Source organism: Bradyrhizobium sp. HKCCYLR20261 (assembly GCF_051168435.1).
GTDB lineage: Bacteria > Pseudomonadota > Alphaproteobacteria > Rhizobiales > Xanthobacteraceae > Bradyrhizobium.
The window spans coordinates 1-56,906 of the sequence record NZ_JBNPUZ010000006.1; the positions used below are offsets into that span (position 1 = coordinate 1).

Annotated in this window: 50 protein-coding genes and 1 tRNA gene (1 of these 51 running past the window's edge); 22 read left to right on the forward strand and 29 right to left on the reverse strand. The window is 65.8% G+C overall.

Features of this window, described 5'->3' with window-relative positions:
* Window positions 1–774: 774 nt before the first annotated feature.
* The 8 genes from ACQR1L_RS15435 to ACQR1L_RS15470 all read right to left on the reverse strand — a co-directional run bounded on the left by ACQR1L_RS15435 (window position 775) and on the right by ACQR1L_RS15470 (window position 10,484).
* Window positions 775–3,294, reverse strand: a complete 2,520-nt coding sequence (locus ACQR1L_RS15435) for an autotransporter outer membrane beta-barrel domain-containing protein (protein ID WP_434858793.1) — start codon at window positions 3,292–3,294, stop codon at window positions 775–777.
* A gap of 194 nt (window positions 3,295–3,488) precedes the next feature.
* A complete protein-coding gene (locus ACQR1L_RS15440) occupies window positions 3,489–4,280 on the reverse strand; it encodes a transporter substrate-binding domain-containing protein (protein WP_434858794.1) in 792 nt (263 codons plus the stop codon).
* Between the two features lie 154 nt (window positions 4,281–4,434).
* Window positions 4,435–4,827, reverse strand: coding sequence for a hypothetical protein (locus ACQR1L_RS15445; protein WP_434858795.1), 393 nt, complete (start codon window positions 4,825–4,827; stop codon window positions 4,435–4,437).
* Between the two features lie 203 nt (window positions 4,828–5,030).
* Window positions 5,031–6,029, reverse strand: a complete 999-nt coding sequence (locus ACQR1L_RS15450; RefSeq protein ID WP_434858796.1) for a hydroxyacid dehydrogenase — start codon at window positions 6,027–6,029, stop codon at window positions 5,031–5,033.
* 28 nt (window positions 6,030–6,057) lie between these two features.
* Window positions 6,058–7,158: an ABC transporter ATP-binding protein gene (locus ACQR1L_RS15455; protein ID WP_434858797.1), complete on the reverse strand. Its 1,101-nt coding sequence runs from the start codon at window positions 7,156–7,158 to the stop codon at window positions 6,058–6,060.
* Between the two features lie 19 nt (window positions 7,159–7,177).
* A complete protein-coding gene (locus ACQR1L_RS15460) occupies window positions 7,178–8,089 on the reverse strand; it encodes a carbohydrate ABC transporter permease (RefSeq protein ID WP_434858798.1) in 912 nt (303 codons plus the stop codon).
* On the reverse strand, window positions 8,089–9,027 hold the full coding sequence (locus tag ACQR1L_RS15465) for a carbohydrate ABC transporter permease (RefSeq protein ID WP_434858799.1): 939 nt from the start codon (window positions 9,025–9,027) through the stop codon (window positions 8,089–8,091). The genes ACQR1L_RS15460 and ACQR1L_RS15465 overlap by 1 nt, the downstream gene beginning before the upstream one ends.
* A 116-nt stretch (window positions 9,028–9,143) precedes the next feature.
* Window positions 9,144–10,484: an ABC transporter substrate-binding protein gene (locus tag ACQR1L_RS15470; protein WP_434858800.1), complete on the reverse strand. Its 1,341-nt coding sequence runs from the start codon at window positions 10,482–10,484 to the stop codon at window positions 9,144–9,146.
* A 384-nt stretch (window positions 10,485–10,868) separates the two neighbouring features.
* Between ACQR1L_RS15470 and ACQR1L_RS15475 the strand changes: the two genes are divergently transcribed.
* Window positions 10,869–11,606, forward strand: a complete 738-nt coding sequence (locus ACQR1L_RS15475; RefSeq protein WP_434858801.1) for a Spy/CpxP family protein refolding chaperone — start codon at window positions 10,869–10,871, stop codon at window positions 11,604–11,606.
* Between the two features lie 18 nt (window positions 11,607–11,624).
* On the opposite strand, the gene ACQR1L_RS15480 is transcribed toward ACQR1L_RS15475, so the two are convergent.
* Entirely contained in the window at window positions 11,625–12,251 is a 627-nt protein-coding gene (locus ACQR1L_RS15480) for a TetR/AcrR family transcriptional regulator (RefSeq protein WP_434858802.1), read from the reverse strand.
* Window positions 12,252–12,333: 82 nt separating this feature from the next.
* Between ACQR1L_RS15480 and ACQR1L_RS15485 the strand changes: the two genes are divergently transcribed.
* Window positions 12,334–13,062, forward strand: a complete 729-nt coding sequence (locus ACQR1L_RS15485) for an NIPSNAP family protein (RefSeq protein ID WP_434858803.1) — start codon at window positions 12,334–12,336, stop codon at window positions 13,060–13,062.
* 149 nt (window positions 13,063–13,211) lie between these two features.
* Here ACQR1L_RS15485 and ACQR1L_RS15490 read toward each other — a convergent pair.
* Window positions 13,212–13,301 (reverse strand) — tRNA-Ser (locus ACQR1L_RS15490).
* Window positions 13,302–13,526: 225 nt separating this feature from the next.
* Window positions 13,527–13,655 (reverse strand): hypothetical protein, encoded by a 129-nt coding sequence (locus tag ACQR1L_RS15495; protein ID WP_434858804.1) that lies wholly within the window; start codon window positions 13,653–13,655, stop codon window positions 13,527–13,529.
* Between the two features lie 629 nt (window positions 13,656–14,284).
* Here ACQR1L_RS15495 and ACQR1L_RS15500 point away from each other — a divergent pair.
* Complete coding sequence (locus tag ACQR1L_RS15500) at window positions 14,285–15,205, forward strand: septal ring lytic transglycosylase RlpA family protein (RefSeq protein WP_434858805.1); 921 nt, start codon at window positions 14,285–14,287, stop codon at window positions 15,203–15,205.
* A gap of 71 nt (window positions 15,206–15,276) precedes the next feature.
* On the opposite strand, the gene ACQR1L_RS15505 is transcribed toward ACQR1L_RS15500, so the two are convergent.
* Window positions 15,277–19,737: a beta strand repeat-containing protein gene (locus ACQR1L_RS15505; protein ID WP_434858806.1), complete on the reverse strand. Its 4,461-nt coding sequence runs from the start codon at window positions 19,735–19,737 to the stop codon at window positions 15,277–15,279.
* 411 nt (window positions 19,738–20,148) lie between these two features.
* Here ACQR1L_RS15505 and ACQR1L_RS15510 point away from each other — a divergent pair, with 411 nt between their 5' ends.
* The 4 genes from ACQR1L_RS15510 (at window position 20,149) to ACQR1L_RS15525 (ending at window position 22,455) form a co-directional block, all read left to right on the forward strand.
* A complete protein-coding gene (locus ACQR1L_RS15510) occupies window positions 20,149–20,691 on the forward strand; it encodes a phage tail protein (RefSeq protein WP_434858807.1) in 543 nt (180 codons plus the stop codon).
* A gap of 101 nt (window positions 20,692–20,792) precedes the next feature.
* On the forward strand, window positions 20,793–21,323 hold the full coding sequence (locus tag ACQR1L_RS15515) for a phage tail protein (protein WP_434858808.1): 531 nt from the start codon (window positions 20,793–20,795) through the stop codon (window positions 21,321–21,323).
* Window positions 21,324–21,374: 51 nt separating this feature from the next.
* Entirely contained in the window at window positions 21,375–21,923 is a 549-nt protein-coding gene (locus tag ACQR1L_RS15520) for a phage tail protein (protein WP_434858809.1), read from the forward strand.
* Window positions 21,924–21,936: 13 nt separating this feature from the next.
* The gene (locus ACQR1L_RS15525) at window positions 21,937–22,455 is read left to right on the forward strand and encodes a GNAT family N-acetyltransferase (RefSeq protein WP_434858810.1); all 519 of its coding nucleotides are present in this window, start codon (window positions 21,937–21,939) and stop codon (window positions 22,453–22,455) included.
* Here ACQR1L_RS15525 and ACQR1L_RS15530 read toward each other — a convergent pair.
* On the reverse strand, window positions 22,452–23,405 hold the full coding sequence (locus ACQR1L_RS15530) for an alpha/beta fold hydrolase (protein WP_434858811.1): 954 nt from the start codon (window positions 23,403–23,405) through the stop codon (window positions 22,452–22,454). The two genes, ACQR1L_RS15525 and ACQR1L_RS15530, sit on opposite strands and share 4 nt — an antisense overlap.
* A 157-nt stretch (window positions 23,406–23,562) precedes the next feature.
* Here ACQR1L_RS15530 and ACQR1L_RS15535 point away from each other — a divergent pair, with 157 nt between their 5' ends.
* From ACQR1L_RS15535 to ACQR1L_RS15570, 8 genes are all read left to right on the forward strand, one after another.
* Window positions 23,563–24,822, forward strand: coding sequence for a D-alanyl-D-alanine carboxypeptidase family protein (locus ACQR1L_RS15535; RefSeq protein WP_434858812.1), 1,260 nt, complete (start codon window positions 23,563–23,565; stop codon window positions 24,820–24,822).
* Between the two features lie 4 nt (window positions 24,823–24,826).
* Window positions 24,827–25,507, forward strand: coding sequence for a dTMP kinase (gene tmk / locus ACQR1L_RS15540; protein WP_434858813.1), 681 nt, complete (start codon window positions 24,827–24,829; stop codon window positions 25,505–25,507).
* Window positions 25,504–26,544, forward strand: a complete 1,041-nt coding sequence (locus ACQR1L_RS15545; protein WP_434858814.1) for a DNA polymerase III subunit delta' — start codon at window positions 25,504–25,506, stop codon at window positions 26,542–26,544. Before tmk ends, ACQR1L_RS15545 begins: the two co-directional genes overlap by 4 nt.
* Before the next feature lie 69 nt (window positions 26,545–26,613).
* Complete coding sequence (gene metG, locus ACQR1L_RS15550) at window positions 26,614–28,776, forward strand: methionine--tRNA ligase (protein WP_434858815.1); 2,163 nt, start codon at window positions 26,614–26,616, stop codon at window positions 28,774–28,776.
* Window positions 28,776–29,567, forward strand: coding sequence for a TatD family hydrolase (locus tag ACQR1L_RS15555; RefSeq protein ID WP_434858816.1), 792 nt, complete (start codon window positions 28,776–28,778; stop codon window positions 29,565–29,567). The genes metG and ACQR1L_RS15555 overlap by 1 nt, the downstream gene beginning before the upstream one ends.
* A complete protein-coding gene (locus ACQR1L_RS15560) occupies window positions 29,564–30,364 on the forward strand; it encodes an MBL fold metallo-hydrolase (protein WP_434858817.1) in 801 nt (266 codons plus the stop codon). The genes ACQR1L_RS15555 and ACQR1L_RS15560 overlap by 4 nt, the downstream gene beginning before the upstream one ends.
* Window positions 30,365–30,522: 158 nt before the next feature.
* The gene (locus tag ACQR1L_RS15565) at window positions 30,523–31,152 is read left to right on the forward strand and encodes an antibiotic biosynthesis monooxygenase family protein (protein WP_434858818.1); all 630 of its coding nucleotides are present in this window, start codon (window positions 30,523–30,525) and stop codon (window positions 31,150–31,152) included.
* Between the two features lie 103 nt (window positions 31,153–31,255).
* On the forward strand, window positions 31,256–31,816 hold the full coding sequence (locus tag ACQR1L_RS15570; RefSeq protein WP_434858819.1) for a hypothetical protein: 561 nt from the start codon (window positions 31,256–31,258) through the stop codon (window positions 31,814–31,816).
* A gap of 343 nt (window positions 31,817–32,159) precedes the next feature.
* Here the strand turns inward: ACQR1L_RS15570 and ACQR1L_RS15575 are convergent, their stop codons facing one another.
* Genes ACQR1L_RS15575 through ACQR1L_RS15585 form a run of 3 tightly spaced genes read right to left on the reverse strand, consistent with a single transcriptional unit; the run spans window position 32,160 to window position 36,773 of the window.
* Window positions 32,160–33,803 carry an acyl-CoA synthetase gene (locus tag ACQR1L_RS15575; RefSeq protein ID WP_434858820.1) on the reverse strand — a complete coding sequence of 548 codons (1,644 nt, stop codon included), beginning with the start codon at window positions 33,801–33,803 and terminating at the stop codon, window positions 32,160–32,162.
* Window positions 33,804–33,831: 28 nt separating this feature from the next.
* Window positions 33,832–35,718 carry a TRAP transporter large permease gene (locus ACQR1L_RS15580; RefSeq protein WP_434858821.1) on the reverse strand — a complete coding sequence of 629 codons (1,887 nt, stop codon included), beginning with the start codon at window positions 35,716–35,718 and terminating at the stop codon, window positions 33,832–33,834.
* A gap of 35 nt (window positions 35,719–35,753) precedes the next feature.
* Window positions 35,754–36,773: a TRAP transporter substrate-binding protein gene (locus tag ACQR1L_RS15585; RefSeq protein WP_434858822.1), complete on the reverse strand. Its 1,020-nt coding sequence runs from the start codon at window positions 36,771–36,773 to the stop codon at window positions 35,754–35,756.
* Window positions 36,774–37,257: 484 nt separating this feature from the next.
* On the opposite strand from ACQR1L_RS15585, the gene ACQR1L_RS15590 reads away from it, so the two are divergent.
* The gene (locus ACQR1L_RS15590) at window positions 37,258–38,079 is read left to right on the forward strand and encodes a hypothetical protein (protein WP_434858823.1); all 822 of its coding nucleotides are present in this window, start codon (window positions 37,258–37,260) and stop codon (window positions 38,077–38,079) included.
* 42 nt (window positions 38,080–38,121) lie between these two features.
* Here the strand turns inward: ACQR1L_RS15590 and ACQR1L_RS15595 are convergent, their stop codons facing one another.
* The 4 genes from ACQR1L_RS15595 to ACQR1L_RS15610 all read right to left on the reverse strand — a co-directional run bounded on the left by ACQR1L_RS15595 (window position 38,122) and on the right by ACQR1L_RS15610 (window position 42,702).
* The gene (locus ACQR1L_RS15595) at window positions 38,122–39,591 is read right to left on the reverse strand and encodes an ATP-binding cassette domain-containing protein (RefSeq protein WP_434858824.1); all 1,470 of its coding nucleotides are present in this window, start codon (window positions 39,589–39,591) and stop codon (window positions 38,122–38,124) included.
* Complete coding sequence (locus tag ACQR1L_RS15600; RefSeq protein WP_434858825.1) at window positions 39,588–40,517, reverse strand: branched-chain amino acid ABC transporter permease; 930 nt, start codon at window positions 40,515–40,517, stop codon at window positions 39,588–39,590. The genes ACQR1L_RS15595 and ACQR1L_RS15600 overlap by 4 nt, the downstream gene beginning before the upstream one ends.
* A gap of 2 nt (window positions 40,518–40,519) precedes the next feature.
* Window positions 40,520–41,395: a branched-chain amino acid ABC transporter permease gene (locus tag ACQR1L_RS15605; RefSeq protein ID WP_434858826.1), complete on the reverse strand. Its 876-nt coding sequence runs from the start codon at window positions 41,393–41,395 to the stop codon at window positions 40,520–40,522.
* A 74-nt stretch (window positions 41,396–41,469) separates the two neighbouring features.
* Complete coding sequence (locus ACQR1L_RS15610) at window positions 41,470–42,702, reverse strand: ABC transporter substrate-binding protein (RefSeq protein ID WP_434858827.1); 1,233 nt, start codon at window positions 42,700–42,702, stop codon at window positions 41,470–41,472.
* Window positions 42,703–43,319: 617 nt separating this feature from the next.
* Between ACQR1L_RS15610 and ACQR1L_RS15615 the strand changes: the two genes are divergently transcribed.
* Complete coding sequence (locus ACQR1L_RS15615; protein WP_434859241.1) at window positions 43,320–44,141, forward strand: hypothetical protein; 822 nt, start codon at window positions 43,320–43,322, stop codon at window positions 44,139–44,141.
* 53 nt (window positions 44,142–44,194) lie between these two features.
* Here the strand turns inward: ACQR1L_RS15615 and ACQR1L_RS15620 are convergent, their stop codons facing one another.
* The 8 genes from ACQR1L_RS15620 to ACQR1L_RS15655 all read right to left on the reverse strand — a co-directional run bounded on the left by ACQR1L_RS15620 (window position 44,195) and on the right by ACQR1L_RS15655 (window position 52,956).
* The gene (locus ACQR1L_RS15620; RefSeq protein WP_434858828.1) at window positions 44,195–45,136 is read right to left on the reverse strand and encodes a hypothetical protein; all 942 of its coding nucleotides are present in this window, start codon (window positions 45,134–45,136) and stop codon (window positions 44,195–44,197) included.
* 197 nt (window positions 45,137–45,333) lie between these two features.
* Window positions 45,334–46,314: an ABC transporter substrate-binding protein gene (locus tag ACQR1L_RS15625; protein WP_434858829.1), complete on the reverse strand. Its 981-nt coding sequence runs from the start codon at window positions 46,312–46,314 to the stop codon at window positions 45,334–45,336.
* 61 nt (window positions 46,315–46,375) lie between these two features.
* Window positions 46,376–47,332 (reverse strand): ABC transporter substrate-binding protein, encoded by a 957-nt coding sequence (locus tag ACQR1L_RS15630; protein WP_434858830.1) that lies wholly within the window; start codon window positions 47,330–47,332, stop codon window positions 46,376–46,378.
* A gap of 17 nt (window positions 47,333–47,349) precedes the next feature.
* Window positions 47,350–48,606 carry an adenylate/guanylate cyclase domain-containing protein gene (locus tag ACQR1L_RS15635; RefSeq protein WP_434858831.1) on the reverse strand — a complete coding sequence of 419 codons (1,257 nt, stop codon included), beginning with the start codon at window positions 48,604–48,606 and terminating at the stop codon, window positions 47,350–47,352.
* Window positions 48,603–48,992: a response regulator gene (locus ACQR1L_RS15640; protein ID WP_434858832.1), complete on the reverse strand. Its 390-nt coding sequence runs from the start codon at window positions 48,990–48,992 to the stop codon at window positions 48,603–48,605. The genes ACQR1L_RS15635 and ACQR1L_RS15640 overlap by 4 nt, the downstream gene beginning before the upstream one ends.
* The gene (locus ACQR1L_RS15645; protein ID WP_434858833.1) at window positions 48,989–51,028 is read right to left on the reverse strand and encodes a sensor histidine kinase; all 2,040 of its coding nucleotides are present in this window, start codon (window positions 51,026–51,028) and stop codon (window positions 48,989–48,991) included. The genes ACQR1L_RS15640 and ACQR1L_RS15645 overlap by 4 nt, the downstream gene beginning before the upstream one ends.
* 245 nt (window positions 51,029–51,273) lie before the next feature.
* Window positions 51,274–52,734: a GH1 family beta-glucosidase gene (locus ACQR1L_RS15650; RefSeq protein WP_434858834.1), complete on the reverse strand. Its 1,461-nt coding sequence runs from the start codon at window positions 52,732–52,734 to the stop codon at window positions 51,274–51,276.
* Between the two features lie 9 nt (window positions 52,735–52,743).
* Entirely contained in the window at window positions 52,744–52,956 is a 213-nt protein-coding gene (locus tag ACQR1L_RS15655; protein WP_434859256.1) for a hypothetical protein, read from the reverse strand.
* Between ACQR1L_RS15655 and nthA the strand changes: the two genes are divergently transcribed.
* The 4 genes from nthA (at window position 52,927) to ACQR1L_RS15675 (ending at window position 55,576) form a co-directional block, all read left to right on the forward strand.
* Window positions 52,927–53,562 (forward strand): nitrile hydratase subunit alpha, encoded by a 636-nt coding sequence (gene nthA, locus ACQR1L_RS15660; RefSeq protein WP_434858835.1) that lies wholly within the window; start codon window positions 52,927–52,929, stop codon window positions 53,560–53,562. The genes ACQR1L_RS15655 and nthA overlap by 30 nt on opposite strands.
* A complete protein-coding gene (gene nthB, locus ACQR1L_RS15665; protein ID WP_434858836.1) occupies window positions 53,562–54,221 on the forward strand; it encodes a nitrile hydratase subunit beta in 660 nt (219 codons plus the stop codon). The genes nthA and nthB overlap by 1 nt, the downstream gene beginning before the upstream one ends.
* Window positions 54,218–54,607, forward strand: coding sequence for a nitrile hydratase accessory protein (locus ACQR1L_RS15670; RefSeq protein WP_434858837.1), 390 nt, complete (start codon window positions 54,218–54,220; stop codon window positions 54,605–54,607). Before nthB ends, ACQR1L_RS15670 begins: the two co-directional genes overlap by 4 nt.
* Window positions 54,608–54,787: 180 nt before the next feature.
* Entirely contained in the window at window positions 54,788–55,576 is a 789-nt protein-coding gene (locus ACQR1L_RS15675; RefSeq protein WP_434858838.1) for a hypothetical protein, read from the forward strand.
* A gap of 48 nt (window positions 55,577–55,624) precedes the next feature.
* Here ACQR1L_RS15675 and queC read toward each other — a convergent pair whose 3' ends face one another.
* Entirely contained in the window at window positions 55,625–56,356 is a 732-nt protein-coding gene (queC, locus tag ACQR1L_RS15680; RefSeq protein WP_434858839.1) for a 7-cyano-7-deazaguanine synthase QueC, read from the reverse strand.
* A 148-nt stretch (window positions 56,357–56,504) separates the two neighbouring features.
* On the opposite strand from queC, the gene mazG reads away from it, so the two are divergent.
* Window positions 56,505–56,906: the beginning of a nucleoside triphosphate pyrophosphohydrolase gene (gene mazG / locus ACQR1L_RS15685; protein ID WP_434858840.1), read on the forward strand. It continues 417 nt past the right edge of the window; only the first 402 of its 819 coding nucleotides appear in the window; it begins with the start codon at window positions 56,505–56,507; its stop codon lies off the right edge, out of view.

The following is a 56,906-nucleotide window of genomic DNA, read 5'->3' on the forward strand; positions in this document are numbered from 1 at the left end:
CGATTGCTACCGGCTGGAACGACCTTTGCCGGAAGGGACTTTCACCCTCTCAAGAACCGCGCCTTTCCACGGCGCACCTTATACGTGGTCTCCCCGGTGTACGGGCTTGTTAGCCACCGTCGTCCAGAGGATCATCGTCACCCCCGAACTTGACGCCAGCGTCGCGGCGCCAGGACCACACGACTTCACGTCCGCAATCCGCCGTTCGTCCGCGTGCACGCACGCTTCCGGCATCTTGCGGCCATCGCCTCCCCACCTCGCGTGTCGTGACGATCGCGCGCAACGCCCCTCTCGTTGAGGCGGGATACGTGCAGTGAACCATATATTTCGGAAAAACGCAAGTTGATATTTGAGTGAGAAGGACTGGACAGGGGTCTTCGCGTTGAAATCACAGGACAACATCGCGTTCTGGCGCATGTCGGCAAAACACGTGCAACGTCGAACGCCGGCTCTCATGAACAGCGGAGTTCCCCTCCCCGCAAGGGGGAGGGGAGTGCACCGTCTTTGTAGTGAGAGCGGGGGACATCATGAGCAGCGCCGAACTACACGTTGCCGCGACAGTCGCCCTCAATGTCCGCGGTGCGATCGGGCGTAGCACGCGGTCCATCATGGTCAGGCCGAGCTTTTCGCCCAGGCGGCGGTGAGCTCCCCTCCCCCTTGCGGGGAGGCGTCGGGGGTGGGGGTCAGGGCGCTGAAGCTTGTGAAGTTCTCGAGCATGTCTCGCGAGATCATCCGACCGCGCGAGGTGTGACGCCGCCAGGATACCGTCGCGCCTCAGAACGAAACGCGCAGCCCCGCGCGGCCGCTGACGACGTTCGAGCGGTCCGACAGCGCCAGATATTCGGCGGCCGAGAACAGGGTCACGTTGCGGCTCTGCCATTCCAGCCCGAGGCCGCCGAAGCCGCCCCAAACGTTGGACTGGCCGGGGATCGCGAAAGGGATGGCTTGGCCGAGCAGGGACGCGTTGACCGTGTTGCTGCCGACCTTCTGGGTGCCGAGCAGGCCTGCGGCGATGCTGGTCGAGAGCACGTCGGTCGGCGCGAATACGACGCTGCGCGTCAGCTTCATCTCGCCGCGCTCCTCGAGCAGGCTCACAGTCTGACCGTTCACGGTCAGCGGCGCGGTGGTGCCGGTCTCGGTGTAGCCGGCATAGGAGCCGTAGAGATAGCGAAGACGGAACGAGGGCGTCAGCGTGTAGGTGGCGCCGCCGAGGCTGCCGAGCCCCCAGCGGTGGCCGAAGGTCGCCTCTGGGCTGACATACCAGCCGTTGAAGTTGGCGGCCGCCGTCTCCAGCCCGCCGGCGACGAGGTTGTTGTTGATGGTCCGGCTCGTCGTGTTGCGCGAACCGCCCGCCTGCACAGCCGCATTCAGGAACGAGGCGCTGAGGTCGTAGCGCGCATAGGCGCCACCGAACACGAGATCGGCGTTGGTGGTGCCGAAGTTCAAATCGGCCGAGCTGCGGGTCTGGCCGCCGCCCAGGAAGGCGCCAAGCCGCAAGCCGGAACCAGCCTGCCAGTCGCCGCCGATCATGCCGCCATAGAACAGGTTGGTCGTGCGCGGCAGCACGCCGTCCTGCTGCTGGATGCGCTGGCCGCCGAAGCCGCGGCCCCAGACAGCGCTGCCGTCGCCGTAGACCACGGTGGGATTCTTGTAGGCCATGCCGGGGCTGGCATAGGCCGACAGGCCCGGCATCGCAGCGAAGGCGTCGTCGATGCGGGAGGAGGCGTCGGGGGCGGCGAACGCGAGCGGCGCGCCACCCGTTGCGCGGTTGCCAGTGAAGACCGGCACAGCGTCAGAGACGCCGCGGCTGAAGTCGTTCAAGGTGCGTCCCGTGGACGCAAACGAGGTTGGGTCGATCGCGACGGCCCGGTTGCCGGAGACGACGAAGGGCGTGGTGCCGGTCACGGTCGCCCCGGCCAGCGTGTCGAAAGTGAGGTTGTGATTGCCGCCGCGGAAATTGACGGTGTCGCCGCCGCCCCCGAGCTCGATCGCCCCGATGATGCGCGAGCCGCGCAGAACGGTGAGGGTGTCGGCGCCGCCGGCAAACTGCAGCGCGGCGGTGCTGCCCGAGATCGTGCCCGAATTGGTCAGATTGGCGATGCCAAAGACCTGGACGCCGAAGCCCTCGCCGCCGGCGCCGGCCGTTCCGCTGAGGGTCCCCGAATTGACGATGCGGGCATTGTTCGTGACGGCGATGCCGACCCCTCGGCCGCCAGCACCTGACGTCGCGACGACGCTGCCGGCGTTCGACACGTTGGCGTCCTGGACGACGGCGATGCCATAGCCGAAGCCGGTGCCGCTCGCGGTACTGACGATGGCGCCCGAATTGGTCACGGTGGCGTTCCGGCCGGCGGTGATGCCGAGGCTCTGCTGGTCACCGCTGGCCGAGATGGTGCCGGAATTGGTCACATTCGCATCCTGGCCCGCGGCAATGCCGAGGCTGAACTGGCCGCCGATGCCCGAGATGGCGCCGGAGTTCGTCACGTTGGCCGTGCCGCCGACCACCAGCAGAGCGTTCGACTGGCCGCCCGCGCCGGCGATCGCCGAGATCGTGCCGGAGTTCCTGATCCGGGCATCGCCAATGGCGCTGAGCACGCCGTAGGATCGACCGGATGCGTCCGTGACCGCCGAAATGCTGCCGGAGTTGGTGACGTCGGCATCGCTCTGGGCCTGGATGCCAAACGCGAAGCCGTTGACGCCGGCACTCGCCGAAATCGTCCCGGAGTTCGTAACGCTGGCGAACTGGCCGGCGACGAGGCCATAGCTGCTGGCGTTGTCACCGGTGGCTCCGGAAATGCTGCCGGAGTTCGTCACCTTGGCGTTGCTGAAAGCCACGATGCCGACGCCTTGCGAGCTTCCGCTGCCAATGATCGTTCCGGAGTTGGTCACGTCGGCATGGTTGCCGGCAAAGATGCCATAACCGAGGACCCCGGAGGGGATCGCGATGGCAGAGATCGTGCCGGAGTTGGCGACAGAGGCGTTGTTGTTCGCGGCGATGCCGAGAGCCTGCAGTCCGGAGCCTGAAATGATGCCGAGATTGGTGACCCTTGCGTCCTGCTGGGCGCCGAGGCCTGTGCCCGTCCCAGCGGCGTCCGCGCCCGAAATGCTCGCGGTGCCGGCATTGGTGACCGTCGCGGAGCCACTGTCCTGAAGGCCGGTCGCGCCTCCCGTCAGGGCGATGGAATTGGTGCAGGTCTGGTTGGCACCGCTCGGCAGGCATTGCTGCGCAAGCGCCACGCCGCTCGGCATCAGCAAGCAGCCCGCGAGCACGCTGCCCCACGTCCCAGACTTCAATCCCATTTCAAATCGACCGAGCTCGAATATACCGCCGGTTGCGATGGAACACGCAGGTTATAAGCCCGTCAATGGGACTTGACACCGCAAATGTACGGACATTTCCAGATGTGTCTTTTCGACCGCACCCGGACCGGCGATGTCGCGCTCCGCGGGGATGCTGGCCCCGTCGCCGATCCGGACGAGATCAACCGTCAATCGAACCAGCTCTTGTAGATCGCCTGGTAGCTGCCGTTCTCGGTCGAGATGTGCAGCCACTGGTCGACGAACGCCTTCAGTGCGACGTCGCGCTGCAGCCAGTAGGCCTTCTCGGAAAAGTCGAACGGCTTGTCGGGGTGGACGGCGCAGAGCACGCCGGGGTGCAGCTTCTGCTGGTAGCGGGTCTCCGAGGCGTCGGTCATCATCAAATCGGCGTCGCCCTTGGCGATCTCCTCAAAGATGGTGGTGTTGTCGTTGTGGACGCGGATGTCGGCGGCCTTGATGTTGGCGCGGGCAAAGCGCTCGTTCGTGCCGCCGGGATTGACGACCACGCGGGTGCCGGGCTTGTCGATGTCGGCGAGCGTCTGGAATTTCGAGGTGTCGCTGCAACGGGCGATCGGGGTCTTGCCCTCGCGCATGATCGGGGTGGTGAAGTAGCCCTTCTTCTGGCGGTCGAGCGTGATCGAGACGCCGCCCATCGCGACGTCGAACTTGTCGGCCTCGAAATCCTTCATCAGTTGCGGCCAGCTGGTGGGCACGAATTCCACCTTGACCCCGAGCGCCTTGCCGAGCGCCTCAGCCATGTCGACGTCGAAGCCGGAGAACTTGCCGGTGGCCTTGTCGAGATAGGTGAAGGGCTTGTAGTCGCCGGTCATGCCGACCCGCAGCGCGCCGCGCTGGAGGATCTCGTCGAGGCGGGAGGGCTGGTCGGCAGCCGCCGCGCCACAGAGCCCGACGACCATTGCAACAGCGGTGAGCGCGGCAAGCGCGCGATTCAAAAGTCCCATCTCGAACGACCTCGCTTAAACAGACTGGATCAGTCTTAGCCGAGGTCGGCGCGCGGGACGAGAGGCTGTCGCGGGGCGTCGATGGGAGAAGCCGGCCCCTTTCATCAGACCAGGAGAAAGGAGCGAGCCAAGCCGTCGCGCCCGCCGCCGCGGACTATCTCCGGGCCGGACCCTTGCCGATCATCTCGCTCTTCAGCAGCTCGAAGCGATCGACGGCTTCGTGGGCGCGGGTATCGACCATCTTGATGGCGGCTTCGGCCGACATCGGTCCGCTGCTCACGGCGATCGACGTCGGGCCGACGGTCTCGTCGACATAGTAGCCATCCTCGCCGCGGCGCGCGGTCCAGCGGAAGCGGATCGCGGAGATGGGGCCCGGGCCGACCTTGGTGTAGCCGTCGGCCTGATCGAACGGTACGACGGTCGCCACGTTCTTCTTCGCGCTACCGCCCGCGGCAGGTGCAGCCGCTCGCTCGTCGCCTTTCACGGACTCCGGCTTGTCGAGGATGCTCGCTATCGTTGCGAGGGCGTGCTCGGTGGCCACACTCATGATCGCCTCTATTCCTACCGGCGCGCGAAAAGACCCGCGTCGACAGTCACAGTTGTAGCCAAATCTCGGCGAGATGCAACAATACGTTAAAAGTTTGACAACAACGCGGTGGAGAAACAACTCCACAGGCCAGTGACGGGAACCCGACACCTGCGCGCGAGGACGCGCAGGTGTGGTCTCGTGCGCGACGCGCGCAGCCGTGCCTACAGCACGTCCTGATTGATCACGTTCTGCCGGATCGGATCGCCGTCGAGGACGCTCAGGATATTGCGCGCGGTCTGCTCGCTCATGCGATCGACGGCCTCGCGGGTGACGCCGGCGACGTGGGGCGCCATGATCACGTTGGGCAGCGCATGCAGCGCGTGGCCGACCGGCGGCGGCTCCTGCTCGAACACGTCGAGTCCGGCGCCGGCCAGCCGGCCCGAGGACAGCGCGTCGTATAGAGCGGCTTCGTCGATCAGGCCGCCGCGCGCGGTGTTGATCAGATAGGCGGTGGGCTTCATCAGCCTGAGGCGCGCGGCGTTGAACAGGCCGATGGTCTCCGGCGTCTTCGGGCAGTGGATGCTGACGAAATCGGCACGCGGCAGCGCGGCGTCGAGATCGGCGACCGGCTCACAGCCGGCGGCGGTGATCTCGGCGGCCAGCTTGTAGGGGTCGTACACCAGCACCTGCATCTCCATCGCCAGGCAGCGCTTGGCGGTGCGGGTGCCGATGCGGCCGAAGCCGATGATCAGCACAGTCTTACCGTAGAGGTCGAACGGCAGCACGCCGAGGCGGGAGCCCCAGGTGCCGTCCTTCACCATCGCATGCATCTCGCTGGCGCGCTTGGCGAGCGTCAGCATCATGAACAGCGCCTGCTCGGCGACCGAGGGCGAGTTCGCGGTGCCCGCCACCATCAGCGGCACCTTGTGTCGCGAGAGGGCCGGGACGTCGACCGCATCGAAGCCGACGCCGATGCGCGTCACCACCTTCATGTCGCCGGCGGCAACGAGTTCCGGCTCGCCGAAGCGCGTCGCGCCGAGCGCGACGCCGTGCACCGGTGCGTGGGACTTCAACAGGTCGGAAAAATCCGCCGCCGAGATCATGTTGGGGAATTCGATCATCTCGACGTCGTCGCGCGCCGCGAGCAGCGCGCGCCCCCTAGCCGAGAAGGATTCCGTGACGAGGATCTTGTTCTTGTTGGTTGCCGTCCTGGTGGTCATGTCCTGCCCTTGAAGCTTCTTATGCTCGTCAGATGACGAGTCCTGAAGCCTCGTTTAGCAGGTGCATGTTGTTGAGGTCCATTGCCATACGCAGGGGGCTGCCATCCCGCGCGCCGGCATTGGGGCTGACCCGTCCGCACACCGGCGTCTCGTTGAGGGCGAAGTAGACCAGCGTCTCCATGCCCATCGGCTCGGTGACGTCGAGCATCGCCTCGAACGGCTCGAGACCGGGCTCGGCGTGCGGCCGGGTTTCGGTGATGTGCTCCGGCCGGATGCCGAGCAGCAGCCGGTCATTCCGCGACACGGATTGATAGCGCGCCGCGCGCGCCGGCGGCAGCGGGAAGCTGATGCGGTCGGTGAGGCGGATGTGCAACTGGCCGTTGGCCTCTTCCAGACGGCACGGCACGAAGTTCATCGCCGGCGAGCCGATGAAGCCGGCGACGAAGCGCGTCGCCGGGTTGTGATAGAGCTCGGTCGGCGTGCCGATTTGCTCGATGCGGCCCTTGTTCATGACGACCACGCGATCCGCCAGGGTCATCGCCTCGACCTGGTCGTGGGTGACGTAGACCGTCGTGGTGCGCACCTTCTGGTGGACCTTCTTGATCTCGATGCGCATCTGCACGCGCAGCTTGGCGTCGAGGTTGGACAGCGGCTCGTCGAACAGGAACACTTTTGGATTGCGCACGATGGCGCGGCCCATCGCGACGCGCTGGCGCTGGCCGCCGGAGAGCTGCTTCGGCTTGCGGTCGACGAGGTCGGCGATATCAAGCATGCGCGCGGCCTCCGCGACGCGGCTCTTGATCTCCGCCTTGGGATAATGCTTCAGCCGCAACCCGAACGACATGTTCTCGGCGACCGTCATGTGCGGGTAGAGCGCGTAGTTCTGGAACACCATCGCGATGTCGCGGTCCTTCGGCGGGACGTCGTTGACGACGTCGCCGCCGATCGAGATGTCGCCATCGGAGATGTCCTCCAGTCCCGCGATCATCCGCAACGTCGTCGACTTGCCGCAGCCGCTTGGTCCGACCAGCACGACGAACTCGTGGTCGGCGATATCCAGATCAATGCCGCGGACCGCCTCGACCTCGTCGTAACGCTTCACGACCTTGCGCAAGCTCACTTCAGCCATATCAGATCAACCCCCGTCATCAGCCTTTGGTCGCGCCGGCGGTGAGGCCGGCGATGTAATAGTCCATCAGGAACGCGTAGATGATCAGCGGCGGCGCTGCCCCGAGCAGCGCGCCGGTCATGATCTGCCCCCAGTTGAAGACGTCACCCTTGATCAGGGTGGTGACGATGCCGACCGGCAGCACCAGCTGGTCGGCCGAGGTCGTGAACACCAGCGGATACAGGAACTGCGCCCAGGAGACGGTGAAGGCGAAGATCGTCGCGGCGATCAGGCCGGGCAGGGCGACCGGGATGAAGATCCGCGTCAAGGTCTGCAGCCAGGAGGCGCCATCGATGATCGCAGCTTCATCCAGCTCCTTCGGGATCGAGGCGAAATAGCCGATCATGATCCAGGTGCAGAACGGCACCGTCAGGGTCGGATAGATGAACAGCAGCACGTACCAGCGATTGATGAGCTGGATGCCGGTGACGTCGCCGATCAGCGCGAACATCTTGAACAGCGGGATGAAGAGCAGGCTGTCCGGGATCAGGTAGGTCAGGAACACGCCGGTGGCGAGCGTCGCCGAGCCCCAGAACTTCATCCGCGACAGCGCAAACGCCGCGGGAATGCTGATCAGCATGGTGATGATCACGACGATGATCGAGACCATCGCCGAGTTGAAGAAGAACCGCAGGAACTGGTTCGAGGTCAAGAGCCCGATGTAATTCTCCAGCGTCGGATGGAACACCCACCACGGATTGGTCGCGGCCGAGATCTCGGCGCTGCCCTTCAGCGAGGTGATCAGCATGTAGAGCGGCGGCACCAGCGAGAAGATCGCAAACAGCGTCAGGAAAAAATACGACCAGCGCAGCGCCCAGGCGCGGTCGCGGCTAATCGAGCCGTACTTCACATTGCGGGTCGGGCCGGCCTTGTCGACGGTCATCGTGCTCATCAGGATTCGTTCCCCCGCTTGTTGACGTCGCGCAGGATGAAGATTGCCGCGACCGCCAGGATCGGCACCATGAACAGCGAGACGCTGGCGCCGAGCGGGATGTCGCTGCCCTCGATGCCGACGCGGAACGCCCAGGTCGCGAAGATGTGCGTCTTGTCGAGCGGGCCGCCGGCGGTGAGGATGCGGACGATGTCGAAATTGGCGAAGGTGACGATCAGCGAGAACAGCGTGGTGATGGCGATGATGTTGCGCATCATCGGCAGGGTCACATACCAGATCCGCTGCCACCAATTGGCGCCGTCGATCGCGGCGGCCTCGTAGAGCTGGTCGGGGACGGATTTCAGCGCCGCCAGGTACATGATCATGAAGAACGGCGCGCCGTACCAGACATTGACCAGGATCACCGAGAAGCGCGCCCAGGCGGCATCTCCGGTCCACGGGATCGGGCCGATCCCGAAGAACGCCAGCGTGTAGTTGAAGGCGCTATAGGACGGGTCGAACAGCCACAGCCAGGCGAGCGTGCTCATGGCCGGCGGGATCACCCAGGGCACCAGCAGCATGCCGCGCCATTTCCGCTGGCCCTTGGCCGGGATGTTGTGGACGAAATGCGCGACGATGAAGCCGATCAGCGCCTTGAACACCACCGCCGTGATCGCGAAGATGCAGGACTGCTTGACGACCAGCCAGAACGTGTCGCGCTTGAACAGGAACTCGAAATTCCCGAAGCCGACGAAGCGCTGCATCGACTTGTTCAAGGTCGCCAGATGCACCGAATAGATCGCGGGATACACCACCAAGAGCGCAATCAGTAGGATCAGCGGCAGCGTCAGCAGGAAGGCTGTGGTCGATTTTCGCTTCAGCGCATTGCGCAGGCCTCTGCGGCTGGCGGCCCTGCGGGGGCGGGCAATGGACTCTTCGCCGATGGCGGCATCAACCATGAGAGCAGGCTCCTCGTGGCGCGTCCGGCTGCGGGCCGGGCTTCACAGGCGGGCTGAAAGACGGTGCTGGGAGTGGCGGCCCGCGCGCGGCGGGCCGCCGTGATGCAGGAGCGCACTCAGCTGCGCATGAAGCCTTCGCACTCGCCCTCGGCCCAGGCGAGGGTGGTTTCCATCTTCTCGCCCTGGGCGTAGCGCAGGCACATCTTGGTCATGGTCGCCTGGGCGTAGATCTGCTGCGCGATCTTGGGCGGAGCAGGGGAGGCTGCGATCGACAGCGTCTGGTGATTGTAGGGGTTGGGGTAGTGATAGAGCGTCCCCTTCGGCGGACCCTGCTCCTGCCAGATCTTCAGCGTCGTCAGCTTCTCGTAGGCCGGCAGATCGTAGCCGCCGCTCGCCTCCACCATCTTCTCGATCGATGACGGCTTCGACAGGTGCACGATCAGGCTCTTGGCCGCCTCCTTGTTCTTGGAGAACGACCAGATGCTCCAGAAGTACGGCAGGAACGGCGCAAAGCGGCCCTTCGGTCCGGCCGGGAAGCCGTGCGTCCAGCACTGCTCGGCGATCTGCGGCGCGTCGCGCTTGGCCACCGCCCAGGCGCTCGGAGGGTTCATGATCATCGCGCCCTTGCCGGAGACCAGCCATTTGTTGTTGGAGGCGTCGTCCCACGAGGCCACATCCGGCGGCAGCGCCGCGATCAGCCGCTTGTAGAATTCGAGCGCCTGGCGCACGGCGTCGGTCTTCACCGTGACATCGCCCTTGGCGTTTACCAGCTCGGCTCCGAAGGCCTGGAAGAACGCGCCGGCGGAATCGACGCTGTCGGTGGTTTCGCCGAGGCCGATGCCGAAGGGAACGCCGGCCTTCTGGCAGGCTTCCGCCGCTTTCAGGAAGGTCTCCGTGTTCCAGCTATCGGCCTTCGGCGCGCTGCCGGCCGGATACAGCTCCTGCACGTCGATGCCGGCATGCTTCTTCATCAGGTCGATGCGGGTGCAGGGGCCCTTGATCTGGCTGCCGACGCAGGCCGGCACCGCCAGCCATTTGCCGCCGGACTGGCCGAGATATTTGACGGTGCCGTTGACCTCGCCGTTCTCCTTGATGATCGGCCCCATGATGTCGTTGACCGGCTCAAGCAGCTCGGCATGGGCATGCGGCCACCAGGTCGGCATCGCCATCAGGTCGTGGCCCGACTTCGCCGCGGCTTCGGCGGCGATGGTCAGCTCGATCTTCTTGCCCTGGCTGGTGATGTAGTCGATCGAGACCTCGACCTTTTCCTTTGCGGCCCACTCATTGACCAGGTCGGTCGAGGCCTGGTTGGCGCCGGGCACCCAGTGATCCCAGAACCCCATCGAGAGCTTGCCGGCGGCATAGGCGCCGCGCACATAGGGTGCGGCAATCATGACCGCCGAGGTGGCAGCGGTCGCAGCAACGAATTGTCGGCGGTTCAGCTTCCTCCGTGACATGGCGTTCCCTCCCTGGTGAGCCAAGCGTTGTTAGGTGCGAATCCGTTTTGTTAGTTATTGCGTCGCGTCATGCGCGCGTGGATTTCGCTTGAATGCAATCAGAGCAGAATTGCGCGCGGCTGTCGAGAAATCAGGTGAGGCGGAACTTAGAACTCATGGCGTGCATAGGAGGGCAATGTTGTTTGCTCTGCAGCGATGAGGCGCTGCAATGCGAGGCCGCCGTGCCGATGCGTGAACGCGGCGGTCGCCGCGTCATGCTGATCGGTAGATCTGCCGCGGCAGATGGACTTGCGCGTTGCGGCAACGCTAGAATTCAGCCGACTCGGAGACATGCTGATGATTTCGACAGCCACCTCTTGGTGTGTCGGCAGGGAGCGGAAGACGATGACGACCAGCCGATGGGGACTAACGGTGCGCCGCAATCTTTGCGCCGCAGCAGCGTTGCTGCTGATGCTGAGCGTCATGTCGGTGCCGCGTCAGGTTGACGCGCAGGGACTGTTCAAGGGAGTCGAGCAGGGCGCCCGCGAAGGCAACAAGGCGGCAGGCCCGGTGGGTGGCGTGCTCGGCGGTGCGATTGGCGGCGTGGTCGGCGTCGTCACGGGCGTCACCGGCGCGTTCACCGGAAACACCGGCCAGCCGAGCGCACAGCCGGCGCCGCCGCCGCCGGACGCCCCGAAGGCGAAGGACGCCAAGGGGGCGAGCAAGGCCAAGGCCACCAAGGTCGCGAAGGCCACGCCGATGCTGACCCAGCCGGGCGTGCCTCAGCTCACCGCCGAGCAGATCGTCGCCAACAGCGACGCCAATGTCGAGCGCCTGAAGACCGGCCTCAATCTGACCGAAGAACAGGCGAAGAATTGGGGGCCGTTCGCCAACGCGATGCACGCGCTCGGCCGCAACGGCGCCGATCGCCTGAACCTGCGCATCGCCCGCGCCAAGCGTGATCCGCCCGACGACATCATCGAGCAGATGCGCAACGAGGCGCAGTTCCTGGTCGACCGCGCTGCCGACCAGCGCGCCGTCTCCGACGCGGCGGAGCCGCTGTTCACCAGTCTCGACGACAAGCAGAAGCAGATCTTCATCGACGAGATGGTGCGGCTCAGTCGCGAGCGCGGGCTCGATTAGTTCGGGCGATGGCGCGCGTCAGCCTGCCGACGTTGCGCCGCGATACTTGGCGGCGAGAAGCGCCGCCAGCTCGGCCCGGGCATCAGCGAGCGGGATCGCGTCCTGCCGCGCCTTGGCCATCGCCATCGCGCCGGAATAGGCGGCGATGACCAGCGTCGCGAGGCTGTCCGGATGCAGGTCGCGGGCGCGGCCGGCGAGCACGTCGGCATAGAACTTCGCCCGCAGCGCCTGATGCCATTGCGCGAAGATCGCGCCGAGCGCGACGCGCATGTCGGCATCATGCGCCGAGATCTCCATCGCCATGTTGTTCAATGGGCAGCCAGACACGGCGCCCTTGGCCGTCAACTCCCCGATGATCGCGGCAAAGATCGCGTCGATCGCGGATGGCGCGTCGGCATGGGCGTCCAGCGGGGCGATCCATGTCTGCATCACCGCCTGCGTCACGCGGTCCTGGATCACCGCGAGCCCGAGCGCGCGCTTGGCGGGGAAATGATGCGCCATGGCGCCGCCCGACACCGCGGCCTTCTCCCGGATCTCGAGCATCCCCGTGGCGAGATAGCCGTGGCGGGTGAAGGCCTCATAGGCGCTGTCGACGATGCGCCTGCGCACGCCTTCGGGATCGTTGGTTCGCTTCGCTGCCGTCATCGGGGTCAGGATAGCGGGTTGACAAAACAGGTCAATCATCCTGTAGTGAAAAACAGGACAGTCGACCTGTCGGAGGACGTGGATGAACCCGCACGCGATCTTCGAACTGCGCCGTTACCGCTTGCGTCCCGGGGGCAGGGCCGCGCTCACGGAGCTGTTCGACGCCGCCTTCGTCGAGCCGCAGGAGGCGCTGGGGATGCGTATCGAGGGCGAGTTCTGGGATCGTGACGATCCCGATGCTTTCGTCTGGGTGCGCTCCTTCGCAGATTGGGATTCGAGAGCGCGTGCGCTGCAGGCGTTCTACGGCGGGCCGGTCTGGGCTGCGCATGGCGCTGCGGCCAATGCGACGATGCTCAACTCCGACAACGTGCTGCTGCTGAAGCCGGCCGGCGCCTTGGCGCCGTTCGCGCACAGCCTGCCGCGCGCCGAGGAAAAGGCCCGGTCGCAGGCGACAGGACTCGTGGTCGCGAGCGTCTGTTCGCTCGCCCCCGGCAAGGAGGCCGGCTTCGCCGAACTGTTCTCCGAGCGCGCCTGTCCGATCCTGCGCCAGGCTGGCGCCCGGATCGATGCCATGTTCGTCAGCGAACGCGGCGCGAACAATTTCCCGCGGCTGCCGGTGCGCGAAGGCGAGACCGTGTTCGTCTGGTTCGAATGCCACGCGGACGAAGCGAGCCTGACCCGCCATCGCGAGCAGCTCGCGCGCATCACCGAATGGACCGACGATGTGCAGCCACGTCTCGACCGGCAGTGCTGGCGGCCGATCGAGGTGTCCTACCTGACGCCGACCTCACGATCGCTCTGCGCCTGGTGATCCGACCGGGATGCGCGCTTGGCCACTGTCTCAACGGCTCCCGCCGAGGCAGCCGCACTTGCGCGGCCGATCGTGCGCCGCCGTCCAGCGGCGTCGCTTCGGGAGTGACGCTGGGTCGGAGATTTCGAGATCGCGCAGGCTGGAGATGATGGCGGAAGGGGTGGGATTCGAACCCACGGTACCCTTGCGGGCACGCCGGTTTTCAAGACCGGTGCCTTAAACCACTCGGCCACCCTTCCGAAGCAGGAATCTCAATCGCTTATCGAATGGGTGGGCTGAACGCAAGGCGAACGATGGGAGGTGCGCCGAATCTCGGGCAGATGGTGTCCCCGCGACTTGAGCAGATCGGCCACCGGCGTCGTCAGCGCGGCGACGATGCGCCTCGACGAATCGTGCGCTCGATGATTCGGACAGTGTTGAAGGCCTGCGGGTCGACACTGTCGCGACGAAAGGCCAGGTGGCGGTCACCGCAGCGCGAAGGCGATCAGGCTGGAATAGAGCAGTGCGGTGCTCGACAGCGCCAGGGCGAGGAATGCGCCCGACAGCAAGTCGCGATGAACAAAATGTCGGTGGATGAAAGCTCGATGTCGCATGGGCCACCTCTCGTGGCTGGACGTCGCGAACGGCCTCGCGCCGTTCTTCAAACCGATCTTCCCTCGGGGAGATCTCGTCGTCTGACCCGCTGGTCAGAACGAGGCTTCATATCCGTTCCGAAGCGTCATGGCCGGAGGCGGACGAAAGTCGACCGGGTGGTCGACTGTCCGACGTCGTCCGGAAGTCAGGCCCGCGAACGGACGCCTTCGAATGCGTGAGCAAGGAAGATCCCGGCGCCAACCAAGCCCATCACTGCCGTCATTGCTTCGATCATAGCGAACACACCCTGTTGTCGCCCCCGTGTGAACCAAACGACGTGCAGCCCTGCACAGTCAAAATGATTCAGGTGCCGGTAAATGAGAACGCCCCTAACTGAGCTTTTCGAGCAACATATGTGACCCAAAAGGTGCACTCACAACACGCCGAGGCGGAGAGCTGCACGCTTGGGCGGTGACCGTACGTGCGCAACAACGGCTGGAAAGCTCCGGTTAACCACGGCGGGGGCGACCCCATTTCCGCCGTGTTCGGGTTGCGTTAGTCTCGTGCATTGAGTTGCAGGGGATGCGACTCGGGGACAAGCAGGCTGGCGCGGGCAGGGCGACAGCCGCCGTGATGGTATTTGGGGTCGATGGGGATTGGTCAAACAGATCCGGTCGGGAGAGCGGCGCGCGCTGCTGTCGCTGTCCTTGCCTGCCTGACGGTCGCGAATTGCGCTTCGTCGAACAAGTTCGCCAGCAAGGTCGATCCGAAATACGGGGTGTCGTCGAGCCCGCGTGTCGTGGGATTCGGCGAGCCGGTGCCGAAGGGCGGCGGCGTGTACCGAATCGGCAAGCCCTACACCGTCGCCGGCAAGACCTACGTCCCGGAAGAGGACGCCAATTATCGCGCCGAGGGCATGGCCTCCTGGTACGGCGACGACTTCCACGGCCGGCTGACCGCCAATGGCGAGGTGTTCGACATGACGTCGCTGACGGCGGCGCATCCGACCCTGCCGATGCCGAGCTATGCGCGCGTCACCAATCTCGCCAACGGCAAGTCGCTGATCGTGCGAATCAACGATCGCGGCCCGTACCATGCCAACCGCCTGATCGACGTCTCCAACAAGGCCGCCGACCTGCTGGAGTTCAAGGGCAACGGCGTTGCCCGCGTCCGCGTCGAATATGTCGGCCGCGCGCCGCTCGAAGGCTCCGACGACACCCAGCTGATGGCGACCCTGCGCACCGGCATCCCGGCGCCCGCGCCGTCACTGGTGCGCGTCGCCTCGGCGAAGCCCTTCGTGCCCGAAATGGGCGCGAGCCGTCCGATTCGCGGCGAGATCCCGCTGCCGGAGGGCAGGCCCTATACGCTCGGCAACACCTCGGCCGACATGGCCTCGATCGGCGCAACCTCGGAATTGTCGGCCTCGAGCCGGACGCGCGGCCGCAGCCTCGATAATCCGCGCGCAGTGTCCTACGACCAGAGCGGCCGCTACGTTTCGCAGGGCCAGGCCGGCGGCAATGACGGCGCCGACGAGGCGCGCGACATCATGAGCGGGCGCGGCCTGTACTGAGATCGCGCACGGCGCCATCCGAATGAAAAAAGCCGCCCCACCGGGCGGCTTTTGATTCTGCGCTCTCAGACCTATTGCGCCGAGAATGGCACGCGCCCGCGGGCTGAGAAGGTCCAGACTTGCGTGTTGCTGCCGATGCCGCCGAGCTGGGCGCCGACGCCGACGCTGGCACCGCCCGGCGTCACGATGCCGAGCCCGCCGGTCGCGCGCGCCGACCAGCCCTGTAGCAGCGGCGTGGAGGCCAGCCCGGTTGCGGCGGCGCTGGCATCGTCCTTCGAGAAGTAATAGTCGCCATAGAGGCCCGCGAACGGCGTCAGCACAATGCCGCTATCGAACCACGACACGGGGTAGGCAACCCGCAGACCGCCGGAGGCGCGGCCGCTGGCGAAGTCGTTGGTACCCTGCCGCGTTCCGAGCGAGTCGGTATAGGCGTTCTGGTGCTCCCACAACGCGTAGACCTTGGCGGAAGGCTCGAGCAGCAGGCCGGTCCAGTTATAGGTGCCGGTCAGGCCGGTGGAGAGCAGCCAGCGCTGGCCGTCGAAATTGCCCTGCGCGGTTCCGGCCGTGCCGTTATAGCCGATGCCCGAATAGGCGACCGCGGCGTCGAACCGCAGGGTGGGCACGATCTTCCAGCCGAGATAGGCGCCGGTCGTCCATCCGTCACCTTTCAGCCGGCCGTTGATGTCCTGCTGGGTGTAGCTGAACGTCTCGTAGCCGCCGACGATGCCAACCAGGAAGCTCGGCGTCGCCCGGTAGGTGAGGCCCAGCATGGCATTGAGCTGCTGGCCGTACAGCGTCGACTGGCTGGACTGAACCACGCCGCCCGTCGTCGTCGTGCCCCAACGGTCGACGCCGGTGCCGCGCACATCGGCCCACAGCAGCCATTCCTTCTGCTCGTGCCATTTCGGCGCAGCCTGCTGCTTCTGGCCGCGATCGATTGCGGCGAAGGCATCGTCGACACGGCCCCGGCTGCGTCCGCGTCCTGAGGCATAGCTGTTGCCGTTGCCACCATCGCTGGCCGCCGGTGCATCCTCGTCGCGCGGATCAGCCGAGAAGTTGAAGCGCATGTGGGCGTTGCCCGGCGTGACGAACGCGCCGCCATCGTTGAAGCCGGAGGCGATGGCGTCATCGATTGCTCCCGAGATCGCCTGGCCCGAGTTCTGCGCCACCAGCTTGCTGACGGTCTGCTGCAGCGAGCGCAGCCGGGCGCTGTCGGCGGGCACGTTCACGGTCTGCGCCAGTCCCGGCGAGGTGCTCGCCGTGAACGGCGGATTGCCGGCATAGACCGCCGTGATCGTGTGGGTGCCGGCGACCAGGGTCGTCGTCGTGAACGTCGCCACGCCGCTGCTCAGCGTGCCCGTGCCGATCGGCGAGCCGTTGTCGTTGAACGTCACCGTCCCCGTCGGCGTGCCGCCCGAGGCGGTCACGGTGGCGGTGAAGGTCACGGCTTGCCCGAACTGGCTCGGGTTCTGCGACGAGGCCAGCGTGGTCTGGGTCGCCGGAGACTGATAGGTGAAGCGATCGGCCGCCGATGTCGCGGAGGTCTGGCTGTTGTTGGTGACGGTGACGTCCACCGTTCCGGTCCCGGCAGGTGAGACCGCGGTGATCGAGGTCGCCGAATTCACGGTGTAGCTGGCTGCATTCGCCGCGCCGAACTTCACGCCGCTTGCGCCGCTCGTTCCGCTGAAGCCCGTGCCCGTGATCGTCACCGAGGTGCCGCCGCCCGCGGGTCCCGTGGTGGGCGCAATCGAGGTGACGGTCGGCCCGGCCGCGTAGGTGAACTGATCGGCCGCCGAGATGGCTGACGTGCCGCCCGGCGTCGTCACCGTCACATCCACCGTGCCCGCGCCGGCAGGCGAGGTGGCGGTGATCGAGGTCGCCGAGTTGACCGTGAAGCTCGCCGCCGGGCTGCCGCCGAAGGCCACCGCTGTAACGCCGGTGAAGTTGGTGCCGGTGATGGTCACCGACGTGCCGCCGCCCAGCGCGCCGGCGTTCGGCGAGACGGCTGTCACCGTCGGCGTCGCCGCGTAAGTGAACTGGTCGGCCACCGACGTTGCCGACGTGCCGTTTGGCGTGGTGACCCGGACGTCGACCGTGCCGGTCCCGGCCGGCGAGGTGGCCGTGATCGAGGTCGCCGAGTTCACCGTGAAGCCGGTCGCCGCATTGGCGCCGAACGCCACGGCGGTCGCGCCGGTGAAGCCACTGCCGGTGATGGTGACGGTCGTGCCGCCGGCCAGCGGGCCGCCCGTCGGCGCGATCGAGCTCACGATCGGCGGGCCGATATAGGTGAACTGGTCGGACGCCGATGTTGCCGAGATGCCGCCCGGCGTCGTCACGCGAACGTCGATCGTGCCGGTCGTACCGGCCGGTGATGTGGCCGTGATCTGGGTGGCGGAGTTCACCGTGAAACTGGCTGCGGGATTGGCGCCGAAGGCCACGGCTGTCGCGCCGGTGAAGTTGGTGCCGGTGATCGTCACCGAGGTGCCACCGGCGGTCGGTCCCGAGGTCGGCGAGATCGAGGTCACGGTCGGCGTGGGGACGTAGGTGAACTGATCAGACACCGATGTCGCCGAGGTGCCGCCGGCGGTCGTGACCCGGACATCGACCGTGCCCGAGCCGGCCGGCGATGTCGCCGTGATCGAGGTTGCCGAATTGACCGTGAAGCCGGTCGCCGGGGTCGCACCGAACGTGACAGCCGTCGCGCCAGACAAATTGGTGCCGGTTATGGTCACCGTGGTGCTGCCGGCGGCCGGGCCCGAGGTCGGCGAGATCGAGGTCACCGTCGGAGCCGCGACATAGGTGAACTGGTCGGCCGCGGACGTCGGGGAGGTGCCGCCCGGCGTCGTCACGGTCACGTCGATCGTGCCGGCGGCGCCCGCGGGCGACGTCGCTGTAATCGACGTCGCGGAGTTGACGGTGAAGCCGGCCGCGGCGTTGCCGCCAAAGTTCACGGCTGTCGCGCCCGTCAGATTGGTTCCGGTGATCGCGACGGTTGTGCCGCCGCTGGTGGGACCTGCCGTCGGCGAAATCGATGTCACGGCGGGCGGTCCCGTGTACGAGAACTGATCGGACGCCGACGTGGCGGACGTGCCGCCGGGAGTCGTGACGCGGACGTCGACAGTGCCGGTGCCGGCCGGCGAGGTGGCGGTGATCGACGTCGCGGAATTGAACGTGAAGCTCGCGGCCGGCGTGGCGCCGAAGGACACCGCGGTAACGCCGGTGAAGTTGGTGCCGGTGACGGTCACCGTGGTGCCGCCGGTCAGCGGGCCCGTAGCTGGCGAGATCGAGGTCACCGTCGGTGCGGCGATGTAGGTGAACTGGTCGGCCGCAGATGTCGCCGACGTGCCGCCCGGTGTGGTGACGCGGACGTCGACAGTGCCGGTGCCGGCCGGCGAGGTCGCGGTGATCGATGTCGCGGAGTTGAACGTGAAGCTGGCGGCCGGCGTGGCGCCGAAGGACACCGCGGTGACGCCGGTGAAGTTGGTGCCCGTGACGGTCACCGTGGTGCTGCCGGAGGCCGGTCCCGACGTGGGCGAAATCGAACTGACGGTGGGCGCGGGGACGTAGGTGAATTGATCGGCAGCCGTGATCGCCGAGGTGCCGCCGGCCGTGGTGACCGTCACGTCGACAGTGCCGGTGCCGGCCGGTGAGGTCGCGGTGATCTGGGTGGCCGAATTGACCGTGAAGCCGGCCGCCGCATTGCCGCCGAACGATACGCCGGTTGCGCCGGAGAAATTGGTGCCGGTGATGACCACCGTGGTGCCCCCGGTCCCCGGTCCCGACGTCGGCGCGATCGACGTCACCGTAGGGGCTGCGACATAGGTGAACTGATCGGCCGCAGAGGTCGCCGAGGTCTGGCCGCCATTGGTGACGGTGACGTCAACCGTTCCCACCGTCCCTGCGGGGGCGGTGGCCGTGATCGACGTGCCGGAATTGACGGTGTAGCCGGTGGCGTTGGTGGCGCCGAACTTGACGCCGCCGGCGCCGCTGGTGCCGGTGAAGCCGGAGCCGGTGATCGTCACGGTGGTGCCGCCCGTGGTCGGTCCCGACGTCGGCGAGATCGACGTCACCGTCGGCTGAGGCAGGTTTACCGCGATCGTGAACGGGGTGTTGGTGGTGCTGCCGCCGGGACAAGAACCTTGGCTCTGCGAGCAGCCGCTCGAATACCAGAGCGTAATGGTGTCGGTTCCCGATCCGCTCTGTGTGTCGATCCGGATCGAGTATTCCGGGACCTGTGTGAAATCGTTAGTGATGGGAACCGGAATCAGCGTGTAGCTCGCCTTGGCGCCATTGTAGGTCAGATTGGTGTAGGTCAGGCCGCCCGCGGTCATTGGCACGTTGTTGAAGGCATCGATATTCGGGTTGGTGCCGTTGGATTGACCATAGAGGCCCCACAGCACCACGTCGTTCTGGACGCAGAGGCCCACGGCGTTGCCCGCGCCGGTGCCGTTGATCGTGATGGTGGCGCCGGATGTTGAGGCGGTTGTGAAGTTACAGGCCGCCTGGGCGACCATGGTTGCACCAATCAGCATGGCAACCGCCACGCCGAGGAGGCCAAGCACACGCCGCAATTGCGCGCAGCTATCGCGACAGTTCCGGCGCCAAGTTCCGGTTGACAATGATCCTGCCCCTCATGGCCCCTCATTGATTGAGGGTGCCGCCTGAAAAAAATCGCTTCGAACAAATTTGGTAAGACAATTGTAACCTTGGAGGCTCCGCCGCTGGCGAGCAAGTCGATTCAACTCGGCCGCGCACGACGCTTCGCGCGCGTTGCAAGGGTGCAACAGCAGAAGTTGTGGAACTTTATTGACTTGACGGATACGAGCAGCCCCACCTAGACTTCGCTCTGGAGTTGTTTCTACGTCGTAAGATTTCAGCGCGCACAGGCATTCAACGATCTGGCGCTTTCTCGTTTCAAAGAATCACATTGGGAGAAGACGCGCATGCCGATGACGCCTGTGTTGGGGCAGATCATGCCTTTTGCGGGATCCCAGCCGCCGAAAGGGTGGGCGTTGTGCAACGGTGCGTTGCTCGCTGTCCAGACCAATCAGGCCCTGTTCTCGCTGCTCGGCACCTATTACGGCGGCAACGGCATCACGACTTTCGCGCTTCCCGATCTTCGGGGCCGGGCCATCCTCGGCTCGACCGGGAGTAGCGGCCAGTATCCTGCGGGGATGGTGAGCGGCGAGACCACGGTGACCCTGAACGTGTCGCAGATCGCCTCCCACAACCATGTCTTCTATGCCTCGACCACCCAAGGCGCCGGGCGCGGGTCCACGCCCACCAACAATCTGTTCGGAACCAACACGCTGCCGCCGACGAATCCGGACGCGATCTTCGCCACGGCCGGCGCTCAAGAGGAGCCGCTGGCTCTCGGCACCAACATCGCGGACACCGGAGGCGGGCAGGCGCATAACAACATGCAGCCTTACCTGGTGCTCAACTACTTGATCGCCTTGCAGGGCGTCTATCCGTCCCGCGATTGACGGGCCCGCAAGCGCTGCCCCTCCGTCACCACTCGATCCAAATCTCTGTCGTGTCGCGCCCGCAGAGGCCGCGCGGCAAAACCCAATGAAAGGATCCCGGGATGTCAGATCCGTTTCTCGGCGAAGTCAGACTGTTCGCCTTTCCGCGTATCCCCGATGGCTGGCTCGCATGCGACGGACAGTCGCTGTCGATCTCCACCTATGACGCGCTCTACGCGGTGATCGGCACGACCTATGGCGGCGACGGCGTGCAAACTTTCAATTTGCCGGATCTGCGCGGCCGCGTTCCGATCGGACAGGGGCAGGCGCCGGGTGGGCCGTTCTACGTGTTGGGTGAAATGGCCGGCGAGGACGAGCATATGCTGATCGCAACCGAGATGCCGGCGCACAATCACGCGCTGCTGTCATCGACCGTCGTTGCGTCGACCGCCGAGCCCGGTCCTACCGTCCATCTGGCCACCGCGTCTGGTGGAACTCTCTACGCTCCCGTGGCTGACGCCGCGCCCTACGCGGTGATGTCGTCCACGTCGCTCGGCCTTGCCGGGCAGAACCAGCCGCACAACAACATCATGCCGACCGTCGTGGGCAATTATTGCATCTGCATCAACGGCATCTTCCCGTCGCCAGGCTGAAGCTCCTCGCGGTTCGATCGGCTTCATCGTGCACACTCGAGGAGAGACGACGTGTCCAACCCCTTCATCGGCGAAATTCAGGCTTTTCCCTTCACCTTCGCGACCGGCGGCTTCAACAATGCCTGGCTGCCGTGCTTCGGCCAGGTGGTGCCGATCCAGCGTTTCTCGCCGCTGTTCGCGCTGATCGGGACGTACTATGGCGGCAACGGCACCACCAACTTCCAGCTGCCCAACCTGAGCGGCAGCATCACCAACAGCCAGGGCGACGGACCGGGCCTGCAACCGCGCATCATCGGTGAGACCATGGGCAGCAGCACCGTGTCCCTGGTATCCACCGAGCTGCCCAGCCACACGCACAACCTGCAGCTCGGGAGCAAGACCGCGGCGAATGCGACGCCGGGACCAGGGGCGCCCGCGACCACGGTCGCCATCGATCCCGTCTTCAACGGCTTCGTGCCGCCGCCAGCCAACACCACGTTGGCTCCCAATGCGGTCACGTTCACCGGGCAGAACATTCCGCACGACAACATGCAGCCGACCCAGGCGCTGATCTGGTGCATCGCCTATGCCGGCGTCTTCCCCTCGTTCAACAATTCCTGAGCCGACGCCGACGGTGACGACCATCGTAAGCGAGATCGTCTCGCCGGACGCGCGCTTGCGGCTGCGGCTCGCCGAAGCCGCCGACGAACAATTCCTGCGCGATCTCTTCCGCTCCGTCAAAGGCGCGCAACTCGCCATGGCCGGGCTGCCACCGGCGATGCTCGACGTCGTGCTCGCGCAGCAATATCGCGCGCAGGTCGCCGGCTATGCCGCGCAATGCCCGGCGGCGCATTCCATGATCATCCTGCGCGACGGGTCGCCCGTCGGGCGGCTGCTGCTCGATCGCGCGGCGTCGCGATGGCATGTCGTCGATCTCGCGCTGTTGCCCGGCACGCGCAATGCGGGTGTCGGGCGTGAGATCATGCAGTCGGTCGCCACGGCGGCCCGGGAGCAGGGCGCCGATGTGCTCTCGCTCGCGGTCGCCACCACCAACGAGGATGCGATGCGGTTCTATGCCCGGCTTGGCTTCCGCGAGATCGCGGACGACACTAGCGCCTCGCATTGCCGGATGGAGCTTGTGCTGGCGCCCTAGCCGGAAGGTGCGACCTCGCGCAGGAACGCGATCAGCGCCGCATTCACCTCGTCGGCACGTTCCTGCTGGATCCAGTGGCCGGCGCCGTCGATGATCAGCTTGCGCCGCAGATTCGGCAGCACGCGCTCCATGTCCTGGACGCGCTTGGCGCCGATGATCCCTTTGATCACGGCATCGTCGCCGCCGGCGATGAACAGCGAGGGCTGGCGGATCTGTGCATCCTGCCAGGGCGCGGTCAGCTCCCAATTGCGATCGATGTTGCGGTACCAGTTGAGGCCGCCGCGGAAACCCGAGGCACGGTAGGCCGTCACGAACTCGGCGAGGTCGGCCTCGCTCAGCCATGCCGGCAGTGGCATGTTGGCATTCGTCTCCCCGAGAAAGCCCTTGCCGGGCGCGACGAACAGCGACTGCGGATCGGAAAAACCGCGCGCCAGCATCGTCCGCATGGTCAGCGCGACGTCGCGCTCGAACTCCGCCTCGGCGACACCGGGCGTCTGAAAATACTGCCAGTAGAAGTTTTCGATGCCGCCGGCCTCGAGCGTGTCGAGCGGCCGGCCGCGGCCGCGGAAGGGCGGCGGGACACTCAGTCCGGCCACGGCGGTGAACAGGTCCGGGCGAAACATCGCCGCGTGCCACGCCACCGGCGCGCCCCAGTCGTGGCCGATGATGACGGCGCTGTCTGCGCCGAGCGCCGAGACCAGCGCGACCATGTCGCCGACGTTGTCGAAGATGGAGTAGGCGGCGATATCGCGAGGTGCCTGCGAGCGGCCGAAGCCGCGCATGTCGGGCGCTGCGACCCGATAGCCAGCCTCGGCGAGCGCCGGGATCTGATGCCGCCACGAATAGGACAGCTCCGGCCAGCCATGGCAGAGCAGAACGAGCGGACCGTCGCCTTGTTCGCGCACGAACAGCTCGATCCCGTTGGCTTTGACGATCCGCCCCTGTGACACCGCGTCCTCCCGGTCGATTGTTCGTTCTTGGTCCAACGGTATCGCATCGCGCGCAGGGCGGTGCAAATCGCGGGACAGCCGCCTTTGGCGGCGGACTGCCGAGTTGTTTGCGCACCGCCCAGATGCTAGATTCCGAGCGCGCTCCAGAGCTTAGCCGATGAATCTCATGCTTTTACCGTTCCGCCGCGCCAGCGCCACGTCCGGCCGGACGACGCGTGCCCTCATCGTCCTGGCGGCCGCGCTGGCCGTCGGCTGGAGCGGGATGCTCTATGCCGCGAACCAGAGCGTCCAGGGCGCCAAGAAGGACGACGGCGGCTTCGATGGCGATGCGCCGACCGCAATCCTGGTCGAGGCCAACAGCGGCAGCGTGCTGTTCGAGAAGAACGCCGACGAGCTGCGTGCCCCCTCCAGCATGATGAAGCTGATGACCGCCGAGGTGGTCTTCAACGCCGTCAAGGACGGCACGATCAAGCTCAACGACGAATACCGGATCAGCGAGAATGCCTGGCGCAAGGGCGGCGCGCCGTCGGGCACCTCGACGATGTTCGCGGCCCTTAACAGCAAGGTCTCGGTCAGCGACCTCCTGCACGGCGCGATCATCCAGAGCGGCAACGATGCCTGCATCGCGCTCGCCGAGGGCATGGCCGGCAACGAGAAGATCTTTGCCGCCGACTACATGACCAAGCGGGCGCGCGAGCTCGGCCTGTCCAAATCGACTTTCGCAAATTCCAACGGGCTGCCCGACCCCGGCAACAAGATGACCGTGCGCGAGCTGTCGATGCTGGCGCGGCACATCATCCTGGACTTCCCGGAATTCTATAAGCTGTTCGGCGAGAAGGAATTCACCTGGAACAAGATCCGCCAGCAGAACCGCAATCCGCTGCTGAACGCGATGGAAGGCGCCGACGGGCTGAAGACCGGCTACACCAAGGAGGGCGGCTACGGCATGGTCGGCTCCGCCGTGCAGAACGGCACGCGGCTGATCGTCGTGGTCAACGGCCTGGAGGATCCCGAGGATCGCGCCACCGAGGCCAAGAAGATGCTGGAATGGGGGTTTCGCAATTTCGAGACCCGCACCTTGTTCGCCGCCGACCAGACGCTCGGCTATGCAAAAGTGTTCGGCGGCGAGAGTCGCTCGGTGAAGCTGTCGAGCCCGGTGCCGGTCAAGGTGATGGTGCAGAAGAACGGCGGCGAGAAGCTGCTCGCGCGCATCATCTACAGCGGCCCGGTGAAGGCGCCGGTCGAGCCGGGTCAGAAGGTCGGGGTTGTCAGGGTCTGGCGCGGCCCCAATATCGCCATGGAGGCCCCCGTCTATGCGGCGGAAGCCGTGGGCAGGGGGTCCACGATGCGGCGCGCGATCGATGGGGCGAGCGAGCTCGTGATCGGAATGTTCCGCGCCGGGGCCGAGAAGCTCTAGAGACATGGCGGATGCAGCTTTGAAACGTGGTCCTGGCCGCGGCCGATTCGTCACCTTCGAGGGCGGTGAGGGCGCCGGAAAATCCACGCAGATCAAGATGTTGGCGGATCGTCTGGAGAAAGAGGGTGTGCGCGTGGTGCTGACCCGCGAGCCCGGCGGTTCCCCCGGCGCCGAGATCATGCGCCACCTCGTGCTCTCGGGCATGGGCAAGCTGCTCGGCGCGGAGGCCGAGACGCTGCTGTTCGCCGCCGCCCGCGACGACCATGTGCGCAGCGTGATTCTCCCGGCGCTCAACCAGGGCAGCTGGGTGCTGTGCGACCGTTTCTTCGATTCGACCCGCGCCTACCAGGGCAGCCAGGGCAAGGTCGCGCCCGACGTGCTCAACGCGATGCAGCGGGTCACGATCGGCGACCTCAAGCCGGATTTGACACTCATCCTCGATGTGCCCGTCGAGGTCGGCCTGCAGCGCGCCTCGGCGCGGCGCGGCAGCGGCACGCCGGACAGGTTCGAGAGCGAGGACATCAAGTTCCACAAGGGCCTGCGCGACGCCTTTCACAACATCGCCGCCGCTGAGCCGCGGCGCTGCGTGCTGATCGATGCCACCGCGAATGCCGAGACGGTATCGCATATCGTCTGGGACGCCGTGCGGGAGCGCCTGTTCACGGCCGTGGCGGCGGCATCATGAGCGCGCGCAAGGTCGAGCCGGAGATCGCGGTCCGCCATCCGCGCGAGACCACGGCGCTGTTCGGGCACCGCGAGGCGGAGGCCGCGCTGCTGGCCGCCTATCGGAGCGGACGAATGGCGCATGCCTGGCTGATCGGAGGGCCGCAGGGCATCGGCAAGGCGACCTTGGCCTATCGCATGGCGCGCTTCGTGCTGACCCATCGCGATCCCATGGCGCCTGAAGTGCACGCAGCCGAATCGCTGCACGTCGATGCCGACGACCATGTCGCCCGCCTGATCGCCTCGGAAGCGCATGGCGGGCTGCTGACGCTGGAGCGCTCGGCGAACGACAAGGGCGTGCTGCGCACGGTCATCACCGTCGACGAGACCCGCGAGACGATCTCGTTCTTCGGCTCGACGGCGGCCGTCGAAGGCTGGCGCGTCTGCATCGTCGACACCGTCGACGAGCTCAATCCGAACGCGGCGAATGCGCTGCTCAAGATCCTCGAGGAGCCGCCGCAGCAATCGCTGTTCCTGCTGGTGAGCCACGCGCCGGCCCGGGTGCTCGCGACCATCAAATCGCGCTGCCGCCGGCTTTCGCTGCGGGCGCTGTCGACCGAGGACGTCATCAGCGCCGCGGCCGAGGCGACCGGCATGGACGGCGGCGATCCGGCGCTGCGCGAGGCCGCCAAGGCCTCCGAAGGCAGCGTCTCCAGGACCCTGATGCTGATGGGCGGCGACGGGCTGCAGCTGCAGACCCGCACCGCCGCGCTGCTCGCAAGCCTGCCGCGAATCGACGCTGGCGAGCTGCATGCCCTCGGCGACGCGCTCGGCACCAGCGACCGCGTCGCGCTGGCGAGCTTCCTCGACAGCATCGAGCGCTGGGTGGCGGAACGGCTGCGGGCGCAAGATCCCAACGCGGAACTGCCGCGCCTTGCACGGCTGGCGGAGGTATGGGAAAAGATCGTCCGCGCCGCGCGCGACACCGAATCCTATAATCTGGAGCGAAAACCGCTGGTTTTCTCGGTGTTCGGGATGCTCGCCGAAGCCACGCGGTAACGCGCCGACCATCATCCCGGGATCATCAGGATCAATCCGTCCATCGACGGCGTCAAAGAGGAATCTGCCGTGGCCAAGGCCAGCAAGACAACCGTGAAGAAGGGCAAGCCGGCGACCAAGGGCGCCGCGACGAAGGCTGCCGCCAAAAAGACAGCGAAGTCTCCCGCCAAGGCCAAGGCCGGCGCGAAAGCGAAGGCAGTTAAGGGCAAGGACACCAAGGACAAGGCGAACAAGGCAAAGGCCGCCAAGGTAGCGGCTGCCAAAGCCAAGGCACCGAAATCCAAAGCACCGACGTCTAAGGCACCAGCTTCCAAGGCCGCGACGTCAAAGGCGTCCAAGAGCGCCGCCAAGAAGGGCGTGAAAACTCCTGCAAAGAAGGCCGCGGCCAAGCCTGCGGCACCGGCCAAGACGACCGCGACCAAAGCCGCCGCCACGAAGCCCACGCCCTCGAAGAAGCCGGCTGTGACGAAGGCCGCGCCTGCTCCGAAGCCGGTCGCGCCAGCGGCCGCCGAGAGCCCGAAGCCGCCGCGCGCCGCGAAGCCGAAGGCTCCGCGCAAGCGAGAGGTCGAGGCCGTCGCGGCTCCCGAGATCGAAATCGCCGCGGTCGATGTGGCAGAGGTTGAGGTTGTCGAGATCGAGTTCACCGATACCGAGGAAACGGCCGAGCCCGTTACGGCCGCGCCCGCCGATGGCAACACGTTCTATGTCACGACCGCGATCGCCTATCCCAATGGCAGCCCGCATATCGGCCACGCCTATGAGGCGATCGCGACCGATGCCATCGCGCGGTTCGCGCGGCTCGACGGCAAGGACGTGTTCTTCCTGACCGGCACCGACGAGCACGGCCTGAAGATGGTGCAGACCGCGCAGAACGAGGGCCTGACGCCGTCCGAGCTCGCCACCCGCAATGCCGGCCGCTTCCGCGAGATGGACGAGCGGCTGAACGTCTCGTTCGACCGCTTCATCCGCACCACCGAGCCCGCCCACCACAAGTCGGTGCAGGCGATCTGGACGCGCATGCTCGAGAATGGCGACATCTACGCCGACACCTATTCCGGCTGGTACTCGGTCCGCGACGAGGCCTACTACGCCGAGGAGGAGACCGTCGTCGGCGAGGACAATGTCCGCCGCGGGCCGCAGGGCACGCCGGTCGAATGGGTCGAGGAGAAGAGCTACTTCTTCCGCCTCTCGGCCTATCAGGACAGACTGCTGGCGCTGTATGAGAGCCAGCCCGAGTTCATCGGGCCGGATGCGCGGCGCAACGAGATCACGAGCTTCGTCCGAGGCGGGCTGAAAGACCTCTCGATCTCGCGCACGACCTTCGACTGGGGCGTCCGCGTGCCCCACGACGACGAGCACGTGATGTATGTCTGGGTCGACGCGCTGACCAACTACATCACCGGGGTCGGCTTCCCCGACGAGAGCGACAGGAACTGGAAGTATTGGCCGGCCGACGTGCACGTCATCGGCAAGGACATCATCCGCTTCCATGCGGTGTACTGGCCGGCGTTCCTGATGTCCGCCGGCGTGCCCGTGCCGAAGCGGGTCTATGCGCATGGCTTCCTGTTCAACAGGGGCGAGAAGATGTCGAAGTCGGTCGGCAACGTCGTCGATCCGTTCAACCTTGCCGACCAGTATGGCGTCGACCAGCTGCGCTATTTCTTCCTGCGCGAGGTGCCGTTCGGCCAGGACGGCAACTACAATCACGAGGCGATCGTCGCACGCATCAACGCCGATCTCGCCAACGACCTCGGCAATCTGGCGCAGCGCTCGCTGTCGATGATCACGAAGCAATTGGGCGGCGTACTGCCCGAGCCTGGCGAGTTCTCGGCCAACGACCAGGCGATCCTGGCCGAGGCCGATGCGATGATCGGCGCGGCGCGGAAGGCGATGGCGACGCAGCAGATCCATCAGTGGCTCAATGCCGTGTGGTCGGTCGTGGCCGAGGCCAACCGGTATTTCGCGGGCGAGGCGCCGTGGGCGCTGGCGAAGACCGATCCGAAGCGCCAGCACACCGTGCTCTATGTCACCGCCGAGGTGATCCGGCAGGTCGCGATCCTGACCCAGCCGGTGATGCCCGCGGCGTCGGCGAAGCTGCTCGACAGCCTCGGCATCCCCGAGGGTGAGCGCAGCTTCGCGCGGCTTGGTGGCGAGGTGCGCATCGCGCCCGGCACGCAATTGCCGGCGCCGCAGGCGGTGTTCCCGCGCTACATCGAGCCGACGGCGGCGTGATGCTGGTCGATAGTCACTGCCATCTTGATTTTCCGGATTTCGCCGAGGATCTGGATGGCATCGTCACGCGTGCCGCCGCCGCCGGCGTCGGCCGCCTGGTCACGATCTCGACACGGGTGCGCAGGCTCCCCGAGCTGCTCGCGATCGCCGAGCGGTTCGACAACGTGTTCTGCTCTGTCGGCACGCATCCTCACAATGCGGATGAGGAGGACGGCATCTCGGCCGAGGAGCTCATCGCGCTGACCAGGCATCCGAAGGTCGTCGCGCTCGGCGAGGCAGGGCTGGATAATTTCTACGACCACGGCTCCAAGGACGCCCAGGAGCGCGGGTTCCGGGCGCACATCGCGGCCGCCCGCGAGACGGGCCTGCCGCTGGTGATCCATACCCGCGAGGCCGACGAGCAGTGCAGCCGCATCCTCGACGAGGAGATGGCGCGCGGACCTTTCAAGGCCGTGCTGCATTGCTACACCGGCGGACGCGAGCTGGCGATGAAGGCGATCGATCTCGGACTGCACATCTCGTTCACGGGCATCGTGACGTTCAAGAAGTCGGACACGCTGCGCGCGCTCGCCGCCGAGGTGCCGGCCGACCGCATCATGGTCGAGACCGACGCGCCGTATCTCGCGCCCGGAAAGTTCCGCGGCAAGCGCAACGAGCCGGCCTATGTGGTCGAGACCGCCAAGGTGCTTGCGGAAACCCGCGGCGTGTCGTTCGAGGAGTTCTCGCGCCAGACCTCGGACACGTTCTTCAAGCTGTTCTCCAAGGTTCCGCGACCGCAGGAGCACTCATGACCCTGACGCTCACCATCCTCGGCTGCGGCTCATCGGCCGGCGTGCCGCGTCCGGCGCTGGGGTGGGGCGCATGCGATCCGAACAATCCCAGGAATCGCCGCCGTCGCTGCTCGCTGCTGGCCGAGCGCCGCGGCGCGCATGGGGTAACGCGCGTGGTGATCGACACCTCGCCCGATCTGCGCGAGCAGCTGATCGACAGCCATGTCGATCACATCGACGCGGTGTTCCTGACGCATGAGCATGCCGACCAGACCCACGGCATCGATGATCTGCGCTCGGTGGTGCTGCATCAGCGCCGCCGCATCCCGGTCTACCTGAACCAGTCGACCGCCAAGGACATCATGCACCGGTTCTCGTATTGCTTCATCTCGCCACCCGGCAGCGACTATCCGCCGATCCTCACCCAGCACTCGATCGAGGCCGGCGAGACCCAGGCAGTGGAAGGGAAGGGCGGTGAGCTCAGGCTGACGGCGTTCCTGGTCCAGCACGGCAACATCGAAGCGCTCGGCTACCGCATCGGCGACGCCGCCTACACGCCGGATCTCAACGACATTCCCGAGGAGAGCTGGGGCGCGCTCGAGGATCTCGACCTCTGGATCGTCGACGGTCTGCGGCCGGCGTCGCATCCCAGCCATTTCTCGGTCAATGACGCGCTCGCCTGGATCGAGCGCTTCAAGCCGAGGCGCGCCGTCATCACCAACATGACCGCCGACCTCGACTACGAGGTGCTGCGCCAGAGCCTGCCGGCCGGCGTGGTGCCCGCCTATGACGGCATGCGGCTGGAGCTGACGGCGTAGGCCTCTCGGCCACCGGCCGTCATTGCGAGGAGCCGAAGGCGACGAAGCAATCCAGAGCCGTTGCGGGACTCTGAATTGCTTCGCTTCGCTCGCAATGACGGTTTTGGCCAGCCACGAGGTTTCAAGCTCGGCCAATACCAGGGACATGGAGGCGCTACATGCTGTCGCTGTTCTTCGAGGTCGAGGTCAAGCCCGGCCATCTCGACCAGTATCTGCAACTGGCCGCCGCGCTGCGGCCGGAGCTCGACGCGCTCGGCGGCTGCCTCTTCCTCGACCGCTTCAAGAGCCTGTCGCGCGCCAACCTGATCCTGTCCTACCAGATCTGGCAGGACGAGGGCGCGATGACCGCCTGGCGCGTGCACGCGCATCACCACGACATCCAGACGCTCGGCCGCGACAAGGTGTTTTCAGATTATCGCCTGCGCATCGCCGAGCTGGTCCACGAGGTGAGACTGGGGCAGGCGGCGTGGATGCCAGAGCGGAGAGGGACGTACAACGATCCGAAGCGGCGTGCACCGACCTATGTGCTGGTGTTGGAGACGTCAGAGCCGGAGCTGAGCGCCGCAACGGAGCTATCGGTCGAGAGCTTTTCCAGCGTGTATCGCGAAGGCCGCTTCGCGCATTTGATCGAGCTGCCGGATGAGCCCACCGGCATCGCGCTCGTCACGCAGCTGCTTACCGAACCAGGCGCCGACAACATTCGCGTGGGGGAAGTTACCCGCGACTACGGCATGTACGACCGCCGGGAAGCGCCGCAATACTATCCGGAGAAGAGCAGAGACGGCTGAGTCATGATTCGCGCTTCTTGGGCAGCTCAACCGACTGCTGCCGCCCATCTACCAAATCTCGATGTATCAGGACCGGCGAACCCATAAGCATGAATGGTCGACGATGACTACGCGCGAGAGAGAACTGGTTCTGGATACACCTAGCGGAAAAATCAGGGTGTTGGACGAGCCGTCCTACACGTTCGGATCGACCGACAATCTGCGTCGATACGAAAGTGAATACCGGCTGGATGACTCCACACCCTATTCCATTTACGGGGTCAGCATCGACGGGAAGTGGTCGGTGGTTTTCGGCGCCGGTCGAGGGCCGACGACCGTGCATCAACATTCTGCCGTCGAGCTCAACGGGCGGTTGTTCCTTGCCATCGGCAACCAGGTTGTGTGCCTCGACCTGCAGACCGCGAAGATTGAATGGTCATTGGAGGTTGATTGGGCATCGTGTTTCGGCGTGTATTGGGACGACGGGCACCACGCGCTCATCTCTCACGGCGAACTCCAGATCTCGCGGCTATCCCTCAAGGGGGAGAAGATCTGGGCCACAGACGGTCGTGATATCTTCACCGAGGGATTTCGGTGCCTCCCAATGGCGATTGAAGTGATCGACTTCAATCAAGAGGTTTATCAGCTCGACTACCTGACTGGCAGGGTGCTGAACCGGCGATAGGCCGCGCTGGTCGGAGACCGATCCCTTCGCGCCATCCTGACGAGGAGCAAACGGCAGTTGGGACGCAAAAAAAAAAGCCGGCGGCGGCCGCAGCCGCGATGGCCATGACTGTGCCCTCGCCCCCAAGGCGAAGCGAAGCTTCGCCCGGGTGGGAGAGGACTCAATGGTGCTCGCTGCGGACTCACTCGGGTGAGGGGTTCGTGCCTCACATTCCGCTTTAAGCTCGTGGCGATCCCTCACCCGGTTTCGATGCTTCGCATCGAAACCACCCTCTCCCACAAGGGGAGAGGGTGCACCATCCGTGTCGATAAGGCTCATCAGATCGGCTGACAGTTCGGCAGCCCTAAGCCGAAATCGCCTTCGCCGAATTCACCTCGTTGCGCAGCAGGAACTTCTGGATCTTGCCCGTCGACGTCTTCGGGATCGGCCCGAACACCACGACCTTGGGCGTCTTGAAGCCCGACATGTGGCTGCGGCAATAGGCGATGATTTCGGCTTCCGTGGCCTGCGCGCCATCCTTGAGCTCGACGAAGGCGCAGGGCACCTCGCCCCACTTCGGATCGGGCTTGGCGACGACGGCGGCGAACAGCACGGCGGGGTGCTTGTAGAGGATGTCCTCGACCTCGACGGAGGAGATGTTCTCGCCGCCGGAGATGATGATGTCTTTGGAGCGGTCCTTGATGATGACATAGCCGTGCTCGTCGAGCACACCGAGATCGCCGGTATGAAACCAGCCGCCGGCAAACGCGTCGGTCGTCGCCTTCTCGTTCTTCAGATAGCCTTTCATGACGATGTTGCCGCGGAACATGACCTCGCCGATGGTCTCGCCGTCGCGCGGCACCTCCTGCATCGTCTCCGGATTGAGCACGGTGACGGCTTCCTGGAGGGGATAGGGCACGCCCTGACGCCGCTTCAGCCGCGCGCGTTCAGGCGCCGGCAAATCGTCCCAGCCGGGCTGCTCGGCGCAGACGGAGGCGGGGCCGTAGACCTCGGTGAGGCCGTAGACATGGGTCAGCTTGATGCCGATGCTCTCGGCGCCCTCGAGCACCGCGACCGGCGGCGCGGCGCCGGCGATCAGGCCGACCACCGGCTTCTCGCGCTTGCCTTTGGGCGCATCCGGCGCATTGATCAGCACGTTGTAGACGATCGGCGCGCCGCACATATGGGTGACGCCGTGGGTCTTGATCAGCTCGAAGATCTTGGTCGGCTCGACCTTGCGCAGGCAGACATTGACGCCGGCCGCGGCCGCCATGGTCCAGGGGAAACACCAGCCGTTGCAGTGGAACATCGGCAGGGTCCAGAGATAGACCGGATGCTGGCCGAGCCCGCCGGCGAGGATGTTGCTGACGGCGTTGAGATAGGCGCCGCGGTGATGGGTCACGACACCCTTCGGATTGCCTGTGGTGCCCGAGGTGTAGCTCATCGCGATCGCGTCCCATTCATCGGCGGGACGGCGCGGTTCGAAGGCGGGATCGCCTGAGGCGACGGCGGCCTCGTATTCGATCTCGCCGATGCGGCTGCCGCCCGCGTAGGACGCGTCATCGACGTCGATCACAAACGGCTTTGCGCCGCTCATCAGCTTCAGCGCCTCGCTGATCACGCCGGAGAATTCCGGATCGACCAGGATGATCCTGGCCTGCCCGTGGTCGAGCTGGAATGCGATTGACGGCGCATCGAGGCGGATGTTGAGCGTGTTGAGCACCGCGCCGGTCATCGGCACGGCGAAATGCGCCTCGTTCATTGCCGGGATGTTCGGCAGCATCGCCGCCACGGTGTCACCGATGCCGATGCCGCGGCCGGCGAGATAGGACGCGAAGCGGCGGCAGCGCTCATAGGTCTGGCGCCAGGTGAAGCTGCGGCCCTCATAGACCGTGCTGACATGGTCCGGGTAGACGGCCGCGCTGCGCGCCAGGAAGCTGAGCGGGGTCAGGGGGACGTAATTGGCCGCGTTCTTGTCGAGACCGAGCTGATACTGGTTCGTGCTCATCACCACCCTCCCTTGTCGTCTGAAGAGTTTACAGGAACCCGATCGAAATCCACGGAAAAATCGCAACGATGATCAGGCCGATGAGAAGCGCCAGCATGTAGCCCCAGATCGGCCGGATACCTTCGGCGGGATCGACCCGGCCGATCGCGCAGGCGGCGTAATATCCGACCCCGAACGGCGGCGCGAACAGGCCAATGCCCATCGCCAGGATGACCACCATAGCATAGTGCACCTCGTGCACGCCGACCGCGCGCGCGATCGGAAACAGCAGCGGCCCGAACAACACGATCGCCGGGATGCCCTCCAGCACGCTGCCAAGGATGGTGAAGGCCACGATCGAGACCGCGATGAAGGTCGCAGGCCCACCCGGCAAGCCGGTCATGGCGGCGGCCAGCGAGCGCGAGAAGCCGGATTGTGTCAGGCCCCAGGCCATACCGGTGGCCGTGCCGATGATCAGCAGGATCGCACCGGACAGCGCTGCAGTCTCGATCAGCATCGGCATCAGCCGGCGCCAGTCGAAGCGGCGGTAGACCAGCAGGCCCGCGAGCACGCCATAGACGATGCCGATGGTCGAGACTTCCGTGGCCGTCGCGATGCCCTCGACCACGGCGGCGCGGATCACGAAGGGCAGGGCCAGGGCAGGGACCGACACGATGAAGGCCTTGCCGATCTCGGCGCCGGTCGCCCGCCTCACCCCACTCATGTCCTCGTTGCGATAGCGCCACCACACCAGCGCGCACAGCGTGAACGCCAGCACCACGCCGGGCAGCAGGCCGCCGGTGAACAGCGCCGCGATCGAGACGCCGGTGACGGAGCCGATGGTGATCAGCACCAGGCTCGGCGGGATGGTCTCGGTCTGCGCGCCCGTGGCGGCGAGCAGGGCGACGAGATCGCCCGGCTTGGCGCCGCGCGCCTTCATCTCCGGAAACAGCACCGGCGCGACCGCGGCCATGTCGGCCGCCTTGGCGCCGGAGATGCCGGACACGAGATACATCGCGCCGACCAGCACGTAATGCAGACCGCCGCGGACATGGCCGAGCAGGCTCGCCAGGAACGCGACCATCGCGCGGGCCATGCCGGTCATCTCGATCAGGAGGCCGAGGAACACGAACAGCGGCACCGAGAGCAGGATGAGATGGCTCATGCCCTCGTCCATGCGCCCAACCAGCACCATCAACGGCGTGCGCGTCGTCAGCGCGAGATAGCCGAAGATCGCGAGCCCGAACGCGAACGCGATCGGCACGCCGGCAAAAACGCAAAAGCCGACCACGCCGACAAAGAAGATCACGAGATTGATGTTGCCGAGCGGCTTCAGCACCGGCTGCGCCAGCCAAAACAGCGTCAGGATCGCCGCGATCGATATGACGGCCAGCAGCATCGTCCGGACGTTGGCGGTGCGCGCGAGCCGGATCAGCGCAAACAGCGCCATCAGGGCGATGCCGACCGGCAACGCGGCCGCGCGACAGATGTTGGAGATCTGCAGCGCCGGCGTGGTGATGTAGCTTTCCTCGTAGGCGTATTCCCAGGCCGGCCAGGCAATCATCACCAGGAACGCCAGCGCGGCGGACGTGGCGATGAGATCGAGATAGGCACGCAAGCCCGGGCTTGCACGCGCCACCATCGCGGTCATCCGCATATGCTCGCTGCGGCGGAACGCAACGGCCGCGCCGAGCATCGCGAGCCACAGGAACAGGATCGACGCCAATTCATCCGACCAGATCAGCGGCTGGTGCACGACGTAGCGTGCCACCACGCCCGCGAACAGGATGACGATCTCGGCCACGACGAGCAGCGCAGCCGGGATCTCGACCAGCAGGCCGAGCAGGGCCTCCAGGCGGTCGAGCCAGGACCAGCGGCGAGGGGTCTCGATGACCACCTCGCTGACGGCTATTTCCGTAAACTCGGCATGCGCCATGACGTCACCTGAACGCGCCTACGACGCCCCTGCACTTACGACAGCTTGCCGACGGCCCTTTCCAGCAGGCCCCAGGCCTCGTCGCCATACTTGCCCTTCCACTCGGCGTAGAAGCCGGCGGTGCGCAGCTTGTCGCGGAACGGCGCCACGTTGGGCTGATTGAACGTCAGGCCCTTGGTCGCGAGATCCTGCTGCAGGCCCGCATTGAGCTTGGCGACGTCCTCGCGCTCCTTCACGGCGGCGGCGTTGATGTGCTTGGCGACGATGGCGCGCATGTCGGCCGGCACGGCCTCCCAGGCGCGGCGGTTGGCCAGGAACCAGAAGCCGTCCCACATGTGGTTGGTCAGCGAGCAGTATTTCTGCACCTCGTAGAGCTTGGCGGTCGAGATGATCGCCAGCGGGTTTTCCTGGCCCTCGACGACCTTGGTCTGCAGCGCCGAATAGACCTCGCTGAAATTGATCGAGGCGGGCGCCGCATCGAACGCCTTGAACATCGAGGTCCACAGCGGCGACACCGGCACGCGGATCTTGAAGCCCTTGAGATCATCAGGGCCGTTGATCGGCTTGGTCGACGACGTCGTCTGGCGGAAGCCGTTGTCCCAGATCTTGTCCATGACCATCAGGCCGGCCTTGTTGATCTGGCCGCGCACATAGGCGCCGAGATCGCCGTCCATGGCTTTCCAGACCGTGTCGTAGTCCGGGAATGCGAAGCCGATGCCGTTGATCGACGCCGCCGGCACCAAGGTCGCCAGGATCAGGCCCGACAGCGTGAAGAACTCGACGCCGCCGGAGCGGATCTGGCTCAGCATGTCCGTATCCGAGCCGAGCTGGTTGTTCGGGAAGATCTGCAGGTCGAACTTGCCGTTGGTCTCCGCCTTGATCGCCGCCGCCATTTCCTTGGCACGGACGTTCAGCGGATGCGTGTCGGGCAGGTTGTTGGCGTATTTGTAGGTGAATTCGGCGCTCTGCGCGCGCGCGACATGCGGGGCCGCCATTCCACCCAGGACGGCCGAAGCCGCAGTGGCCTTCAACAGCGCGCGTCGTGACAGGCTCATTCTCGTTTCTCCCTGAAGAATTCTTCTTGTTGCATCGTTGCGCCGGATGACATCGCGGACGAATCCGGCGACGTCGACGACGTCCATCTGCGCTTATTGCAGCGATGAGCCGCAGCAGCAATATCGGCGTTCGCAGACATCGCCTGGAACGGCGTCTGAGGGCGCTGGCGGCACCATTGGGGAGAGATGGACGAGCGCCCAAAAAGCACCAACTGTTGCGGCCAGTTCGAAGTTTTGGTGGCAAGCCTATGATATCGTTCGACATATAAATATTCCATAATATACCTTATGCGAATTGGCTATGGAGCGTAGCCGGACGATGCGACGCCGGTCATTCGCCATTGTGTCGGCCAACTCCTCGCTCGTCCGCTGTGCGAAATCGCCCCTCACTCGCCACTGCCCCGTCTTGGTTTAGTCAAAGCCCAGGGCTCAATGCCGTGCCGAGGATTGGGCACGGGGCGTATCGCGAATGGGACCCGAGGACATGCCAGTTCAAACGACGCCGAAGGAAGTTGATCCGGGTGATGTCGCGCCGTTGCCCGAGACTGAAATCTGCGAGGAGATCTACCAGCGCGTCTTGGCCGAGGTGCGCGCCCGCATCGATGAGCGGATCGCCTCCATCGAAGCCCAGGCGGCGTCGGAGGCCCCTGAGGAAGCGGCCGAGGACGTCGATCCGGGCGAAGGTCCTCCAACGGCCAAGCGCCGTCCCTTGCTGCGCGCCGTGGTCACGCTGGCCGCATCGGCCGGGCTGGTCGGCGCCGTCGTGACCCTGGCGCGCGATCATACCGAGACGATCACCTCGGTCACCGATCGGATCGAGGCCGCGATCCAGTCCATCCGCCGGGACGGCATCCCCAAGCAGGGTTCGGGAGAGCCGGCGGAGACCGCCATGAGCGGCAGGGCCGCGGAAGAAGCACAGATGGCCCCTGCCTCACCTGCGCCCACACCGCTTCCGGAGACCTCGTCCTCACCGGAGCCGGCGCGTCCGGGCGACCCATCCTCGGCGATGGCGGAAGCATCGCCCGAGCGCGACATGCCGCCGGCCGAGAGTCGCGAACTTGCACCGCTCGTCGAAAAGATCGCACACGATGTCGCCGAGCTCCAGGCCGGCCTGCAGGATCTCAAGGCCAGCCAGCAGCAGGCCAGCCGCGACCAAACCAAGGCGATCGAGCAGTTGCAGGCCAGCCAGGAGCAGCTCGCGCGCGCCGTGCGCGCGGCGAAGACCGAGCTGCCAGCGGGCGTCACAGCCGTACGCATTACCCCGCGGCCGCCGCAAGGTCCGGCGCGACCGCCGCGTTTCCCCTGACGAGATGCGGGTAGGGCGCACCCCTGCTCCCTGCCCCTGCTCTCACAGATAGTTCGCCGCGGCCTCCGTCTCGAAGCGATCGGGCGGGCCTTCCCAGACGATCTTGGCGTGATCCAGCACATAAACGCGGTCGGCATGCGGGAGCGCGAAGGTGACGTTCTGCTCGCCGAGCAGCACCGTGATCTTGGTGGTCTCGCGCAGGCGGTCGAGCGCCTTCGACAGCGTCTCGAGGATGACCGGCGCGAGCCCGAGCGTCGGCTCGTCGAGGATCAGGAGCTTCGGCTTCATCATCAGCGCGCGTGCGATCGCCAGCATCTGCTGCTCGCCGCCCGACAGTGTGCGTGCCAGTTGCGGCTGCCGCGATTTCAGGATCGGAAACAGCCCGAACAGCCATTCGAGCCGCTCGCTGCGCTCGGCATCCGACAGCGCATTGCCGCCGAGCTCGAGGTTCTCGCGCACCGTCATGTCGCCGAACAATTCGCGCGTCTCCGGGCACTGCACGATGCCGTCGCGCGCGATCTGCGCCGCCGTGCCGCCGGCGAGATTGCGGCCTGCCCATGTCACCGCGCCGGAATACGGCACGAGGCCTGAGATCGCGTTGAACAACGTCGTCTTGCCGGCGCCGTTGAGCCCGACGACGGAAACGAACTCGCCCTCGTGGACATGCAGCGACACGTCCTGCAGCGCCTGCGCCTTGCCATAGAGCACGCCGACCTTGTCGACCTGGAGCGCCGGCGTCGCGTCCTTGAAGCTCGCTTCGGGCCGCGCAGTCGAGACCAGCGCGCCGCCGAGATAGACCCGACGCACGGTCTCATCCTGCATGACGTCAGTCGCCCTGCCCTCGGCGATCTTCTCGCCGAGATACATCGCGAGCACGCGATCGACCAGCGCCGACACGCTCTTGACGTTGTGATCGACCAGCAGCACGGCGCGGCCGTCGTCGCGGAATTCCCTGATCAGGTTGGAGAAGTCGGCGACCTCCGACGCTGTTAGTCCGGCGAAGGGTTCGTCGACCAGCACCAGCTTTGGGCTGCGCGCCACGGCTTTCGCCAGCTCGAGCCGGCGCAGATCGGCGAACGCCAAGGTGGGCGGCCGGCGGTCGATCACGCCGCCGAGACCGACGCGCTCGGCGATGGCCCGCGCGCGGGCGTCGACATCCTTGTCGGCGAACAGCCGCGTCAGCTTGTCCGGCAGCAGTGCGACCTTGATGTTCTCCAGCACGGTCTGGCGCGCCAGGGGCCGTGAATGCTGGAATACCAGGCCGACGCCCATCCGCGCGATGCGGTGCGACGGCAGGCCGGCGAGTTCGGCGCCGTCGAGCTTGACCGAGCCCGCGGTCGGACGCTCGACGCCCATCACGCTCTTCATTGCCGTCGACTTGCCGGAACCGTTCGGTCCGATCAGGCCGAGGATCTCGCCGGCGTGAATCGAGAAACTCAGATTCTTGACGGCGACCAGGCCGCCGAAGCGCTTGGTGAGGCCGTCGACCACCAGCATGGGAGCTTGAGTCATGCTTTGGCCCCTCCCCTGATGATGCCGAGGAAGCCGTCCGGGAAGAACAGGATCACCACCAGCGCGATCACCGAAACGATCAGGGTGGCAAGCTCGCCGAGCGGCCGCAGCAGCTCGCCCATGCCGATCAGGAAGATCGCGCCGATCGCAGCACCGATCACCGTGCGCCTTCCGCCGAGCACGGCGGCGATGATGATCTGTACGCCGACGCCGACATCGACGAAGGTCGAGACCGACGCCGTGCCCATGTAGAACACCATCAGCGCGCCGGCGAGGCCGGAAAAGAACGCGCTGACCACGAAGGCGGCGAGCTTGTGCTTGGTGACGTTGAAGCCGAGCGCGCCGGCCTGGATCTTGTCCTGGCCGCTCGCCTGCAGGATCAGGCCGATCGCGCTGCGCGACAGGCCGAACAGGATGGCGCCTGAGACCAGCATGAAGCCGAGCGCGATCCAATAGTTGGTCTTGGCGTCGATCGAGATGACGTCGGGCACGGCGAGGCCGATCTCGCCGCCGGTCAGCCCGGCCGCCACGACGATGAAGTTCTGCAGCATCAGCACGGCCACCAGCGTGGTCAGGCCGAAATACGGCCCGCTGACGCGTAGCGCCGGCAGCGCCAGGATCACGCCACCGATCACTGCGGCCAGCGCGCCGGCGGCGATGCAGATCCAGATCGACAGGCCCGGCGAGTAATGCGCGTCGAGAATGCCGGCCGTGTAGGCGCCGACGCCGATCAGGAAGGTCGGACCGAAGTTGACCTCGCCAGCGAAGCCGAACAGCAGGTCCCAGGACATCGCGAACACGGCCGTGTAATACGCCACCGTGAGCAATCCGAGCACATAGCCGGAGACGTAGGTCGGCAGCACCAGAGCGACGACCACGGTGAGCGCGCCGATCCAGAACAGCCGCGATGAGACGAATGCCGGCATGCTCACCTCCGTCCGAACAGCCCTTGCGGGCGCAGATACATGACGATGACGAGCAGCAAGAGCGCCGGAATCGTCCGGTAGGCCGGCGAGATCAGATAGGCCGTTCCGGTCTCGAGATAGCCGACCACGTAGGCCGCGATGAGCGAGCCCGAGACGCTGCCGAGCCCGCCGAGGACGACGATCGAGAACGCGCTCGCCGTCAGTGGTCCGACGCTGTAGGAGCTGACGCCTAAGAACATGCCGAGCAGGATGCCGGCGACCCCTGCCAGCAGGCCGTAGATCGCCCAGACCGTCAGATAGATCGACGACAGCTCGATGCCGAGCAAGGTGACGCCGCGCGGGTTCATCGACGCCGCCATGACCGACTTGCCGCGCCGGGTGCGATTGACCAGCAGCCACAGCAGCCCGATCGCCACCCAGCAGATCACGGCGGTGAAATATTCATTGCGCGGCGTGCGCACGCCGAACACCGTGACGACACCCTCGACGATCGGCAGCACGGTCTTGGCGTTGTTGGTGAAGAAATACGCGATCGCTTCCTGGATGATGATGCCCCAGAGCAAGGTCGCCGTCAGGATGAAGATCTCCTTCTCCGATTCAGCGATCGCCTTGGAGCGCTGGATCGGCCGGACGGCGATGAAGTAGGTGGCGAAGGCCAGGATGAGGCCGGCGAGGATGCCGATGAGCGCGCCTGCATAGGGCCCGGCGCCGAACTCGCCGGCGGCGGCCCATGCCGCTACGGCTGCCCCCACCATGATGGCGCCGTGGGAGAGGTTGAGCACGCCCGAGACGCCGAAAATCAGCGTGAATCCGGTCGCGCCAAGCGCATAGAGAGCGCTGATGGCGAAGCCATCAATCAAGATCTGCCAGAAAAGCATTGAGAATGAATCCGAGCGTCGAACTGAGGCACCATGAAAATGGGCCGCCCCTCCCGGAGCGGCCCTGTGATGCGTCAGTTGCTGGCCGCCTTGAGCTTGATGAAGGACGGCCAGGTCACGGTGCCCGCCGCGAGCTCCTTGGGCCAGACATTGACCTGCTTGCCGCCCTGCCATTGCAGCATCAGCCCGGTGATGTAGCCCTTGCCGGTGCGCAGCGCATGCGGGTTCGGATCGCCCTTCGGCTTGAACGCCACGCGGCCGATCGTGCCGACATAGTCGGTCGCCTCCATTGCCTCGACCATCTTGTCCGGATCCGTGCCGCCGGCGCGATGGATCGCGTCCGCGATCATGTAGACGTCGTCATAGGAGGTATAGCCGGCGTAGGACGGGATGTTGCCGAACTTCTTCTGATAGGCATCGACGAAAGGCAGCGTCTTCGGCGTCACCGCGACGCCCGGGCCCGACACCGCGTTGAACATCACGCCCTCGACCGCGCCGTTGGTGTCCTTCCAGAACGTCGAGTTGGTGGCCTGCGAGGAGATGCCAAACATCGGGATCGGCACCTGCTGGCTCTTCCACTGCACTGTGGGTTGGGTGCCGACATGGGAGATGCCGGTGATCATCACGTCGGGCTTGAGGCCCTCGATCTTGTTGAAGATCGGCGTGAAGTCGGTGGTGTCGGGCGACATGCGAATGTGGTCGACGACCTTGACGCCGATCTCGGGCAGACACTTCTCGTAACCGGCATCGAGCGGGGTCGTCCACGCCGCGTCCTCGCTCATGATCACGGCGGTCTTCATCTTGTAGGGCTCGACGAGGAGGTCCTTGGCCGCGTCGCAGACGAGTCCGGCCAGCGACGTCGAGGTCAGATAGCCGTGAAAGGTGTATTTGTTCTGGTCGTAGTTCTTGGCGATGTTCTGCGTGATGACGTCGGACGCCGCGCCGGGGGTGATCATCAACGTCTTGAGGCGCCCTGCCCACGGCTCCAGCGCGAGCACGACCTCGGAGATGTAGCTGGCAATGACCGCGTTGACCTTGTCCTCGCTGACCGCGCGCTGGAACGCGCGGACCGATTCCGCCGAAGACGAGTGATTGTCATAGACGACGATCTCGATCTTCCGCCCGTCGACGCCGCCCTTGGCGTTGATCTCTTCGGCCGCCAGCTGCGCTGCAGGAGCAATCGATGAACCGGCGACGGCCTGCGCTTCGGCGATGACGCCGATCTTGATGGGATCAGCGGCGAGAGCGGCCGACGACACGAGCGCAGTTGCGCAACTCGCAAGCAAGAATGACTTGAGCGAAATCATGTAACCTCCCGAATCCTTATGCCTCTGACGGGCAGCCGCGACTTTGGTCTCCCACATGCCAGCGAGCAAGCAGCACACGTTAGGTTTGGTCTGCGTTCAGCGCATTGTGATTGCGCGCGCATTGCAGAGCTTGCACCATCGCAACGCAGCACGGTGCACTCGCTCCCCGGACACAGCTGATGAGTTTTGGAATTGGAACTAATTTCCGGCCGACGCACATTTGCTGGAACTACTTGTGAGTTGGGAACAGTTCATTTGAGTGACAGAACCGGACTTGAGCATTTCTGAAAAATGGCAATTCATCAGGGCGCACGGGGTGAGATGCATTCTTCGACGCAGCCCCCCTGCGGAGATTGCGCAGGATGCCGCGCGCGGAATTGCAATCACTCCGGCCTCATCGGCAACCCGAGGTCGAGCGGTTAAATAATACCGAGAAGATCGATCTGCCCCTTCGATGTGCGGTGGCATGCTCTGCAACGAAGCGAGATTCTCCGAAAAGGCCCCCTCCTCGTCACGACGCTGTCTTGCTTTCGGCCAAAGCGGCGGGTCGAGTCACGTTTGAAAATTCAAAGACAAAACAGCGTCGGCGGTGGGCGTACAGGGTTTGGGGATCTCCAATGCAATCCACACAGAATGTGCAACAGATTGATCCGAACGAGATCGGAATCGCCCCAGAGAGACCCGAGAAGACGAGCTACGATCAACTGTATCGGCGCGTGCTCCGCGAGGTGCTGACGCGCATCGATACGCGGCTGGCGGCAATCGAGAAGCCTGGCGTGGCCGCAGATGCCGCGGCGGCAGCGAGCACGAGCGATGCGCAGCTCGCGACGGGCAGCCGCTGGTCGCGCATCAAGGCGCCGCTCGGCAAGCTGCGCGGGCGCAATGCCGTGGGCCTTGCCCTGCTCGTCGTGCTGGTCGGCGGCTCGGTCGCCTGGTCGCAACGCGAAGCCGGCACGGCGCTGATGGATCGCTGGATGCCCGGCTCGAACAGCGAAGCTTCCCAGGACGAGGCGTCCGCGCAGCAGGGCAACGAGGACGCGATGATGTCGAATGCCTCGCTGCACGGCAGCGATGAAGGCGCGGCGCGCGAGCCGGGCACGCTGATGCAGCGCATGGCCCGCGACATTGCCGAACTGCAGCAGGGCATCGAGCAGATCAAGTCGACGCAGGATCAGGCGAGTCGCGACCATACGCGCGCGATCGAGCAACTGCAGGCCGGCCAGGATCAGCTGATGCGCCTGGTGTCGCGAATGTCGAACCAGGCGGCACAGGCGCGCGGGGCGGCGGCGCCGCCTGCCCCGCCGCAACAGATCGTCGTGACGCCTCAGCCCCAACGCACGACCACCGGAATGGCCCGGCCGCCACAGCAGCAGGGTTCGGCCTTCGGCACGTTCCTGACCCGCAACACCTCCGGCATTCAGCCGCCGATGCCGCGCTGAGCGGTGCGATCGGCAGCGGACGATAGCCGCTGCCGATGCTCTCGATCAGGGCGTCATGAGCAGCGATGCACGCGGCCGTCATAGCCGCGATATGTGCCGTTCTCGGCGTCATAGGTGCGGAAGCTCTTGCAATTGCGGCCGCTCCGCGCGTGGCGCTTCATTTCGCTCTTCGCCTTGGCGCGGTGCTTATGCTTGGCAGGCTTGTCGTCGTCATGCGCATGCCGGTGATGGCGGTGCGCTTCGGCCTTATCTGATGCGCCAGCCGAGTCCTGCTTGATGTCGGCCTTTGCGGGCGCGGCTGCCGGGGTCACCGCAGCAGCGGGCACGGAGACCGGCGGCTCGGCCTTCTTGGCCTCGGCCGGCGCAGCCACAGCCGGCTTGCCGGTTTCGGCGGCCTTGTCGTCAGACTTCGCCTCGGCCTTTTCAGGCGCAGCCGCGTCCTTGGCGGCGGCGGGCGCCGGATCAGCTGGCTTCGCCTCGGTCACGGCCGGCTTCTGAGCCGCATCCGTTTCGGGCTTCGGCTCGGCCTTGAGCTCAGGCGTCGCCTCCGCCTTTGACTCGGCGGCGTTCGTCTCGGCCTTGGGCTCAACCTTGGGCTCCGACTTCGCCTCCTCCTTGGGTTCTGCCGGCTTGGCCTCAGCGGCGCTGTCGGTCGGCGCCGGCTTCTCGGCCGCAGCCTTGTCCGCCGGTGCGACCGGCACGGGCTTGGCTGCCTCGGCGGCGGCAGCAGGCTCGGCTGGCTTGTCCGTCGTCTTTTCCGGCTCCACGGCCGCGGCGGGCTTCTCGGCCGCCTGCTCTGCCGGCTTGGCCTCGGTGGCCGCAGGCTTCTGCTCGGATTCAGCGGGCTTGTCGGCGGTGGCGGATGCAGGCTGCTCGGTGGCCGGCTTGGCTGCATCGCTTTGCGCGCTCGCAGAGCTCCCGATCGCGCTGAGGACACAGAACAGGGCGCCAGCGCACAGACGGCCGACAGGCGAACGAACGACAGATACTGACATGGACAACAGTCTCACTTGTGGATCACGTAGCCATCGGTTTACGTCAATTCGGCTGTCCTTTCGCCTTCAAATCTTCACGCGCGCAAAATCGTCGCAGGTGGTGTGCTTTCCGCGCCAGTGTTGCGCGGTTGAAGCGGGAGCCAAGGCGTGGGACCAGGCGTGCGGCCAACGCCGCGCTGTCGTCGCGTCCCGCTGGGCTAGATAACCTTGTTGGCAGCAACCAGCAGACTGTCGGGAATCGCCAGCCCAAGGTCGTCCGCAGTTTTGGAGTTGAGCCAAAGCTCGATCTCGGTGGGTTGCTCGACCGGCAGTTCGGCCGGCTCGGCGCCTTCCAGAATTCGCTTCACATAGTAGCCGACTCTGCTGAGAAGCTTCTCGAACGGCGGCCCGTAGGCGAGCAGGCATCCGAGACCGACCATCGGCGGAAAGGTCGACAGCACCGGGATGCGCTGCGACTTGGCAAAGGCGACGACCCGGTCGCTGAGGTCGATATTCGCGGCATCGGAGAGAAGATGAATGACATCCGGCTTGGCTGCGGCCAAGGCCGCAAACGCCGTGTCAATGTCTGCCGGCAGGCTGAGAGGCACGCCATGGACTGACATCCCGAAGGCGGCGGCACGGGAGCGAAATCCGTCGAGCATCAGGGCATTCGACGGATTGGCCGGATTGGCGATGATGCCGAGGGTTTTCGCGCGGGGCACCAGCGTGCGTTGATACTCCAGCATCTTGGGCGTCAGGTCTTCGACCAGGGTTGAGACGCCGGTCGTATGCCCTCCAGGGCGAGCGAGGCTCGCAATCAGCCGCGCTCCTACGGGATCGTTGATCGCCACCATGACGATCGGGCGCTGTGGCGACAGGCTCTGCGCGGCCCTGACGGCGGCAATCGTGTTTGGAAGCACCAGCTTCACCCCAGCCTGCGCCAATTCGGCGGCCAGGGCTGGAAAGCGCGCATAGTCGCCGCCGGCGAAGCGCTTCTCGAACTGATAGTCGCGGCCCTCGTTGAGGCCCGCGCTCCGCAAGCTGGCCTGGATCTGATCGATGAAGCTGCTGGAGACCAGCGAGCCTGCGGCGCCCGCGAAGAGCAGTCCGATGCGCGCTGGCGCCGCCTGCGACAGCGCGGGCAACGGCCACGCCAGCGCCGTGCTGCCCAGTCCGGCGATCAGGTCTCGACGTCGCATCATGGCTCTCCGTGCATCCGGGCTGGGATTGGTCCTGGCATTTGGTTGAACGGTCGTGGGGTCATTCGACGATCTCATCGGCCCGCGCGATCAGGCTGGGCGGCAGCGAGACGCCGAGCAACCGCGCGGTTTGGAGATTGACCACAAGCAAGAACTTGGTCGCGAACTCGACGGGAAGATCGGCCGGCCGCCGGCCCTTGAAGATCTTGTCGACGAAGCCGGCCGACTGCCGGTAGACGGCGCCGATGTCCACCCCATAGGCGATCAGCGCGCCGACCCTGCCGAACTCCGCATTCGCGACCACCAGCGGCAGTCGCGCCTCGATGGCCGCCTGCGTCGATCTCTCACGGGGAAGGCTCGGCTGGACCATCACAGCCTCGGCACCGCTCGCGACGACATCGCCGAAGGCTCGCTGCAGGTCCTGTCCGCCGCGTGCCAGGACCAGCTTCGGCTCCAGCGCGAGCGCGCGCGCCGCGGCGATCACGGATTCGGCAAAGGGAGCGTGGAATGGATCGAGCTCGTTGCCGATCACCCCCACCCGCTGGATGGTCGGCAGCGCTTCCTTCATCAGGCTGAGCGCCTTGGCCGCGAGCTCCGCCGTTGCCGTCGTGACGCCGGTCAGGTTTCCGCCGGGACGAGCGAGGCTCGCGACCAGTCCGGTCGCAACCGGATCGGCGGCGGGGCACATGATGATCGGCAGCGCTGTCGTTGCTTCCTTCGCGGCAAGCACCGCTGGCGTCTGGAAGCCGACGATCACATCGACCCTCAGATCGACGAGCTCGCGCGCGTCGACCTTCAATCTCTCGAGCGAGCCGCCGGCATCGCGCAGCTCCAGATGGATGCTCTGCCCCTCGATATAGCCGAGCTCACGCAGACCTTCGCGAAGCTGCTCCAGGAACAGGACAGGGCTCGGTTCGCCGAGCATCAGCACGCCGACGCGTGGCGGCCGCTGCTGGGCCCGGAGGCGGATGGGCAAGAGAGCTGCGGCGAGAATGACGAGGAAATGTCGTCTGGACACGTTGCTCATGCTGCGCCCTAGCCCAGCTCCATGCGAACGCCCTTGCCGCCGTTCAGCAGCCGCTTGAGATGAAAGCCCGCGAGCGGATCATCGGCGTTGGTGCCGACCAGGGCCGCGAAGGCCGCCATCGCCGTCGTGTCGCCGGCCTCCAGCTTGGCGAAGGCCTCGCGATAGCGGTCGGTCAAGGGAGCCGAGAAAACCTCGGGCCGTAGCGGCTCGTAGGCGCGGAGCGGCTCTCTGCGGCCGCGCAGCACGAGATCGCCGACCGGTCGCCCCTGGAACGCCGACGTCGCATCCGCCGCAGCGGCGCTGACGCAGATGCGCGTTCCAAAATGTTTGTTGACGCTCTCCAGCCGGGCGGCCGTGTTGATCGTGTCGCCATAGGCGGTGTAGTCGAAGAAGCGCTGGCCGCCGAAATTCCCGACCAGCGCGGGGCCTGCGTGAACGCCGATGCGCGTCGTTCCGAACGCGATCCCCTTCGCGCTCCAGCGCTCGCGGAACTGCTCCGCCCAGGTGTCGAGATCGAGCGCGCACGCGATGGCGCGGGCCGCGTAATCCGGCTGCTCGCCGGGCGCATTGAACAGCACCTGGATGGCATCGCCGATGACCTTCGCGACGGTGCCGTCGTGCGCGAAGATCACCTCGGTCATCCCTCCGACATACGCGTTGAGAAGCTCGCCCAGCATCTCCGGCGAAGCCGTCTCGACGAGACTGGTGAAGCCGGTGATGTCGGTGAAGATTGTGGCGACGTCCCGCCACTGCACGCCCATTCCGTCCGCGCCGGCCTCGTGGGCGGCGGCCAGCCGCTTGGCGATCTCCGGCGAGAAGTAGCGCGACAGCGATGCGTGCGCGCGCTCGGCCTCGGCCTGCCGGCGACGGGCGTCACGCAAGGTCTCCACGTGCCTGAAGGTCTTCGCGATCGTCGTTTCCAGATCAGCGAAATCGATCGGCTTGGTCAGGAAATCGAACGCGCCGCGGTTCATCGCGGTGCGGATGTTGCTCATGTCGCCATAGGCGGACACGATGATGGTCGACTTCTTGTCCTCCGCCTCCTGCAGCTTCTGCAGCAGCGACAGTCCGTCCATGCGCGGCATGTTGATGTCGGAGACGATCAGATCGATCTGGGGATGCAGCTCCACGGTCTGCAGCGCTTCGATGCCGTCGCGGGCGAACATGAACGTGACCGTGCCTTCGCGGATCTGCCTGCGAAATTTCTGCCGGACCAGAGCCTCGAGATCCGGCTCGTCATCGACGAACAGAACCGTCGTGCTCATGCGGCTTGTCCCAATCGCGCGTCGATCTCGCGCCGGAGCACGGCGAAGTCGATCGGCTTGGTCAGCAGCCCCTCGGCCCCGTGTTCGAGCGCCCTCTTCCTTGTGTCGACGTCGCCATAGGCCGTGATCATGATGACCGGCACGTCGGGCCGACGCGCGCGGACCACGGGCAGCATGTCGAGCCCGCTCATGCCCGGCATGTTGATGTCGGAGAGGATCAGCACCAGGCTGGCATCGCGCAACTCGTCGGCCCTTTGCAGCGCTGCGGCCGCAGAGGCTGCAAACTCCATCTGAAAACGTCCTGACCGGAGGTCGCGCCTGAACTGCTGCCGGAACAGCGGCTCGACGTCCGGCTCGTCATCGACGACGAGAATGTAAACGCTCACGTCTTAGCTCCAATGGTATCGTGCGCCGGGAGAGTGCGGGACAGCGTGATGATGAATTCCGTGAACTCGCCCGGTCGCGTATCGACGTCGATCTGCCCACCATGCTGCTTGACGATGATGTCGTGGCTCATCGACAGACCGAGCCCGGTGCCTTCGCCGGCCGGCTTGGTCGTGAAAAATGGATTGAAAATCTTGTCGAGAACGTCCCGGGGGATACCCGTGCCGTTGTCCCGAATGCGAATCTGGACCGTCGGCCCCTGATTGATCGTCATCGCCGTGAGCATCGGCGCGAAGGCCTCGTCTTCGGACTGCTTGCGCTTGACGGCCGCATAAAAGCCATTGGAGATCAGATTGAGAAAGACGCGGGTGATCTCCTGCGGATAGCAGCCGACGATTCCCGCAGCCGGGTCGAAGTCGCGCTTGATATCGATGTTGAAGGCCGGATTTTCCGCGCGCGCGCCGTGGTAGGCGAGACTGAGACTCTCGTCGAGGATCGCATTGATCTCGGCGGGCCGATGCTCGCCGGCACCCTGCCGCGAATGCAGCAGCATGTTTTTCACGATCGAATCGGCGCGGCCGCCATGCTGCACCACCTTCGCCAGATTGCCCTTGAGCATCTCGGTGAGCTCGACAACCTCGTCCCGTGTCTTTTGATCGAGCTGAGCCGATTGCAGGATGTCGTTCAGCTCGTCGATGAGCTCAGCCGAGAGCGACGAGAAGTTGTTGATGAAGTTCAGCGGATTCTTGATCTCGTGCGCGATGCCGGCCGTGAGCTGACCGAGCGAGGCGAGCTTCTCGCTTTGCACCAGCCGGTCCTGGGCGGCGCGGAGCTCATCGAGCGAGCGCGACAGTTCGTTGGTGCGCTGCTCGACCTTGCGCTCGAGATCGGCATAGGAGTCCTGCAGCTTTGCGCCCATGTCGTTGAACTGGTGCGCGAGCCCCTCGAGCTCGTCACCGGTCCTGATCGAGATCTGCTGCGAGAAGTCGCCGCTGCCGATCCTGGCCGCGCCCGCGCCGAGAACCCTGATCGGCCCGACCATGCGCCGCGCCAGGAATATTCCGGCCAGCACCGCGAACACGGAGGCGGTCAGCAGAACCAGCGCAAGGCGCTTGAGCGCTGCATAGAGCGATGCGTAGGCTTCCTCGACCGGCAGCTCGACGAACATGGTCCAGCGCAGCGGCGCGATCGGCGCGGACGCCGTGAGCACCCGCTGTCCCTGGATGTTCGGCTCGTCCTGCAACTCGTCGCCAACCATGCCGCCGCTCAAGGCCGCGCGCACCTGCGGCAGCCCCGACATGTCCGTGTTGCGCAGAACGAGGCTGATATCAGGGTGCGCGATGAGCCGTCCCTGCGAGCTGACCACATACGCCTGGCCGTGCTCGCCGACCCTGATCTGCGAGACCACGTCCCAGATCAGCTTGAGATTGACTTCGGCAATCGTGACCCCGGAATCCTTGCGGGTACCAGCGAGCGCGAGCGTCATATAGGGTTCGGACTCGCGGCGGAAATAGACCGGGCCGTAGTAAACCTTGTTGGCGACGGCCTCGGTGAACTTCGGGTCCTTCGAGAAGTCCTGCCCGCTTTCGAGGACGTCCATCGCGAGCCGTGAAATGCGCAGCCGCTCGCGTCCCGTCGAATCGACCTGAACGATCTCGGTGATAGCAGGCACCTGCCGCAGCAGCCGCAGGGCATCGAACCGCCGCTGCTCGGTCGAGCTGGTCGACCATGGCAACTGGACGGTCCAGCCGAGCTGGCTCTCGATCTCCTTGATGAACTGGCTGATCTTGGCGGCGGCCGCTTCGGCCTGCTCGTGCTGAATGCGGATCAGCGCCGCCTTGTGCTCCCGGTAATAGAGGATCACCTCGAAGAGGCCGTTGGAGAGCAACGCCACGGCCACGACGCCGACAAACAGCGCGACGTATTTGATGAACAGCCGGCTGCGTATCGTCCAGCCCGTCTCGGGCTTCGCCGCTGGCTCGGCGAGCGCGCCGAGCTCCCGGCGCCGCGACGGATCCGACTCCAGCGAGATCGTCATTGCTCGGTCATTGTCACTACAAGACGAGCCCAATGACTGCCGGCAACCATTGATAGTTGGTTGCTCATGACCGATCGCGGCACTGCTGTCTTTCCATCACATCTGCGCTGGAATCCTAGCATGCTCCGCCGCAGCGTTCACCCGGGATCCGCGCAATTTTTTGGTCTGCAGCAGCGAGGATGCTGCCGGCCCAGGAGCGCGGCCGGCAGCGACACTGGTATTTTGATGCCAAAACTGCCTGTCGCTCAGGCGCTCACGGCATTGCGCGTGATGACATGGCGATAATAGGACGCGCTCAGCTTGGGCGTTCGCACCTGCGTGTCGAAATCGACGTAATAGACGCCGAAGCGCTGCTTGTAGCCGAACACCCACTCGAAATTGTCCAGCAGGCTCCAGAGGAAATAGCCCCTCACGGGGACCCCCTCCGACGTCGCACGCTGCAACTGTGCCAGGTAGTTGCGCAGATACATGACCCTGTCGAGATCGTGGACCTTGCCGTCCGCCGTCATCCTGTCGTCCGACGAGGTGCCGTTCTCGGTGATGTAGATGGTCTTCAGATTCCAGATCTTCGCCGCGAGCTTCGGCACCCAATAGGCGGTCTCCGGGCCGACCAGCAGCCAGGGCGAGCTCATATGCGGGAACGACGCCGGCATCGGCAGCACGTCGAATCCCGGCGCACGCTCCGAGGCCACGACATAAGCCTGTGGCGCGTAGATGTTGAGGCCGACGAAATCGACCGGAGATGAGATCACCTTCAGCTCGTCGGCGGTGAATGTCGGCGCGTCCTTGCCCGACCAGGCCAGGAAGCCATCGGTGTAGCGGCCCTCGAGGATCACGTTGAGGAAGCCGGCATTCATCTCTCGGGTCGCGATCTCCGCGGCGCGGATGTTCTCCGCGGTATCGATCGCCGGCAGACACGCTGTGATGTTTTCGGCCATGCCGACCTGCGTGCCGGCGCGGCCGCTGGCGCGGATCGCCTGCACGGCGAGACCATGGGCCAGCGCCACGTGATGCCGCGCCTGGTTGACCTCCTGCGGCGGCAGCTTCAGCCCGGGCGCGTCGATGCCGAGGCCGTAACCGAAGGGAATGAAGCGCCCGCATTCGTTGATCGTGAAGATGGTCTTGACGCGGTCGCTGAGATGCTGCGCCACGTAGCCGGCGTAGTGCGCAAAGGCCTTCGCCGTCTCCGCCGAGCGCCAGCCGCCGACGCTGTCCTGCAGCGCCTGCGGCAGGTCCCAGTGATACAGCGTCGCGTAGGGCGTGATGCCGTTCGCCAGCAGTTCGTCGACGAGGCGCTGATAGAAGTCGAGGCCCTTGGGGTTGGGCTTCGTCCCGCCATCGGGAAACAGCCGCGGCCATGCGATGGAGAAGCGATAGGCGCGGCAGCCGAGCTCCTTGATGAGCCGCACGTCCTCCTTGTAGCGGTTGTAATGGTCGCAGGCGACGTCACCGGTGCTGCCGTCCTCGATGTTGCCCGGCCGATGCGTGAACACGTCCCAGATCGACGCGCCGCGGCCGTCTGCATTGGCGCCGCCCTCGATCTGGTACGATGAGGTCGCCGTGCCCCAGACGAAATCCGCCGGAAACCGGCGTCCCATGTCCTCCTTCACGGCGCCCTCCTCCGCCTGCGCCGGGCCGCCGGCCGCCCCCAGGGCAGCCAGTCCGGCCAGCTTTGCAAGATCACGGCGAGAGACGTCATTCGGCATTGATGAACCTCAATTCTCCGGCGCTTGAGCCGCCGACGGGCGGACGAAAACCCTAGGAACCACATCCTGCGGCGGATTTGAACCTGCGGAACCCGCCGAAAAGAAGTTGCAGCGCAGCGCGCCGCGCGCGACCGTCAGATTTCCAACGACCGCTGGCTCGACACTGCCCGGCGATCCCCGTATTTTCGCGTCATGAGCGATCACCATCACCATCACGACCATTCGCATGATCACTCGGATTTGTCCGAGACCGAGCTGCGCGTCCGCGCCCTCGAGAGCATCCTGACCGAGAAGGGGTATGTCGATCCGGCCGCGCTCGACGTGCTGATCGAGACCTATGAAAGCAAGGTCGGGCCTCGCAACGGCGCGCAGGTCGTCGCACGCGCCTGGAGCGATCCGGCCTATCGCGCGCGCCTGCTGGCCGATGCCACGCCGGCGATCGGCGAGCTCGGCTATGCCGGTCGGCAGGGCGAGCACATCGTGGCCGTCGAGAACACGCCCGAGCTGCACAACATGGTCGTGTGCACCTTGTGCTCCTGCTATCCCTGGCCGGTGCTCGGCTTGCCGCCGGTCTGGTACAAGTCCGCGCCCTATCGCGCCAAGGCGGTCAGGGATCCGCGCGGGGTGCTGAAGGATTTCGGCTTCGAGCTGCCGCCGTCGACCAAGATTCGCGTCTGGGATTCGACCGCCGAGGTGCGCTATTTCGTGCTGCCGATGCGTCCTGCCGGCACCGATCATTGGAGTGAAGAGCAGCTCGCCGATCTCGTCACCCGTGACAGCATGATCGGCACCGGCCTGCCGAAGCAACCGCATGAGGCTGGACGCTGATGGATGGCGCGCATGACATGGGCGGCGTCGCAGGATTCGGTCCGGTGCGTCCGGAGCCGGACGAACCGGTGTTTCACGCCGAATGGGAGCGCCGCGCTTTTGCGCTGACGCTCGCGATGGCGACGCCCGGCGGCTGGAACATCGACATGTCGCGCTTCGCGCGCGAGAACCGCGCGCCGGATGATTACCTCGGCAAGAGCTACTACCAGATCTGGCTCGCGGGCATCGAGCGGCTGATGCAGGAGCGGCATCTCGTCGACGCCGACGAGATCGCCGCCGGCCGCGCGCTGCATCCGGCGCAGCCCGTCGCCAGGATTCTCACCGCCGACGCCGTCGGCCCGACCCTGCTGCGCGGGGGACCGACGGAGCGCCAGGCGACCAAGCCCGCGCTCTTCATCGTCGGCGATCGCGTTCGCGCCAAGGATATCCATCCGGAGACGCATACGCGGCTGCCGCGCTACGTCCGCGGCCACATCGGCCGCATCGATGCGGTCAGGGGCATGCACGTGTTTCCGGACAGCAACGCGCATGGCAAGGGCGAAGACCCGCAATGGCTCTACACGGTGTCGTTCAACGGCGCCGAGCTCTGGGCCGATGCGCCGGATCCGCTGCTGGAGGTGACGGTCGACGCCTTCGAGCCCTATCTGGAGCGCGCATGACGACGCCCGATCGCGAGGCGGCGCTCGCCGCTGTGCGCGCCCTGCCCGACCTTCCGATCGACCGTGACGGGCCGGTGTTTCGCGAGCCGTGGGAGGCCCACGCCTTTGCCATGGCGGTGACGCTGCATGCGCGAGGCCTCTTCACCTGGGTCGAATGGGCAGCCGCGCTGGCCGAGGAGATTGCGCGTGCGCAGAGCGCCGGGGATGCCGATTGCGGCGACACCTACTACCGGCACTGGCTGGCGACGCTCGAGCGGCTGGTCGCGGAGAAGGGACTGGCCTCTCCCGAGACGCTGACGCGCTATCGCGACGCCTGGGACCACGCCGCCGATCGCACCCCGCACGGCAAGCCGATCGAGCTCAGGCCCGAGGATTTCGCCGCGTGAGTCATCGCACGGCCGATGCTTAATGATCGGTGAGCAGAATGCCCGGCCTTTGACGGTCTCGCCTTAACGGCCGGGTATTCATGCCCGGAAGAGCCGTATTCGTTCGAAATTGAACGTTCATCACTGTGTCCGTAACGTCCCGCGCATCTTCTTGAATGAAGTTGAGGGGGACGTCGAGAAATGCCCGCGCCAGAGTTCGCCACCATCGTCGACACGCTCGCCAGCGTGCGTCATGACTACCATGAGAAGCTCAAGTCGATTCCGCAATACGAAGCGTTGTTATTGATCCAGAGCTCAACCGAGAAGGCCGCCGGCGTCCTGCATGGCACCGAGGCCGGCTTGATCGCCACCGACGTGATCGACTCGCTGCAATATGCGCGCAATCGCTTCGAACAGCACATGACCTCGATCCCGGAGTACCGCGTGCTGGCCGCGCTCGACCGGCTGATCAAGGAGGTCTCGCAGCACCTCGGCCTCGCGTCGCAGGACGAGGCGCCGGCTGATGAGCCCGCGGCAGCGGCAAGCCCGGAAGCAGCTAGTCCCGAGCCGGCTGCCGAGGCCGTCGCCGCCGCGGAGATGGCAGAGACGGAAGCACCTGCCGAGGAAGCTGCGCCAGCCGAGGCCGAACCGGACGTGGTCGCCCAGGAAGAGGCCGAAGAGGAAGCGGCCGCCACCGAGACCGCTGAAGCCGAGGCGCCGACGCTCCGTGTCGTCGATGCGCCGGTGGCCTCGCCTTCGATCGTGCCGGCCAGCCATGACGCAGATGCCGTGCATGAGGATGACATCGTCGTGCTGAACGCCCCCGCCTGGGAGAAGAGCGGCAAGGACGCCAAGGACGACATCACCGCGCGTCTCGCCGCGCAGGCGGCCGCTGCTGCGGCCGATGAAGGCGAGGATGATCACGACGTCGCCGACGCCGATCTCGTCGTCGTCAGCAAGCGTGAGCCGTCGGATCACGAAGCCGCCTGAGCTTACTTGCAATACCCATTCGCGGGGCCTTCGGGCCCCGCTTTCGTGTCAGGACGCGACACCCGCGATGAACTCGCGCCAGCCCTTGGCGCGTAGCTCGCAGGCGGGGCACTGGCCGCAGCCATGTCCCCATTCGTGGCGCTCGCCGCGATCGCCGAGATAGCAGGTGTGCGACTGGTCGCGGATCAGATCGACGAGGCCGTTGCCACCGAGGTCGTGCGCCAATTGCCAGGTCGCGGCTTTCGACAGCCACATCAGCGGCGTGTGGAGTTCGAAGGCGCGCGCCATGCCGAGGCTCAGCGCCGTCTGCAGCGACCTGATGGTCTCGTCCCGACAGTCCGGATAGCCCGAATAGTCCGTCTCGCACATGCCGCCGACGATGTGCCGGATGCCGCGCCGATAGGCGAGCGCCGCCGCGAAGGTCAGGAACACCAGGTTGCGGCCGGGCACGAAGGTGTTCGGCAGGCCGTCTTCGCCCATCTCGATCGCGACGTCGCGCGTCAGCGCGGTTTCGGAGATCGAGGCCAGCGTCGGGATGTCCAGCGTGTGGCTGTCGCCGAGCTTGGCGGCCCAGTCGGGCCGCAGCCGCGCGATCCCTTCGACCAGCCGATCACGGCAGGCCAGCTCGATGGCGTGGCGCTGGCCGTAGGCAAACCCGATCGTCTCGACGCGCGCGAAGCGGTCGAGCGCCCAGGCCAGGCAGGTGGTGGAATCCTGCCCGCCGGAGAACAGCACCAGGGCCGTCATGTCCTGCCCACGCGTCGCGTTCTGGTCACTCATGCTGGTCACTCATGGCCTCCCGCTTAGCATCATCGCAACACCGGGCCAACCCGCTGCCGCGGCCCGCGCCATCAGCCGGTTTTTGCTGGGACCGGTGCGCCGCTTGGGGCATACAGGGCGGATCGAACGACGCTGTCAGGACCTGCCCATGCTTCCTTCCCGCGACATCTCACGCCTGATCGAGATCATGGCGGCCTTGCGCACACCGGTCACCGGCTGCCCGTGGGATGTCGAGCAGACCTTCGAGACCATCGCCCCCTACACGATCGAGGAAGCCTATGAGGTGGCGGACGCGATCACCCGTACGGATCTCGATGATCTGCGCGAGGAGCTCGGCGATCTCCTGTTGCAGGTCGTCTATCACGCGCGGATCGCCGAGGAGCAAGGCGCGTTCGCGTTCGGCGACGTCGTCGAGGGCATCACGAAGAAGATGATCCGCCGCCATCCGCATGTCTTCCCGGACAAGGACGGCAACGTCACCAAGCCGACCAAGGGCACCTGGGATCGCATCAAGGCCGAGGAGAAGGCCGAGCGTGCCGCACGCCGGCCG

Bases quoted from the DNA above. Each gene is read 5' to 3' on its own strand.
- ACQR1L_RS15440 (WP_434858794.1), bottom strand. From the start codon at position 4,280: ATGGGACTTTTGAATCGCGCGCTTGCCGCGCTCACCGCTGTTGCAATG.
- ACQR1L_RS15445 (WP_434858795.1), bottom strand. From the start codon at position 4,827: ATGAGTGTGGCCACCGAGCACGCCCTCGCAACGATAGCGAGCATCCTC.
- ACQR1L_RS15450 (WP_434858796.1), bottom strand. From the start codon at position 6,029: ATGACCACCAGGACGGCAACCAACAAGAACAAGATCCTCGTCACGGAA.
- ACQR1L_RS15455 (WP_434858797.1), bottom strand. From the start codon at position 7,158: ATGGCTGAAGTGAGCTTGCGCAAGGTCGTGAAGCGTTACGACGAGGTC.
- ACQR1L_RS15460 (WP_434858798.1), bottom strand. From the start codon at position 8,089: ATGAGCACGATGACCGTCGACAAGGCCGGCCCGACCCGCAATGTGAAG.
- ACQR1L_RS15465 (WP_434858799.1), bottom strand. From the start codon at position 9,027: ATGGTTGATGCCGCCATCGGCGAAGAGTCCATTGCCCGCCCCCGCAGG.
- ACQR1L_RS15470 (WP_434858800.1), bottom strand. From the start codon at position 10,484: ATGTCACGGAGGAAGCTGAACCGCCGACAATTCGTTGCTGCGACCGCT.
- ACQR1L_RS15475 (WP_434858801.1), top strand. From the start codon at position 10,869: ATGACGACCAGCCGATGGGGACTAACGGTGCGCCGCAATCTTTGCGCC.
- ACQR1L_RS15480 (WP_434858802.1), bottom strand. From the start codon at position 12,251: ATGACGGCAGCGAAGCGAACCAACGATCCCGAAGGCGTGCGCAGGCGC.
- ACQR1L_RS15485 (WP_434858803.1), top strand. From the start codon at position 12,334: ATGAACCCGCACGCGATCTTCGAACTGCGCCGTTACCGCTTGCGTCCC.
- ACQR1L_RS15495 (WP_434858804.1), bottom strand. From the start codon at position 13,655: ATGCGACATCGAGCTTTCATCCACCGACATTTTGTTCATCGCGACTTG.
- ACQR1L_RS15500 (WP_434858805.1), top strand. From the start codon at position 14,285: ATGGGGATTGGTCAAACAGATCCGGTCGGGAGAGCGGCGCGCGCTGCT.
- ACQR1L_RS15505 (WP_434858806.1), bottom strand. From the start codon at position 19,737: ATGCTGATTGGTGCAACCATGGTCGCCCAGGCGGCCTGTAACTTCACA.
- ACQR1L_RS15510 (WP_434858807.1), top strand. From the start codon at position 20,149: ATGCCGATGACGCCTGTGTTGGGGCAGATCATGCCTTTTGCGGGATCC.
- ACQR1L_RS15515 (WP_434858808.1), top strand. From the start codon at position 20,793: ATGTCAGATCCGTTTCTCGGCGAAGTCAGACTGTTCGCCTTTCCGCGT.
- ACQR1L_RS15535 (WP_434858812.1), top strand. From the start codon at position 23,563: ATGAATCTCATGCTTTTACCGTTCCGCCGCGCCAGCGCCACGTCCGGC.
- tmk (WP_434858813.1), top strand. From the start codon at position 24,827: ATGGCGGATGCAGCTTTGAAACGTGGTCCTGGCCGCGGCCGATTCGTC.
- ACQR1L_RS15545 (WP_434858814.1), top strand. From the start codon at position 25,504: ATGAGCGCGCGCAAGGTCGAGCCGGAGATCGCGGTCCGCCATCCGCGC.
- ACQR1L_RS15555 (WP_434858816.1), top strand. From the start codon at position 28,776: ATGCTGGTCGATAGTCACTGCCATCTTGATTTTCCGGATTTCGCCGAG.
- ACQR1L_RS15560 (WP_434858817.1), top strand. From the start codon at position 29,564: ATGACCCTGACGCTCACCATCCTCGGCTGCGGCTCATCGGCCGGCGTG.
- ACQR1L_RS15565 (WP_434858818.1), top strand. From the start codon at position 30,523: ATGCTGTCGCTGTTCTTCGAGGTCGAGGTCAAGCCCGGCCATCTCGAC.
- ACQR1L_RS15570 (WP_434858819.1), top strand. From the start codon at position 31,256: ATGACTACGCGCGAGAGAGAACTGGTTCTGGATACACCTAGCGGAAAA.
- ACQR1L_RS15575 (WP_434858820.1), bottom strand. From the start codon at position 33,803: ATGAGCACGAACCAGTATCAGCTCGGTCTCGACAAGAACGCGGCCAAT.
- ACQR1L_RS15580 (WP_434858821.1), bottom strand. From the start codon at position 35,718: ATGGCGCATGCCGAGTTTACGGAAATAGCCGTCAGCGAGGTGGTCATC.
- ACQR1L_RS15585 (WP_434858822.1), bottom strand. From the start codon at position 36,773: ATGAGCCTGTCACGACGCGCGCTGTTGAAGGCCACTGCGGCTTCGGCC.
- ACQR1L_RS15590 (WP_434858823.1), top strand. From the start codon at position 37,258: ATGCCAGTTCAAACGACGCCGAAGGAAGTTGATCCGGGTGATGTCGCG.
- ACQR1L_RS15595 (WP_434858824.1), bottom strand. From the start codon at position 39,591: ATGACTCAAGCTCCCATGCTGGTGGTCGACGGCCTCACCAAGCGCTTC.
- ACQR1L_RS15600 (WP_434858825.1), bottom strand. From the start codon at position 40,517: ATGCCGGCATTCGTCTCATCGCGGCTGTTCTGGATCGGCGCGCTCACC.
- ACQR1L_RS15605 (WP_434858826.1), bottom strand. From the start codon at position 41,395: ATGCTTTTCTGGCAGATCTTGATTGATGGCTTCGCCATCAGCGCTCTC.
- ACQR1L_RS15610 (WP_434858827.1), bottom strand. From the start codon at position 42,702: ATGATTTCGCTCAAGTCATTCTTGCTTGCGAGTTGCGCAACTGCGCTC.
- ACQR1L_RS15615 (WP_434859241.1), top strand. From the start codon at position 43,320: ATGCAATCCACACAGAATGTGCAACAGATTGATCCGAACGAGATCGGA.
- ACQR1L_RS15620 (WP_434858828.1), bottom strand. From the start codon at position 45,136: ATGTCAGTATCTGTCGTTCGTTCGCCTGTCGGCCGTCTGTGCGCTGGC.
- ACQR1L_RS15625 (WP_434858829.1), bottom strand. From the start codon at position 46,314: ATGCGACGTCGAGACCTGATCGCCGGACTGGGCAGCACGGCGCTGGCG.
- ACQR1L_RS15635 (WP_434858831.1), bottom strand. From the start codon at position 48,606: ATGAGCACGACGGTTCTGTTCGTCGATGACGAGCCGGATCTCGAGGCT.
- ACQR1L_RS15645 (WP_434858833.1), bottom strand. From the start codon at position 51,028: ATGACGATCTCGCTGGAGTCGGATCCGTCGCGGCGCCGGGAGCTCGGC.
- ACQR1L_RS15650 (WP_434858834.1), bottom strand. From the start codon at position 52,734: ATGCCGAATGACGTCTCTCGCCGTGATCTTGCAAAGCTGGCCGGACTG.
- nthA (WP_434858835.1), top strand. From the start codon at position 52,927: ATGAGCGATCACCATCACCATCACGACCATTCGCATGATCACTCGGAT.
- ACQR1L_RS15655 (WP_434859256.1), bottom strand. From the start codon at position 52,956: ATGGTCGTGATGGTGATGGTGATCGCTCATGACGCGAAAATACGGGGA.
- nthB (WP_434858836.1), top strand. From the start codon at position 53,562: ATGGATGGCGCGCATGACATGGGCGGCGTCGCAGGATTCGGTCCGGTG.
- ACQR1L_RS15670 (WP_434858837.1), top strand. From the start codon at position 54,218: ATGACGACGCCCGATCGCGAGGCGGCGCTCGCCGCTGTGCGCGCCCTG.
- ACQR1L_RS15675 (WP_434858838.1), top strand. From the start codon at position 54,788: ATGCCCGCGCCAGAGTTCGCCACCATCGTCGACACGCTCGCCAGCGTG.
- queC (WP_434858839.1), bottom strand. From the start codon at position 56,356: ATGAGTGACCAGAACGCGACGCGTGGGCAGGACATGACGGCCCTGGTG.